This is a genomic window from Halococcus dombrowskii (assembly GCF_022870485.1).
Taxonomy (GTDB): domain Archaea; phylum Halobacteriota; class Halobacteria; order Halobacteriales; family Halococcaceae; genus Halococcus; species Halococcus morrhuae.
In genome coordinates, this window is record NZ_CP095005.1 from 1,726,256 (window position 1) to 1,781,339 (window position 55,084).

The window sequence follows — 55,084 nt, forward strand, 5'->3', positions numbered from 1 at the left end:
GGTCGCAGCCGGTCTGCGACCCGCTCGGTCATGTTGTAGATCGTTGCCGGTGAAACCGGATGGTCGAGCTGCCAGTCGAACAGTTCGGCCTGCTTCCGGTGCGGAAGCCGGCCGTGATAGCGGAGGAGAGCGGTTTGGGCCAGCAAGCGTGGCCCAAACCGCCCGGTCTCCGGGCAATCAGGATGTTCGGCGACAACTTCGTTGCCACAGGAGCACTCCTGCTTTCCGAGCTCGTATTTCGTGACTTCGGTCGGGATGGGAAGCGGAATATCGACGATGACGCGGGAGACGTACTCATCGGGATCGGTGAGAACGCAGTCGCAATCGGGACAGTACGCCTCCCCGACCCGGACGGTCCTGTCCGGTTCGGGTGGTGGCCGGGTCGTTCCGTCGTGACCGGAGTTGCGTCCGGGTCCGGACGAGGAGTCGCTGGCGGCGTCTGCGTCGCCGCCAGCTTCGTCGTTCTCGTCGTTTTGCTCGGAATCGTCGTCCTGTGGCTGTTGTCCAGCACCGCCCTGCTTGCTGGACGGTGTGTGGGCGTTTTCGTACTTCTTGAGGCGGTTTTCGAGCTCTTCGATTCGTTCGTTCTGCTCGGCGTTTTGCTGGCGAAGAAACGCGTTCTCAGCGAGAAGAGCGAGATCTCGTTGGGGAAGGATCATTCGACCCACAGAACGGATCGCCGGGGTCGAACGACCCGGCGATCCGTCAGGCCCGGAAAGCACGATTAGCGGCTGTTCGTCCTGCTCTTCCCTGAGAGCTACGGTTTCGACTCGACTGTTCCGCTAAACACCTACTGAGGATCAAGGAGGTTCTTCATGCTGATGTTTGGAGATGGAAAGTAGACTTTTCAAACAGGGCTATGGAGGGTTCTAATTTCTCAGGCGCCCATCTCTGGGGAGCAGACTTCTCAGAGTCGTTTTTGAGAGATGCTGATTTTTCAGACGCAACCCTCTGGCTATCGGATTTTTCGCACGTGAATCTACAAGATGCGGATTTCACAGGTTCTGATCTTCGCGAAACTGTCTTTACGGGCGCAGATCTCAGAGGGGCGGACTTTGGTGGGGCCGATATTAGGGGAGTCGATTTATCCGATGTGACAATAAATGGTGGGACAAACTTCTCAAAAGTAAAAAATCGGAAAAAAATCAACTCAACAGAATGGAGCTACTTTGCGCAATCTTATCACAATATAAAAACACTATACGCAGATCACGGGTTAGTTAAAAAAGCTCGGGAGCTTAAACTACTTGAGCGGCGTGCTCGCTTATTCGAAGCTAGAGAACGAGAAGGATGGACAAGTTCTAGCTACCTTGGTGCGAGAATATCAGGTATATTGACGGGATATGGTGTCCAAATCCGACATCTCTTGACGTGGATGGTGCTTTTATTTATATTTTCGACTATATGGTATATTGAGGCAGGAGTCAGAGAAACAGTTCTTCGTAACATATCATATAGTATAATCACATTTACTACAGCAATGCCCAAAATACCTTCTGGAGGCTTCACTCAAGTTGTAGCTATAGTAGAGACTTTTTTTGGTACTTTATCCACAATTCTCTTGGGCTACATACTTGGTAGTCGTGAGAATTTATAGCTCGCTAATCAGCGTGTCATCGAACTCTTCACATACCTCACCAGGTGGCCGAGAACCGGTATCTGAGAAGCAGCCAGTATCGTCGTAATTTAGAGCCAGCGGTAGCGGATCTCTTGACCGATACGCGAAAATCATGCCAACCGTTCTATGACACCCTGTCAGTTCGCGGTGCTCACGATCTTCACCACGTCACCTTCCGCCAACTCGTGGTCGTCACCGATCCGCCGGTCCGAGCGCGCATCGACGGCGTGGAGATAGCCGTCGCCAATGTCCGAGTGGACGGCGTAGGCGAGATCGAGCGGCGTCGACCCGCTCGGCAGCAAGACGGCGTCGGGCAGGACGTTGCCCTGGCCGTCGGTCCATTTCGTCTCGTTCTGGACGGGATACACAGTAATATTGTCGAGCAGGTCGTAGACGGCCGTATCGAGTGCTCGCTGAACGCCGGTGCCGCCGTGGGTCGCCATGAGATCGCGCAACTCGTCGAGCTGCGTGCGCTGGGCGTCCGTGAGGTCGCCAGCGACCGAGAAATCGGCGTCGCCGGGATCGTAGTCGATGGCCCCACCCTCGACGCCGCGGCGGAGCGCGAGTTCGCCCTCGGCGCTCGCCGGGATCGTCTCGGCGAGCTCTTGAAGCCGTTCGATATTGCCTGCGGGCGCGATGTCGGCCTTGTTCGCCACGACGACGAGCGGTTTCGTGCGCGCGCGGATGTCCCGGGCCAGTTCGCGCCGATGGTCGTCGGTCCACTCGCGCGGATCGGCGGGGTAGTCGAGTTCGCGCAGCGTCGCAGCGATCGCCGCCTCGCTCGCGCCGACGCCGGTGAGCATCTCCGCGAGCGATTCGTCGATATCGAACCCCGGCGAACGCGACTGGCGCTCGACGGATTCCCAGTTACGCGCGATGATGCCCGCGAGCCAGCGCTCGATCTCCTCGGTGACGAAGTCGACGTCCTCGGCGGGATCGTGGGCTCCGATCTCGACTGGTTCACCCTCGGCGTTCGTCCCGCCGGAGGCGTCGACGACGTTGAGGATGACGTCGGCGCTCGTGAGTTCGTCGAGGAACTGGTTGCCCAGTCCTCGCCCTTCGTGTGCGCCCGGCACCAGCCCGGCGACGTCGAGCAGTTCGATCGGGACGTAGCGGGTGCCGTCGTGGCAATGCTCGTCGCCACAGCGCTCGTCGCGTGCGAGACATGGACAGTCGGTACGGACGTGCGAGACCCCGTGATTCGGGTCGATCGTCGTGAACGGATAGCCCGCGACGTCGACGTCGGCCATCGTCGCCGCGGCGAAGAACGTCGACTTGCCGGCGTTCGGCTTGCCAGCAAGCGCGAGCGAGAGCATGGCTCGATTACTCGGCCGATGTGAAACTGCCTTTCGATTCGTCGAGTTCGGCCCGCTCGTCGGTCGATTCCGCCCGTTCGTCGACCGACTCGTCACTTTCGTCGCCGTCGGCCGGAGCGGGAGCAGCGAGGTCGTCGCGCCCCTGGACGATGGTCATCTCGCCGCGGGTGCGCATCGCCCCCTCGACGACCGCTCCCTCGTGGAGGCGCAGTTGTTCGCAGGCGATATCGCCGCGGACGTGGGCTCCCGCTGCGATCTCGACCGATCCGCCGCGAGTCGTCACGTCGCCGTGCACAGTGGTGCCCCGCTCGACGGAGATCGACTCGCGCGCCCGGAGGCTGCCGAACAGTTCGCTGCCCTCGCCGACGACGATCGATTCGGCACGGAGGTTGCCGTGGAGCCGGCAGTCGTCGCCGACACGGGCGGGCGTCGAGACGCGCCACGCGTCGTCGCCGACGGTGGCGTTTTTCGGAATTACGACCGGCTGTTCGTCGTGGCCCTCGAACACCTCGGAGAGCACGTCGTCGGCCATCTCCTCCTCGCCGAGCCTGAGGAGATGGGTGAGATAGGTGAAGAGGAAGACGAGCGTCGGCACCGGGTTGCGGATGACGATCCAGCCGTTGGCGTCGAACCCCTCCGCGATCTCGACGTCGTCGCCGATGTCGAGATCGCCGGCGACGACGAGCTGGCCGTCGATCTCGACGCGCTCGCCGATGTAGGCGTTCTCGCCGACGAGGACGTTGCCCGAGACCGTACTCCACATGTCGAGCCGGCAGTCCGAGCTGGCCTCGATATCGCCCTCGAAGGTGACCTGCTCGCCGGCGACGACGTTCCGGCCGCGCACGCCCAGGGAGATCGTGCTCTGGGTGCCGACGATCACGTCGACGTCGGTCACGATGGCGTGTTCTTCGACCGTCGTCCCGTCTGGCACGACGAGTTCGGAAAGCGGGTCCGAGCGAAACGACACACCGTCGATCCGGGGCCATCGCTAATAAATCCCGCCTCCCGTCACGAACGCGAGCGGCTTTTATCCGTGACGGGCCTAATCGCGGTATGACTGCGCTATCCTTCGACGAGCAGGGCGTCGATGTCGTCTACGAAGGCACGGAGTTCCGCCTCGAACGCGCCCTCGTCGAGGAGGCCACCGGCAAGACCTATCCCGACGTCACCGACCACGAAGTGCTCAAGATCGTCGCCCCGGACCCGAACCTCTCGGGCGAACCGAAACGCATCGGCGACATCACCGCCTGAGCAGGATTTAAGTTCCCGCCCGGACTGGCTCGACCATGAGCGCCCTCTCGAAATACGATCACCCGGCGTGGCTGACGATCGCGAGCACGGTCGTCGGCTACGGCGTGATCCTGATCGCGATGACCGTCGTCCTCTTTCTGGTTCCGTACCTGCTTTTCACGCTGCTGTAATCGTACTGTCGGACGGAACTGATCGGAGATTCACGAGGCGCAAACGTCGCCCGCTGTGGTGGAGTTCCACGATCCGTCCTTCACGTACTTCCGACCGACAGTATCACATCCCCATGTCGCTGGCCGACTCGGGCACCGGGAGATCGTGTGGCGACGTTCCCAACAACTCGGCGGCGTGGTCGAGCGCCATGTCGAAGCCGTAGTACCGTTCGAGTTCGTCGCCGTCGGCCGTCGGTCGTACCTTGAGCATCGCGTACCCCTCCTGATTCTGTGCGATGGCTGCCGATCGTCCATCCGATTCGAAGGCGAGCACGCGCTCGGAATCGGTCTCGGTGTAGCGGGCGGTGATGCCGTTCGCCGCGGCGGTCTCGTCGGTCATCGATCCGCATTGTGCGGGCCGCCGCAAAAGCGCGCCGGGTCGTGTGTCGTGCTTGCACCCCGAACGACTCGCTCGCCGCGCCGCCATCGTGCGGATCGACACGACCTCACCCGAAAGGCCTATAATTGACTGACCGTTCAGTTACAGTATGGGCAGTTCCGATTCCGGAGCGGCAATGGCCGACGGCAGCCCGCTGTCGGGCGGCGGCTCCGGGGAGGACAGAAACATGCGTCGCTACATGTGGGGCGGCATCATCGCCGCACTCATCTCGTGGCTGATCGTGCCGGTCGTCGGCCTCGTGGCCGTCTACTGTGGCTGGGTCGTCTACCAGCACAAGGATCGCCTTCAGGGCGGTCTGATCGCCGGCGTCGGCGGCGTCGGCGTCCTCACGTGGGTCGTCTACCTGCTGACGATGTAACGACGAGCGGCCAGTAGCACCGATCGAAAACCACCGACTTTCGAATCGCGCGTCACCCGCGGTTCATTCCGACGACAGAACCATTATGAACGTTAGTGCCGTCGGTGTCGATGATGTGCGCCAGACGGAGTGAGAGCAGTGGCTGAAGCGGAGTCGGCGACCGAGCGCTCGGTGGAGACGGATACCGAACCCGACGACGGAGGCATGACCTTCACGTTCGCGGGCGTCCGCGAGGGGTTCATCACCGGCTTTCCGGTCGCGGTCGGGGTCGCGGGCTACGGCGTCGTCTTCGGCGTCATCGCCGACCAGGCGGGGCTGAGCGTCGCCGAGGCGGCGCTGATGAGCGCGACCGTGCTCGCGGGGGCCGCACAGCTGATCGGGGTCGAGCTCTGGGCCGACTCGGTGCCGATGGCGACCGTTGTCGCCACCGTCGGCATCGTCAACCTCCGCTATCTCCTGATGGGCGCGGCGCTGCGTCCCTGGTTTCGCCAGCTCTCGCCGCGGGCGGCCTACGGCAGCGTCTTCTTCACCGCCGACGAGAACTGGGCACTCACGATCGGCAAGCTCCGCTCTGGCAGCAATCGGGGCGCGTTCCTGCTCGGTAGCGGTCTCGTGCTCTGGCTGCTGTGGATCGTTGCGACCGTCCTCGGCGTGACCGCCGGCGACTTCCTCGGCACGCCCGAACAGTACGGACTGGACTACGTTCTCACTGCTCTGTTCCTCACGCTCGCGGTCGGGCTCTGGCAGGGCCGCGAGTCGATCCGGCCGTGGCTCGCGGCCGCGGGCGTCGCACTCGTCGCGAACGCCGTCCTGCCCGGCGAGTGGTACGTCATCGTCGGCGCGCTCGCGGGCGCGGTCGTCAGAATGGTGAGCTATGAGTAACGCGCTCGCGCTCGATCCCACGGTCGTCGCCCTCATCGTCGGGATGGCGGCCGTCACCTACGCCACGAAGGCCGGCGGGCTCTGGCTGGTCGGTCGCATCGACCTCTCCGAGCGCGCCGAGGCCGGTCTCGACGTGCTGCCGGGCGCGGTCGTCGTCGCGTTCATCGCGCCCGCGCTCGCCGACGGTGGCGTTCCGGAGTGGGTCGCCGCCGGTGCGACCGTCGCCGTCGCCCATAAAACGGGCAGTCTACTGCTGTCGCTCGGTGTCGGTGTGGGCACCGTACTGGCCGTTAGAAGCGTCGTCTGACGTCGCGTGGCTCAGTCGAGCAGGTTGTCGGCGATCGTGTTGCGCAGGATCTCGCTCGTCCCCTCGTAGATCTCGTTGAGCTTCGCGTCCCGGTAGAACCGCTCGGCGGGGAAGTCCTTCGTGTAGCCGTAGCCGCCGTGGATCTGGATGCCCTCGTTGGCCACTTCTCGACTGATCTCGCTGGCGTACAGTTTCGCCTGTGCGGACTCCTTCCGAAACTCCTCGCCGCGGATCTTCAGATCCGCCGCGCGATGCATCAGCATGCGGGCAGCCTGGAGCTTGGTGTCCATGTCGGCGAGCTTGTGCTGGATCGTCTGGAACTCGCTGATCGGCTGGTCGAACTGCTCGCGGTCCTGGGCGTACGTCAGCGCCTCGTCGAGTGCGGCCTGTGCGATGCCGACACCGCGAGCGGCGATGGTAATGCGCCCGCCGTTGAGCGTCTTGAGCGCGTGGACGAATCCGCGCCCTTCCTCGCCGAGGCGTCGCTCTTCGGGGATGCGCATGTCCGAAAACCGCAGTTCGGCCGTCGGACAGCCCTTGTCGCCGAGTTTGTCCTCGGTGCCCTCGACGTGGAACCCGTCGTCCTCGTCGGGTCGGACGATGAACGAGGAGATCCCCTTGTTGCCGGCATCGGGATCGGTCTTCGCGAACAGGGTGATCGTGTCGGCGACGGATCCATTGGAGATCCAGAGCTTCCCGCCGTCGACGACGTACTCGTCGCCGTCCTTCTCGGCCGTGGTCTCCATCGCCGGTACGTCGCTGCCCGCACCCGCCTCCGAGAGCGCGAACGCGCCGATGTCGTCGCCCTCCGCAAGCGGCGTCAGATACTCCTCTTTCTGTGCTTCGGTCCCGAACTCGGCGAGCATGTTGCCCGCGAGACTGATGTGGGCGGCGACGACGGTGCCGAGCCCGCCCGATCCTCGTGAAATCTCCGACAGGCCGATGGCGTAGGAGTGGTAGTCGAGCCCTGCCCCGCCGTACTCCTCGGCGAAGGGCATGCCCATCAGCCCGAGCTCGCCCATCTCGCTCACGAGATCGTGGGGGAACTCGTCCGTCTCGTCGATCTCGGCGGCACGGGGTTGGATCTCCTCGTCGACGAACTCGGAGACCATCTCCTCGATCTGGCGCTGCTCGGCCGAGAGACTGAAGTCCATAATCGTTCATCCGGCCCGCGTTGCTTTACTGTTCCGCCCAACGATCACACCACCCGGTCGCGCCGCTTATGGATATCGGCCTCCGAGTGTGTACATCCATGCCATCGATCATCGAGCGGGTTCGAGAGGACATCGAGACGGCGCTGGCGAAGGATCCGGCGGCCAAGAGCGCGCTCGAAGTCGTGCTCGCCTATCCGGGCATGCACGCCCTCTGGACACACCGACTCACACACGCCTGCTGGAAGCGCGGGTTTGGGCTGTTCGCCAGAGTTCTCTCGCATATCACCCGACTGCTCACCGGCGTCGAGATCCATCCGGGAGCCGAGATCGGCCGGCGATGTTTCATCGATCACGGGGCGGGCGTCGTCGTCGGCGAGACGACAGACATCGGTGACGACGTGATGCTCTATCAGGGCGTGACGCTCGGTGGCGACACGCTCGACGACGAGAAGCGCCATCCGACACTGGACGACGGATCGACGATCGGGGCGAACGCCACCCTGCTCGGCCCGATCACCGTTGGCGAGGGCGCGAGCGTCGGTGCCGGCTCCGTCGTGCTCGAATCGGTGCCGCCCAACTGCACCGTCGTCGGCAACCCCGCGAAGCTCGTCGGGGACTGTCTCGACGACGAGGGCGTCGAACTCGGTGGCGAGTTCGCGGAGTAGCTGCTCGATCACCGAACGCGTTTCGATCCCGCTTCTCAACCACTCGTCGCACCACCGGCAACGTAGCCTTCGATGGCGAACAGGCAGGTGAACGCCGCGAGCAGCGGCCAGAACAGCGTGTTGCCGGTGTAAAGCCACGGCACGCGCTCGATGCCGATCGGATTGGCCGCGACGAGCGCGTTCAGCAGCCAGAACGGGCTGTACTCCGCCCGCGGAAGCACGTTGCTCATGCTCGCCCAGAGAACGATCGCCAGCATCGTGCCGCCGAGAAACCCCGCCAGCGCACCCGTGCGTGCTCGTGATCGCCACCGACCAGCCGATCGGCGGCCGGCGACGAAACCACAGCCGAGGCCGACGGCGAGAACGAGACCGATCGCGAGCGGCCACAAGAGTTCGGGAACGGGCACCGTGGCCCCCACGACAGCCGCCGCGATGGCGACCCCGCTCCCGGCGACGACGGCTCGCGGGTCGATCATCCGTCGGATCGGTTCATCCGTGGATAGTTCGTTCGCGTGTCACGAAAAGTGGTCGTCTCAGTCTTCGAGCGCGTCGGCGATGCGTTCGAGCGTTCGGCGGATGTCGTGGACCTCGTCGCGGAGCTGGCGGACCTCGCGGACCATCTCCTCGTTGCTACCCTCTTCGGCCGGGCCGCCGGGGCCTGCACCCGGACCGCCGCCCATGCCGCCCGGGCCGCCACCCATGCCGCCGCCGGGACCGCCGCCCATCATGCCGCCCATCATCTGTGCGAACGGGTTGCCGCCACCGCCACCCATGCCGCCGGGACCGCCACCGCCGCCCATCATCTCTTCCATGCGCTCCTCGCGGCTCATCTCGTCGCCCTCTCCTTCCTCGTCGCGCTGTTCGCGGATCTCTTCGACGCGCTCGCGGAAGGACTGTTCCTCGTCCTCGCCCGATTGCTCGGTCGCCTCGTCGTCGGTGTGTTCGGGTTCGTCGTCTGCCATGCGCCCCGGTTCGCCGGCCCGCCGGAAAAGCGTTCGGTACCGATATCAAGCGAACCCATCGAGACTGGCCTGGAGTTCCCGATCGGTCGCTCCTTCGTCAAGTTCGCAGCCAACGAGATCGCGCAGATCGACCGCGTAGGTCGTGCCCCGATGATCGAGCACCAGTACCCGTCCCTTGCTCCCGCGGACGACGCCGCTCAGCATCGTCTCGGCGAGCGGTCGCCCATCCAGATCGAGTCCATAGTCGAAGGCGAACGTCTCGCGAACGTCGAACTCTGTGAGTAGATCGTTCCAGGCGTTTTCGTCGACAGTCTCGCCGAGCCCCCTGATCTTCGTCGCCACGCGCACGCGCTCGGTGATGTCGTGTTCGACCCCGATCGCCGTCTCGCGCTCACGGGCGATCCGGCCGTCAGGAACGCTGAGGACGTGCGCGGCGCGGTCGGCACCCTGTTCGCGCAGGCGGGTTTCGAGTCGCTCCAATCTGGTGACGCCCACCTTGAAAACGGCTGGCGCAAAGGCGGCAAGGTAGATCGCGTGCTCGGCCTCGGAGTCGCGGTTGTTCGCCACTGACCATGGTGTGGTGTGGAGTTCGCAGTACGGCGCGCGCTCGCGCTCACAAGCAATGTGGCGCTCGCCATCGATCGTCCCGGCACAGTGGCGCTTGGCGAGAGTGTAGGCGAGTTCGGTTCCGGGGGCGAGCGACAGTCGGCGCACGGCTCCCGCCTCGGCGATCAGGAGGGCGGGCTCGTCGCTGCGATACCCCACGATCTGCACACCGATCGTCGGCGGGCATGGAACAAAACCCCACCGCCCTCGGCCCGCACGCTTTTTTCCGTCGCTGCTCGACACTCCGCATGGCACTCACCGGCAGTCTCGACGCAACCGTCGAGTCCGATCGCGTCTCGTTCACCTTCACCGTCGCGAACGACGGCGACGACCCCGTGACCCTCTCCTTTCGGGACTCGTGTAGCGCCGATTTCGCCGTTCTCGACAGCGACGAGGAGCGCTGGCGCTGGTCACACGGCCGGATGTTCACCCAGGCGCTTCAGTCCGAATCGATCGATCCCGGCGAGTCGGTGAGCTACGAGGGCGAGTGGCAGCAGCCGGAAACGGGTACGCACACCGCGGTGGCGACGCTCGAAGCCGACAACCAGGACTGTGAAGCGGAAACCGAGATCTCGGTGTAGCTCAGGTCAGTTCCGTGATGAGTTCGCGTGTCGCACGACGGACCGCGGCGTCGCTCGACAGTTCGGGCGACCAGCCGAGCGCCGAGAGTTTCTCGATCGAGAGGCGCATCCGTGGCACGTCGCCGGTCCAGCCACGGTCGCCACCCGTGTAGCTGTATTCCGGATCGAGTCCCATCTCGTCGGCGACGATGTCCGCGATGCGCGTGACGGAAGTCGTCGTCCGCGTCCCGAGATTGTAGGTGTTCATCGACTGGTCTCCGTGTTCGACCACGTGTGTGATCGCTTCGATGCAGTCGTCGACGTGGAGATAGGACTTCTCCTGACGGCCATCGCCGAGGATCTCCAGCTCGTGGGGATCGTCGGCGAGCTTCTCGATGAAGTCCGGGACGACGTTGCCGCGCTGGTGCGGGCCGACGATGTTCGCGAAGCGGAAGAGCCAGACGGTGAACTCGTGGGAGTGAGCGTACGTCGAGAGGATCCCCTCGTCGGCGAGCTTGCTCGCGCCGTAGATGGAGATGGGTTCGAGCGGCGCGTAGTCCTCGGGGGTCGGCATCGGGGCCTCGCCGTAGACGGTCGACGAGGAGGTGAAGGCGACGTTCGAGACGCCGACCTCGCGGGCGCGTTCGAGCACGTTGTAGGTCATCGCGCCGTTCTCCTCGAACAGTTTCCGGGGATCCGCGTAGTTGGTGTCGGTGTAGGCGGCAAAGTGGAACACGCAGTCGACGTCCGCGGTGAGGACCCCCGCCACGTCGTCGGGATCGGTCATATCGGCTTCGACGAACGTCGCGCCGTCGGGAACGCGCTCGCGTGAACCCTTCGAGAGGTCATCGGCGACCACGACGTCGTTGTCGGCACAGAGCCGCGCGGCGAGATGCGAGCCGACGAGTCCTGCCCCGCCGGTAACGAGCACGCGCTTGCCGGAGAGTTGCATGTCTCGGATGCCGAGGCTCGAACCATGTGTCTTCCGGTTGTTGCCGACTCCGCCGGCGCTGGCGATCATCGGTCGCGGGATTTATGCCCGCTCCGCAGTGAATACGGCCAATGAACGGAAACCGAGAGCCAGCGGAGTCGGCGGGTTCGCCACGCCTGAACCGCCGGCGGGCACTGCTCGGCATCGGCGGGCTGACCGCGAGCACGCTGGCCGGCTGTCTCGGCGGGGCGTCGAGCGGCTCCAACGGCTCCGGCGGTGGCGGCGACACGTTGCCGACGCCGGTGCAGGGTGACCCCGAGGCGAGCACGACCGTGACCGTCTTCGAGGACTTCGCCTGCCCACACTGTCAGACGTACGTCCTCGACGTGTTGCCGACGCTCGCCTCACAGTATATCGAGCCGGGCAAGATCCGGTACGAACACTACGACTTCCCGGTCGTCAACGATACCTCCTGGCGCGCGGCGAGCGCCGCCCGCGCAGTGCAGCAACGCACCGGCGCGAAGCAGTTCTTCAAATACGCGACGGCGCTCTACGAGAACCAGTCGTCGCTCGGATCGAAGACCTACGCCTCGCTGGCCAAGGAGATGGATCTCGATGGGAGCGCCGTCCGGAAGGCCGCCGAAAACCAGGCGCACGAATCGACCGTCTCGGCGAACAAGCAGACCGGGAAGGATCGTGGCGTGGAGGGGACGCCGACGGTGTTCGTCGGCGATAAAACCGTGGAGCCGACGGTCGAGGCGATCAGCTCGGCCATCGAGTCGGCCTGATGCGTGGCGATCCCGAACTCACCGTTCTCCGACTCGGTCATCGGCCCGGCCGCGACGAGCGCATGAGCACGCACGTCGGCCTGACCGCCCGTGCGCTCGGTGCCGACCGGGTGGTGTTCGCGGGGAAAGCCGAGGGACCGAAGGAGACCGTCACCGACATCACCGACCGCTTCGGCGGCCCGTTCGAGGTCGAGGTGAGCGAGTCGTACCGACCGCTCATGGAGGAGTTCGATGGGCGCGTCGTCCATCTCACGATGTACGGACTTCCAGTTCAGGAGGTCGAAGAGGAGATCCGCAGTGCGCATCGGAGCGGGCCGCTGTTGGTCGTCGTCGGTGCCGAGAAAGTTCCGTTCGACGTCTACGAGGCGGCCGATCACAACGTCGCCGTCACCAACCAGCCCCACTCCGAGGTTGCCTCGCTCGCGGTCTTTTTGGATCGGCTCCACGAGGGACGCGAACTCGATCGTGAGTGGGTCGATGCCGACCGGCACGTGGTTCCGAAAGAGCGCGGCAAGCGCGTCGAGGGGACCGACGAGCGGTGAACGATGGGTTTACGGCGCTGGCGCACCCCCGTACGGTAAATGGCGTTTGAGGAGCTTCTCGAAGACCCCGTCGTCCAAACCTATCTCCACGAGCTCGTCGGTCCGCGTGGGATGCCCGTCGCCGCAGCGCCGCCCGATGGCGAAGTGACGGACGAAGAGCTCGCCGAGGAGCTCGATCTCGAACTCAACGACGTCCGGCGAGCGCTGTTCATCCTCTACGAGAACGATCTGGCCGACTACCGACGGCTGCGCGACGAGGACTCGGGCTGGCTCACCTATCTCTGGACGCTCGAATACGGCTCGATCCCCGAGAACCTCCGTGACGAGATGCACCGACTGCTCGACGCGCTCGAAGAGCGCCGCGAGTACGAGCGCAACCACGAGTTCTTCCTCTGCGAAGTCGATTCCATCCGGTTCGAGTTCGAGGAGGCGATGGAGTTCGACTTCGAGTGCCCCCAGTGTGGCTCCGAGCTCGACGCGCTCGACAACGACCATCTCGTCACGGCGATGGACGACCGCATCGATGAACTCCGCGCCGAACTCAACGTGGCCTGATGGTCGTTCTCGCAACCAAATGCTACGTCGAGGGCGACGCCCGCGAGCGCGCGCTCGACGGGCTCCAATCGCTGGTCGACAACGCCATCGGCGAGCTCGGCGTCGAGTACGACGTCGGCGTCCGTCACGACGACTTCCCGAGCGTCACCGTCGAGGGCGAGGACGAGACCGTTGCCAGAAACGTCCTCGACGAGCGATGGGGGACGATCACGCCGGATTTCGAGAGCGGTGACACCTACACCGGAACGCTCGAATCGTGGGACGAGTCCGGGTTCGTCCTCGACGCCGGTGAGGATATCCGCGTTCCGAGCGCCGAACTCGGGCTCGGACCGGGCACGCCCGAACAGATCCGCACGCGATTCGGGCTCGTCCAGCACGTTCCCATGCAGTTCGTCTACGGCGAACCACACCGACTGGCCGACGCCGAGCGCGATCGGCTCTACGAGTGGTCGCGCGGTGCGGGGCGAGTGAACGCAAACAGCGCGACGCGCGGAGAGGTGCGGGCGACCGTCAACCGTGCGGGCCACGCGACCGACATCGTCACCGTCGAGCGACTCGGCCTGCTGGAACAGAGCATCATCTGCGGCGAGGGGACCGACCCGCCCGGCCTGCTGTCGAGCATCGGTGGCTACCTGCCGGCCGAGCTGCTCTGTGTCGTGCCATGAGCCGCAAGCGAGCGCTCGCCGGCGTCCTGCTGGTCGCCCTGCTCGTCCTTGCAGGCTGTTCGTCGGTGCTCGGTCCGGATTCCGTCGACGAGCAGGCGCTCGCGGAAAACGAAAGTTACGACTGGAGCAGCAATGCCAACGCCTCGATCAACGTCACCGGCGGCGAGTACGAGGCCGTCTACAAGGTCGACAACCGCACGCAGTTCCCCGTCCACAGTCGCGACGGGCTCGGCCGTGAGGGCCCGCTCGCGATCTCGGCGCTCAGATTCCAGTATCCGAACGGGACGGTCGTCGGTCCATCGTCGCCAGGGCTGAACGCGACCAATCAGGAGAAACGGACGATGATCTCGCTGCCCGCGCGCAACGGCAAGCTCGCCTTCAGCGCATCGGCACAGGGCAAGCGACTCTCGACGCAGACGTTCGTTTCGGGCACCTACGAGGTGACGATCCCCCAGGGGATGCGCGTCACCTACGAACCGCTCGCGCGCGTCTCGCCCGGTGATCATCGGACGACGCGCACCGACACCGGACGGGTGCAGATCAGTTGGCCGGACGTCCAGAGCAACGCAGTCATCGTCCGCTACTATCTCGCGCGCGACCTCTACATCTTCGCCGCGGGGGCGGCCGTGCTCGTCGTGGTCGCGCTCGCCGGCGCGCTCTACTATCTCCGCCAGATCCGCGAACTGGAGCGCCGGCGCGAGCAGGCCGGTCCGGACGTCGATACCGGCGAGAACGACGGTCCCGGTCTCTGAGAGCACTCCATTGCTCGATTTTCGACGATGACTGCGTCGCGAGCGAGTGCCAGAACGACTAATTGACGCCCGCGCGTAGCAACCCTATGAGCGACAACGCAGCCGCCGGGACCGTCGAGGCACAGGGGCCCGTCGAGATCGACGACGAACTCGCCCGCCATCTCGAAAACAAGCGCGAAGAGCTACTGGAGAAGTTCGGTGTCCACGACGAGTTCCCCGACGCAGTGCTCGACGAGGCCGCCGAGCGCACCGACGACATCGCTGGGGACATCGAGACCGAGCTCGACACACGCGAGGACCTCCGGGAGCTGACGACGTGGACGACCGATCCGATCGACGCGCGCGATTTCGACGACGCGCTGAGCATCGAGAAACGCGACGACGAGTACGTGCTCTGGGTGCACATCGCCGACGTCACTCATTACGTCGACCCCGACAGCGAGATGTGGGCCGAAGCCGTTAGGCGCGCGAACACGGTGTACCTACCCGATTACACCATCCACATGCTGCCCGCGGCGCTCGCCGAGACGGTCTGCTCGCTCGTCCCCGACGAGGACCGACTCGCCCACACCGTCGAGATGCATCTGGACCGCGAGACGCTCACGTACGAGGAGATCGACATCTACAAATCGGTGATCCGCAGCGACGAGCGCCTGACCTACACGCAGGCCGAAGAGCGTCTCGACGATCCCGACAGTGATCTCCACGAGGAGAGCAGTCTAGTCTTCGAACTCGCCGACCGCATGCACGAACAGCGCAAGGCCGACGGATCCTTGGTGCTGAACCCGCGCCGCGACCGCGCGCACACCATCATCGAGGAGTGCATGCTGAAGGCGAACAAAGCCGTGACGCACGAACTGATGTGGAATCGGGGTGTCGAGGCGATGTACCGCGTCCATCCTCAGCCCTCGCCCGAACAGTGGGACGAGGCGCTCCAGGAGATCCAGGAGCTCGACGGCGTCTCGATCCCCGGCGAGGCGTGGGGCGACGACCCCCGGATCGCGGTCAACGCCACGCTCGAAGAGGCTCCCGAGCGCCAGCTCGGCAAGATCCAGTTCGCCGTGATGAAGGTGATGCCGCGTGCGCGCTACATGAACGACCCGTTCGGGGGCCATCACGCGCTCAACTTCGACATCTACGGCCACTTCACGAGTCCGATTCGCCGGCTCTCCGATCTGGTGAACCACTGGATCGTCCACGAGAACGACGTGCCCGAAGACCTGCTGGGCCTGTGTGACCACGCCTCCGACCAGCAGCAGGCCGCCGAGAAATGCGAACGCGAGTACAAGCAGTTCCTGGAGGAGGTCGGACTGGATGCGGATGCGGTGAACAACCGAGGTATCGAAGTCGTTGAGGATGGAAATTAATTCAGTATAGATTATAGTCTAACGAGCGATTTACTGACGTTGATTCTTAGGCAGATTTTTCACTGCCCGAGAAGCCTACAGATCATGGCAACCACTACACCTCTACAAGCACAAATGCTGACTAGCATAGCCTCGATTGTTTTGTCTGCTGCGCTTGTTATTGTCACATATTTATATTATAAGGAGACGAGCTATCAAACCAAGCCAGTCCTGAAACCGACTGTAGACAAAGTGGATGGTATACTTACTCGATTTGCGATAGAAAACACCGGAAATGGTGCCGCACATGATGTTGTTGTTCAATTTGGATTCAGACATCTCGATTATCGGGTTGATTGGGAGATGCCCTTGATTGCTCCGGGAGACAGACATATATTCTACCTCCCATTCGATTCAGCCTCTCACTTAGTGTACAAAGAAGAAATCACGAATGAAATTGGGGATTCTAAAGGAATAATCGAGTTTGAGTCGAAGTATACCGATGCATTCGGCCGGCCAGAAACCAACGAGGAACAAGTTGAGGTTTTGAAAGTGCTGAACTTACAGGAACAAAGTTCAGAATTAGTCAACAAAGATGAAGTACGTGAAGTAAAGCGTGAATTGAAGAAGATAAGAAAAATCGCAGAGGATTTGTGATATAATAGTTTAATTGGTTTGTGATTTGCTGTTTAGCCACAGCTCAACCGCTAGTTCGTCAAGACCAGTAATTGCCTCCTTCCGATGTTCGCGCACGCGCTCGGCAATCTTTTTGCGTAGTTCACGCATCTCCTCGGGATGTTCGTGATAGTACGCGAGCGCGGTGTGGACCTCTCCGAGCGTGAGGTCGAACTGTGTGGTCACTTCCTCGGGCGTACGGCCGCTCTGGATTTGGTCTACGACGTGAAGCACGCTAATTCGTCGCCCTTCGATTCTGGGCTTTCCGCCCAGCACCTCCGGTGTCGAGACGATCTCGGCCATGTGGGCTCTATGCACGCCAGCGGATAAAACCTATCGCGGCAGCCATCGAACAGCGATGCCCGCCGTTAGAGATCGTACTGCTCTCTCACCAGTTCCCCGATGCCGCGCTCTTCGAGACGGTCCATCGGCGCGAGCATCGTGAGTTGCACGACGCCGGGCAGGCGACCGATCTCGACGCCACCGGTGAAGGTGCATCGGCCCCGGATTTCGCCCTCGGACATGTCGAGCAGGTCGCCCGCGCGGTCGAAGGCGTTCTCGGTCGCGGCGTTGATCGTCTCGCCGCTGCCGATGACCTGAATCGGTCCCATTGCTTCGGTCATCTCGACGCCGTGCTCGTCGGCGAGCGCGCGGCCAGTCTCGCGTTCCATCTCGGTGTAGGGCGTTGCGATGTGCGAGAGGTCCTCCTCGTTCGGGAGCAAGAGTGGACCGTCGATGTCGAGGCCCTTGATGACCTCGACGCCGAGTTCGGTGCGCCCGCTCACGTCGGTGGTGTGCAGCGACAGCTCGCCATCGCCCTGATTGGCGTGGAGGTCGCCGACGTAGACTCCGCCGCCGTCGACTTTCACCGGGCAGACGAGCACCGCGCCCTCGCGGACGGCGTTGACGTCCATGTGACCGTCCGTACGCTCCGCGAGCGCTTCATCGTCCGGAAGCCCCCAATCGTGCTCGGCCCCGAGGAGGAACTGGCCGAAGTCGCCGGCGTTGTGCGAGTCCGGCAGTTCGATCGGCGGTGTGGTGCCGATGTTGCCGATGAAGGGACGGAGATGACCGAGCGTGCCGGCCATTCCAGAGGGTTTGTAGAGGAGGATCGGATGCTGGCGGGAGTTCTCGGGGAGTGCCATCGCCTCGCGGGCGTTCTCGGCGAGCTCCTCGGCCGCCGCATCGTCCATCGTCAGTCCCACACTCCTATCCTCGTCGAAGGCTACGGTGTAGCCGAACTCGAAGCCGAACGAGGAGGCGTTCGCGCCGCACTCGGCGCACTTGATGGATTCTTCGCCTGTGCCCTCGACGATACTCTCGGGCCACTCGGTGCCGCATTCGGGACAGCGATGATCGACGAACGGATCGTCGCCGAAGGCCTCGTCGCGCTCTCGCATGCTGCCGGTGCTCGTCGCGACGCTCGTCACTTCGACTGACTCGATCGTGAGCACGATCGCGTCGCCCACCTCGGCGTTCTCGACGGCGATCGGCCGCGTCACCTCGTGGCCACCCCGGAAGTCGGGCGTGATCATCGGTCCCCAGCACGCCGGCGGTGTGTGAGTACGAACGGTGCCACCGTCGGCGACGGTACCGGCCCACTCCTGATCGGGGCCGACCAACCCGAGCGTGTACTGGTCGACAGTGAGTTCTTCTTGGATCTCGCGTTGTGCCATGACCAGAGTCACTATGACATACAGTGACATAAGCATCTCTGTCGGATCAATGCCAAGAACCCATACCGGTGGATCGCGCCGGACGAGCCCGACCGACTATTCGGCGATCGCCTGCGCGACGAGCGCGATGATGATGACCGGGATGCCGATGCCCGATGCGATGAGTACCACGAGGATCAGGATCTTGCCGACGGTGCTTGCCTCGCCCCAGATCGAACGCCGTGCGTCGTTGATGCTCTCCGCGAGGTCGGTGATTGCGCCCATACTCGTTCCATTGAGGTGACGCCCTCCTCACCGTTTGGCCGTCCTATGCAAGCGTCCATGATTCACTATCGGGTCAGTTCGACCACGAGCTTCGACGAACGCAGGAAGGCGGTTTCGCGAGCAAAGAGACGATCATCATCCACTCCGGAACGGTAGTGCGAGCCACCGTCACCGCGAGCGAACGCAGTGAGCGAGCGGGCGCGAGGACGACCGGAGGGAGTCCGACGCGCTTTTTGGTCCAGATTTTTGCCTGAGCGAAGCGCGCCGCTGGCGCGCGAGCGAAGTGCAAAAAGGTGGGATGGACTCGTCGGGATTTGAACCCGAGGCCTTCCCCGTGCCAGGGGGATGATCTACCACTGATCTACGAGCCCGCATCCCCTGCTATCGCCGTCTATCTCATAAACCCATCGTCATCGAGTCGAAACGGTTTACTTCGGTGCGGGAAGTGTTGAGAGTGGGAACAGCACGGCCGCAAATCCGACTCGTCCACGTGGACTCCGAGATTGCGGTAGTGTCCGTAGCGTTTCGTGCGACTCCTATCCTCAACAATGGCACGAATGCATACACGACGCCGCGGCTCGTCCGATTCGGACAAGCCCGTGGCGGACGATCCACCGGAGTGGAGCGACGTCGACGCCGACGCGGTCGAGAACCGCGTCGTCGAGCTGGCCGAACAGGGCCACAGCCCGAGCGAGATCGGTCTCAAGCTCCGCGACGAGGGCGTTCAGGGCACGCCGGTGCCGAACGTCCAGCTGGCGACCGACAAGAAGGTCACCGAGATCCTCGACGAGCACGACGCGGCGTCGGGGCTCCCCGAGGACTTCCGGAACCTGCTCGAACGGGCCGTCAGACTGCGCGAGCACATGACCGCGAACCCGAACGACGCCCAAAATAAGCGCGCGCTCCAGAACACGGAGGCGAAGGTCCGCCGGCTCGCCGACTACTACCGCGGCGACGAACTCGATGCGGACTTCGAGTACACCTACGAGCACGCAGAGGAACTCCTATAGATGGCGATCGCCGGTCGCCCCGAGAACTCGCCCGCGGCCGACAGCGTTGCCGACGCGCTTCGCGAGGCCGCGTTCGTCCGACTGCTCGCGAGCGACGACGCCGACTCGCTCGCGGCGGCCGGACTGCTCGGTCGTGCGCTTGCCGAACGGGACGTCCCGTTCCAGGCGCGCGTCACCGGGCGAGCCACGGCGGCGACCGACGATGCGATGACCGTCCACATCGGTGTCGAGGGTGGTGATCTCACCCTCTCCAGGGAACCGTCGGCCAGCGAGACAGCGATCGGGATCGCCCGCGATCTCGGTGGCGATCCCGACCCGATTCTCGCGCTCGCCGGTTCCTTTCCGACCGATTTCGAAGAGAGCACTGCCCTCGCGGACGCCCGCGAGCGTGATCTCGTCGAGCAGCGGCCCGGCGTCGCGATGCCGGTCGCCGACCATGCCGACGGGTTGGCGCACACGACGCTCGTCCACGCCCCCTTCTCGGGGGACGCGGAGGCGGCCGCGGCGGCGCTCGATGGACGGGACGATCCCCGGGAGATCGCCTCCCTGCTCGCGCTCTCGGTGGCGTCCGCGGACGACGCGACGCCGCGGGCCGCCGAGTCGGTGGCGCGTGCGCTCAGGCCCTACACCATCACCGGGAACGACGAGCACAGCGACGACGAGCAGCCGGCAACTGTCGGCGGCTACGCCGACGTGCTCCGTGCGTGTGCCCGCGAGCGACCCGGCGTCGGCCTCGCGCTGGCGCTCGGTCACGACGTGTGGGACGCCGCGCTCGCGGCCTGGCGCACACATGGAAACCGGGCGCACGCGGCGCTCGACGGGATGACGACCGAACGCCATCGGGGCCTGTTCGTCGCTCGCGTCGACGACGCACCGCTCGCAACGGTCGCCCGCCTTCTGCGTGATTTCCGCTCGCCGGAACCGGTCGCGCTCGCCGTCTCGGAGACGCGCGCCGCGGCCGCAGCGATCGACGATGTGAACATCGGCGAACGGATGGACGAGGCGGCAGCGGCCGCGGGCGGTGACGGCGACGGGAGCGCCCGGCGCGGTCGCGCGCGCTTCGAGGACGCCGACGCGTTCGTCACGGCGTTTCGGGAGGCGTCGGCGTGAAGCGCGCACGACTGCGGACGGATTCCGCAGCTGCGGGGATCGTCGCGGCGGCGCTCGAACCGGACAACACGGCGGAGATGGAGACCACGGTCGCGGGCGATACCATCGAGACGGCGCTCGAACGCGAGCGGGTCGGTGGGTTGCGCTCGACGGTCGACGACTACGTCGTCAATCTCACGGTGGCCGAACGAATCGTACGGATCGCGAACGAACACGACGAAGCGGACGACGACAGAACGGACAACGACATAGCATGAGCGAACGTTCAGTATCACGACAGCAGCAGACCAAGCGGTGGTACACCGTCTTCGCGCCCGAGTCCTTCGACCGGGCCGAACTCGGTGAGACCCCCGCCGACGAACCGAACGCGGTGCTCGATCGCACCATCGAAACGACCCTCGGTGAGCTGACCGACGACGCCGGTGCGAACAACGTCAAGCTCACCTTCCGCATCACCGACATCGGCAGCGACGCCGCCTACACCGAGTTCGAGAAACACGAACTCACGCGCGATTACCTCGGCAGCCTGGTGCGCCGCGGTGCCTCGAAGGTCGAGGCTTACCTCACCGTGCGCACGAGCGACGACTATCGCGTGCGCATCCAGCCGGTGGCCTTCACCACGAAAAAGGCCGACGACAGCCAGGAGAAGGCGATCCGCAAGGAGATGACCGAGCTCGTCGAGGAGGCCGCGAGCGAGCGCACCTTCGAGGAGCTCACCGACAGCGTCACGCAGGGGCGACTGTCGAGCGCCATCTACGGCGAGGCACGGACGATCTACCCGCTGCGACGCGTCGAGATCGGCAAGCTCGCGCTCGATGCCCACCCCGACGAGGTCGCCGAAGAGGAAGCGACCGCCGTCAACGTCGACGAGAGCGACGTCGAGGTCTGAGCTACTCGACGACAGTAAATTTTCCGACCATTCCCGTCGGCTCGTGTGGAATGCAGAAGTAGTTGTACGTCCCGGGTACCTCGAAGGTGTGTTTGTACGTTTCGCCGCTCGCGATACCGCCGCCACCGTTCGCGTTCCACGCCTCGCGGGCGGCTCCCTCGCCGTCGAACCCGCCGGAGGCGAAGAACGTCGCCGCGTCGGGGATGCGTGACTGGTAGGCAGTCACGGTGTGGGTTCGCGAGCCCGTGTTGTGCCAGATGACCGGCTCGCCGACGCGTGGCTCGAAGTCGTCCTCGGGGAGGAAGTCGCTCGAACTCATCCCGATGTCGTAGTCGGGTTGCTCGCGCGAGGAGCCGATACAGCCGGTGAGACCGACGGCAACGCCCACGGTCGCGGTGAGAAACGCGCGGCGGTTCATGGGTTTGGCTCCGAGCGCCGGGGGTATAGGCCCCGCGATACCGGCCCGTCCGACGGCGAGCAGAAACGCCTAAACCGCCCGTCGGCGATGGCGCTGACATGGCTACTCGGCCGCGGTTCGTCGCCGCCCTCAGCCTCGCCGACGGCGTCACGGCGACGAACGCCGCCCTCGGCTTTCTCGCGGCCGCGCTCGCGCCGTTCTCGCCCCCGTTGGCCGCCCGACTCGTCCTGCTGGCGGCGGTCGCGGACGGACTCGACGGCGTGCTCGCGACGCACGTCGGCAGCACGCCCGTCGGCGAGTTCCTGGACTCGCTGGCCGACGTGGCATCGTTCTGTGTCGCGCCCGCGCTGCTGGTCGTCTCGACGGTCCGCCTCGAACGGGGAATGACGCCGGAGGGAACGGGATGGCTGGCGCTCGCCGTCGCGGCGCTGTTCGTCGTCAGCGGTGTCGTCAGACTCGGGCTCTACACGGCCTACGATGTCGAGCGCGGGCAGACCGAGGGCGTCCAGACGACGCTCGCGGCGACGGTGTTGGCAGCGGGCTTGCTCGCCGGGATCGCGACGCCGGCGGTCCTCATCGGCGCGACCGCAGTCTTCGCCGGGCTGATGGTCGCGCCGATCGGCTATCCCGATCTCCGCGTGCGCGACGCGCTCGTCATGGGCGTCGTGCAGGCGGGGGCGATCGTTGCGCCGACCGTTCTCTTTCGGGTCTTTCCGCGCGCACTCCTCGTCTGCGCGCTCGCGTATCTCGTGCTCGGGCCGCGATTCTACCCGACGGGCGGCGAAGGGAAACGCACTTAGGCGATTCGGGCGAACGCCGCAGCATGAGCGACGGGGACGAGCCTGCGGACGACGGCGAGCAGCCGGCCGACGAGGACGGGGGCGAACTCGAGGCGCGGACGCCCGAGGCGCTCGACGAACGTCTCGACGAGATCGAAGCGGAACTCGACGAGGCCGAGACCGAAGCCGACCTCGATAGCGTCGAAAGCGATCTCGACGAGGTCGAAGCGGAACTCGACGAGGCCGAGACCGAAGCCGACCTCGATAGCGTCGAAAGCGATCTCGACGAGGTCGAAGCAGAGATCGAAGCGGCGGATCTCCCCGAACCCGACGAAGACGAGGAGGACGCCGACGACCCGCGCGAGGAGCTCGAATCGCGCGTGACGGAACTACGCGACGCGCTCGACGACCAGCGCGGCCCGTACGCCGAGGACGCGGTCGAGGAGATCGAGGGTGCGAAATCGACGCTCACCGAGACGCGCTGGACCGAGCAGGGCGAGGACGAGATCGCCGACACGGTGCACTCATTCCTGGATTCCGTCGGCGAGACGCTCGACGAGGAATTCACGGCCGCGAACGACGAATCCGAAGGGCTCGCGGCGGCGCTCGACGATGTGATCGCGGTGATCGAGGAGCGAGCACTCGATCCCGACGACGATGCCGAAACCGTCGCCGAACTGATCGAGGCCGCCGACGAGCTCACGACGGGGCTCGACGATGCCGAGGAGTGGGACGATCTCTCGGTGCGGGAGAAACTCACCGTTGAGGGGTTCTACGACGTGCTCACGCCCGAGACCCGGAAGGACTTCCCGCCGGAGTGGAACGCCATCAAGATCTACGAGGAGCAGGGCGATCCCGACCCCATCCTGCGCGGGCTCGACATGTTCGGGTCGGAGTTCATGGAGGAACACTGCATCGAGTCGCTGAAGCGCATGGGCGCGCCCGAGGCCTACGACGTGATGGAGGAGCGCGCTCAGAAGCGCAACAAACCGCCGATCGAGGTGCTTGGGAAGATCGGCGACGATCGCGCACTCGACACTCTCCACGAGTATATCGAAGGTGAGAGCGATCCGGCGCTCCAGAAAGTCACGATCAAGGCCATCGGCGAGATCGGCTCGACGGAGTCGACACAGGCGGTCGCCGACCGGCTCGTGGCCGACAACGAGACCGTCCGCTCGAACGCAGCGCGCGCGCTCGGCCTCATCGGCGACACGCGCGCGATCGCGCCACTCGCCGACGTGCTCTCCGACGACGACTCGAACGCCGTGCGCGCGAGCGCGGCATGGGCGCTCAACCAGATCGGCACCGAGAACGCGCTCGACGCCGCCCGCGAGCACGCCGACGACCGCTCGTTCCTCGTCCAGAGTGAGGCAGAGAAGGCCGACCACGCGCTGGCCGACGAGAACGGCGACGCCGCCGAAACGACCGCCTGAGACGCGTTCCATCGAGACGAACGTTTATATACTCGAACGCGACCATCGCGGCGTGTGTCCGTTCGTGCCGTCGTGCTCGCACTGGTTCTCGTCGTCGCCTCGTTGAGCGGATCGGTGCTGGCGGCCGACAACGAATCCGTCGCGGAACCCGACGGTCCACATATCGAGACGGTCTATCCGAACCCGCTCGCCGACGGCGATGCGGGCGAGTACGTCGTCGTCGACGTTCCCGACCGGACGAACCTCTCGGGCTTGTCGATCGGCGATAACGAGACGACGATCGCGCTACCCAACGAGACCGTCGGGGGACGAGTTGCGGTGACGAACGATCCGAACGCGACGAACCTCTCGGCGTCGACGGTGATATCAAACGATTCGCTGAGCCTCGCCAACGGTGGCGAGGAACTCGTCCTCGCCGACGGCGGGAGCGTCGTCGACGAAACGGCCTACGAGGACGCGCCCGACGCCGAGATCTGGAACCGAACCGCCGACGGTTGGACGTGGGAGCACCGCGGCGCGACGGACTTCGAGGCGGTGCAGTTCGACGCGACGACGGCACGGGCGTTCGTCCTGCCCGACGCGCCGGGCGTTCCGATCGACGTCCTGGATTCGGCGGACGAGCGCATCCTGCTCGCTGGCTACTCCTTTTCCTCCGAGCGCGCCGCGCGTGCGCTCGAACGGGCCGCAGAGCGCGGCGTCGAGGTGCGGATGGTGGTCGACGACGCACCGGTCGGTGGCATCAGCGAGCGACAGGCCGAACTGCTCGACGAACTCACGCGGGCGGGCATCCCGGTCGACGTCATCGGCGGTGACTGGGCACGATACGACTATCACCATCCCAAATACGCCGTCGTCGACGACCGTGCGCTCGTCATGACCGAAAATTGGAAGCCGTCGGGTATCGGCGGGAAGTCGAGCCGTGGCTGGGGCGCGGTCGTCGAGGGTGACGTCACCGACCGACTCGCCGCGGTGTTCCACGCGGACGCGGACTGGCGCGACACCGCCCCGTGGAGCACGTTTCGCGCGAACCGCACGTTCGAGGACGACGAGGTAGCCAACGAGAGCTACCCGACGACCTTCGAACCGACGAACGTGAGCATCGAGAGCGCCCAGCTGCTCGCCGCGCCCGACAACGCCGAAAACGCGCTCGTCGAGCGGCTCGACGACGCCGACGAGTCGATCGACGTCGTTCAGGCCTCCATCGGTAGCCGGCAACAGCCGTTCCTCCGGGCGGCGATCCGTGCGGCCGAACGCGGCGTCAGGGTGCGAATCCTGCTCGGCGGTGCGTGGTACTCCGAGGAGGACAACAGCGCCCTCGCCGAGTGGTTGAACGGGAGAGCCGCCGCCCGAAACCTCTCGCTCGAAGCGAAGGTCGCCGAATCGGGATCGCGCTTCGAGAAGATCCACGCCAAGGGCGTGATCATCGACGGTGAGGAGGTCGTGGTCGGCAGCATGAACTGGAACAACAACTCCGCCAGGGAAAATCGTGAGATCGCCCTCGTGCTCGACGGCGAGGCGGCCGGTGACTACTACGGAAAGGTGTTCGAGGCCGACTGGACCGGTGGCGAGCAGCGTAGCCTCGACACCGGGACCGAGACGCCGCTTCCCGTGGGTGTGATCGCGGCAGTGGTCGGCGTCGCGGTGCTCGCTGCCGTCGTCGCTCGCCGCATCGAGTTCGAGTAGACGAGTAATTCGTCAGGTCGGCCTGCCGTTCAGTCCAGCTCCGCTATCGCGTCGTCGATGTCGAACGCCTCGGTGTGTTCGGAGCCTTCCTCACCCCGATCGACCCCTTCCTGATCCTCGTCGATCTCGACTTCCGGGCCCTCCTCTTCGGTGAACTCGGTGTGAACGCCCCAGGGCATTAGGACCACCCGTTCCGAACACGTTCGATCACCCGATACCGATTCGTCTCGATGAAGAGCGGTGCGACACTCATGATGGAATGCAAAATAGGCGCTACACGTGCTTAGGTCCGTCGGCCGGTGGGTCTGTTCGGGTTTCGCCGGGTCTCTCAGTCCTCGAAGCCGGCGACGGATGCGCTGCCGAGCTCCTCGTCGATCTCCGCCGCACCCATCTTCGTTTCGAGTGCGTCGAGGACTTCCTCGCGCATCCCCTTGACGAACTTGATCGAGCCGACGACGAGGTGGCCGCCGCCGCTGACGCCGCCGTCGGTCTCGGCTTCGAGCTCTTCGACCATCTGCGGGATGTCGAGGCGCACGCCGTCCGAACGGAGCACGGCGAAGTCAGGGCCGTAACCGACCGTGACGACGGGCCCGTCGCTGTCGGCCACTTTGCGGTCGTGGATCGCGCCCGTGGTCTTGCCGGGGGCCGGATATGTGAATCGGTGAGCGTGACGCTCGACGTCGATCCGGTAGAGATCGGCACCGTTGTCGAGAGTCGCGCTCTCGACGTGTGGCATGGCAGCGTCGAGCTGTTCGTCGGTGTCGCGTGCGGCCCGTTCGGCGAAGAACTCGACGAGGGCGTCGTGTCGGGAGTCGTCGGCGGCATCGACGCCGAGCACGTCCGTGAGGAGTGATTCGCCAGCGCTGTAGCGCAGCCAGTGGGCCGCGTAGTCGAGCGCGTCGCCGATCGACTGGAGGTCGTCCTCGTCGTAGCCCGCCTCGCGTGCGAGGGCGAGGTAGTCGGCCATCGCGTCGGCCTCCGAGCGGTCGGTGAGACCGGCGACCGCCGGCACGTGTGTGAGTTCGTCGGTGATCTCGGGATGGATCATGCGCGCGAGCTCGACACAGAGCATCCCGGTCGTCACTCGGTAGTCCTCGCCGTGGAGGTAGGGGTTGACGTGTTCGGCGAGCAGCCCGTCGACCGCATCGGGATCGGGATGGTGGTGGTCGACGGCGACAATGGGGATGTCGTACTGGGCGAGCGCCTCGTAGGCCGGGACGTCCTCCTCGGTCGATCCGTTGTCGAGCATCACCAGAAGTGGAAGCTGCTGGCCGTGGCGGTCGCGGTCGCCGAGCGCGAAGTTCAGGTCGCGAGTGACGTCCTCCATCTCGTAGTAGGGGGCCTTGCTCGGCAGCCGCTTGAGCAGATGGCGCGCCGCCGAGGGATCGCCGTGGACCTCCTTGATGAACCGTTCGAGCGCGAGCGCAATGGGGATCGAGGCACACATCCCGTCGCCGTCGGCGTGATGGCGGATGCGGATCGGTCGGTTCTCCAGCACGGCACGACGTAGACGCGTCGCCACGGCTTCGAGATCGTCCTGCATCGTTTCGAGCGCCGGCCAGTCGACGAGCGGCTGCACGTCGTGGGGCGTCGCCTGTTCTTCGAGCGCGCTGTCGAGGCGCTCGCGGATTTCGTCGCTCTCGTCGACGGCGTCGAGCGATTCGACCTCCAGCTGGAGCGCGCCCTCGCGGCGCTCGACCCGGCCTGTGACTCTGACGATATCGCCGAGTTCAAACGACGGGTAGGCACGGACGCCGGCCGCCTCGAAGGCCGCACATGGAACGATCCCGACGCCGTCGCGCAGCGTGAACACGGTCGGCCCGCCGGTCTGTTTGATCTGGACGAGCTCGCCCTCGACGGTGATCGACTCACCGACTCGCTTGGCGAGGTCGTCGGTCGCCGTGATGTCGGGCTCGTGGTCGACCTGGACCGTCTCGCGGTCCGTGGCATCGATCGATTCGAACCCGAGATCGCCGTTCTCCCTGACGTCGACGAGGCGTACGGTGAGCTCGTCGCCGACGTCGTAGCTCCCGTCAAGGTTCGATTCGTGAACGAGACCGGAGACCGATGCAGAGAGATCGACGAAGACACCGTATTCGACGACACCGTTGACCGTCGCCCGGTAGCACGCACCCTCCTCGACGTCCTCGATCGTACAGTCGGGAGCGAGATCGTACACGGGGTCGTCCCCGGTCGCCTCAGAGCGCGATGGCGTAGACATTCTTGACAGTCGTTCGCCGCGACCGACTTTAACGCTTGGCAAACACGGTGGTCGGCGCTCCGGAACGCTTAGATGGACGCCGAGCGACGTGTGTCCATATGGGGCTGTTCCGGTCACGTGAGCTACTCGGCATCGCCGCCGACACCATGGAGTTCGCTCGCTCGGCGGCCGCCGAGACCCACCCGAACGAGTATATGGGTCTCCTGCGAAGCCAACCCGCCGACGAGCTCGATCTCGACGACGCCGGCAGCGTGATCACCGACGTGCTCGTCATCCCCGCGACGGAGTCGAACCCGGTCAGCGCCACGGTGAAAACGAGCCTCGTGCCAAACGACATGCGCGCCGCCGGATCGATCCACTCCCATCCCAACGGCGTGCTCCGACCGAGCGCCGAGGACCGTGCCACGTTCGGCAAGGGCGAGGCACACATCATTCTCGGCGCACCCTACGGACCCGACGACTGGCGCGCGTTCGATCGTGAGGGCGACGAACGCGATCTCCCCGTGCTCGACGTCTCGCTCCCCGATCCCGAGGAGTTCTTCGATTTCACACAGGCCGACATCGACGAGGAACTCCGATGAGCGACGACGCCACGACGGTCATCGCACAGGGGACCTTCGACGTTCTCCATCCGGGCCACCTCCACTATCTCCGCGAAGCGGCGGCGATGGGCGACGTCCTACATGTGATCATCGCCCGCCGTGAAAACGTCACCCACAAGCAACAGCCGGTGCTCGCCGACCGCCAGCGTCGGGACATGATCGCCGCACTCGATCCCGTCGACAGCGCACTGCTCGGCGACAGGGAGGACATCTTCGTCCCGATCGAACGCATCGATCCCGACGTCATCGTGCTCGGTCACGACCAGCACCACGACGAAGCGGGCATCGAACACGCGCTGACCGAACGCGGCATCGACTGTGCGGTCGCGCGCGCCTCCGGCCGCGAGCCCGAATTCGACGACGAGCTGCTCTCGACCGGGCGGATCATCGAGCGCATCTGCGAACAGCGCTGCTGACCGTCCGACGACCGTCTGACTGAGCCTTTTATTGTAGCGCGCACCCACTGAGAGTATGTCAACCATCCATGTGGCGAACACACGTGCGGTCGTCGAGTCGCTCTCCTATCGGAACGCTCCGATTGACCGGACCCCGGCGCGCGACGACGCCGTCCTCGCCGCCTACAAGTATCTCATCACCCACCGGTCGCTCTCGCGGTTCGCACTGGTGGGCAACGTCTATCCGATGCGTGATGCCGGACTCGGTGCGCGAGAATGGTACGACGCACTCATCGTCCCGCTGTTGGCCGATCTTCCCGGCGTCTCACCGCCCGGACCGGGAACGGCGCTCTGGCGTTACGAGCCGGCGTCGGCGGTCTGAGGGGAAATCCAACCGGCAGCTTTTCTCAGGAAACAAAATCAGTTCGTTGTCACGTTGATATAGATCGGGCGTTTCGATGAGCCCTCGGGGTGGAGATAGATGATGAGATCCGCGTTTTCGTACGACGTGGCCACGTCGACCGACGAGATATTGCTTGCTCCGATTTTGTCGAGAACGGCGTGCGAATCACGGATTGGCTGTGGACCGTCCTCGAACGTGTACGTTTGGCCGTCGAACTGGATCGGCTCGTCGGAGTCGTACTCCAGGTCCCCTGGATCGTCGATCTCGAACTCGTGCTCACCGCTGGTTTCGTTCGTTTCCGCGAGATCCTTTTTCGTCCGCACGGAGAACCCGTCGATGTCGTCCGGACCGTTCGGGATGTCGAACGACAGTCTTCCATCGTTGTGGAACGACAGTTTCTCGATCGTGAGCGGCTTTCTGTCCTTGTTTCCGGTAGATCCACCGGATTTGGGGTACGACAGTTCAAACGTCACGCTTTCACTCGTGTCTTTGAGGCTGATGTCGACACTCACCGTACTCCCGCTGTCCATCGTGTCCGGGTTGTAAACGAACGACGCCGTTCCGTTTCCGTTCGCCGTTTGCTGCGTCGAGATGAGTGTTCCCTTGCCAGTGGTAACGCTGGCGGTGATCGGTGTATCGGGCGAAACACGCTGTCCGAAGTGATCGCGCACGCTGACGTTGAGATGCTCGTCCTCGTCGAGCGACACGTCCGGTTGTAGCGGCGATTCGTTGACTAGATGCAATCCTCGATTGGAGCGGCCATCGCTCGCCTCCGGATCGCCCGCCGTTCCCTTGTAGACCTGCACGGTTGTTTCGGCGTCGATGCTGATGGTGGCCGTGTTGAACCCATCCGAATTGGTCGTGTAGCCTGTGAGCTGCGAATCCCTGTCGGCCAGCAGCTCGTTCCATTTCGTTTTCGAGAGGGACGTGGGGACGGCGAGAGTGCCGTTTTTGCCAGCACCGATGGATTCGACTGCCGTCTCGGTCGTGATCTGCGGTGTGATCGTGAGGCTTGCTGTGGGTGCGGATCGTTCGTAACTCCCGTTGAGAAGAACGAGATTGATCGTTTTCTCGCCGCTCGGGAACATCACGCCGCCCGCCGCGAGACCGGTGTTCTCCGAGGTGGAGTAGTCCTTGACCAACATGCCATTCTCGGACGTGAACCTCGTCTCCTCCTGCAACAGATTATAGCTCGGCTGGTAGGAGACGAACGCCGTCTCGAAGCTTCGGCCACCGCTATAGTAGCCGTCTCCATCTAGATCGATGGTGACACCCTGTTTGGGATCGACAACGCTGAGATCACCAACCGTGGCTCCCGGGTTGATCGCGAACGCTCGGCTCGGATACTGGACGCCGGTATCGAGCGTCACCGACCGTGCTCGACCGGACGTTACCGTATCCGTGATCTCGTCGTTCAGCACGCTCATCTGCCCCTCGATCGCTTGGGCGTGCTCGAACTCGACCTCCTCGTTCTGTGCCGGGACGACGCTCGACTGATAGAGCGTGAACACGATCATCACCAGCGCGAAGATCAATACGAACCCCACGACCGGTGAGACGCCGCGCTCGTCGTCCACGAACCGCTGCAGCCGTCGTTTGAGTGTCTCCTTCATGTTATATCACCGCGAAGATGGCGAGCGCGAACGTCGGCAACACGACGGCGAACTTCGCGCCCGTGAGCAGGTCGCCGCTGCGGATGTAGCCCGCGATGAACCCGGACATGATCCCCTGGATCGTCACCGCGTGGAAGAACAGCATCCCCATCAGCTCCACGTCGATATTGGCCCCGAGACCGGCCTGGCCGCCCGCACCGCTCGTGTCGAGCCCCGCCAGCGTGTCGAGGAAGTTCGTCTTCAAGATTGCCATCACCGCCAACAGCGTGAAAAACGTCATCACGATGATGACGATCTGCATCCGGGCCTGCGAGCGCTGTTCGCGCTCGATCTCGTCCTGGTTTTCGCTCGCTCGCGCCGCCGTCGAAAGCACCTCCGTTATCTGACTCGACGCCTCCTGGGCCTTGCTGACGACGTTTACCGTGCGTGAGAGCCGTGGAATGTGGTACTTGTTGTTGAACTCGACCAGCGCCGTCGTCAGGTTCGTCCCGTAGTTCACCTTCGCATACATCGTGTGAAACTCCTCGGCGAGCCGGCCGGAGGAGGTGTCGGCGACGAGGTTCAGTGACTCCAGCAGCGTGAGCCCCGTGCTGTTCGCGCTCGACAGTTTCCGAAGGTTCTCCGAGAGCTTGCCCGTGATATGTCGGCGGGTGCGGACGTTCCACTCGTAGAACACCGCCACCGGCAGACAGTTCACGTACAGCGGGACGTACACCCAGAGGAAGGTGCCGATGATGGAGTGCTCGATGAACCCGTCGACCGAGATCGGCGCACGCCCCGACACGACCGCGAAGGCGACCAGCACGATCGAGGCCGGTAGCGTGAGCGCGAGCACGGCCAGCGGGTGGTCGCGGAAGAAGTGGTGCGGGTTGGCGAGCAGCGCCGCCGTCCGATGGGTCCCCTCGCGACTCTCGATACGCTCGAAGACGCCGTACGAATCGGTGTAGCGTTCGACGAGCCCGAGATCGCTGATGCGCTCGATACCCGTCGTCGCCCCGTCCTCGTCGTCTCCCTCGGGATGGAGATAGCCGTCGCCCACCTCGTCCTGTTTGACCGTCGACACCATGACGGTGAAACCGATCCCGATGAGCGGGATCAGCCCGTAAACGGTCACGTAGAGGAGCAGCGTCTGCGAGCCACCGATCATGCTCATCACCACGAGAAAGTTATCTAGCCAGTCTAAACAGCGTATAGACGATTGACCCCAAGCACACTCCGAACCATGCTCTCGTTGGCAATCTAAGATGATACAGGCCTCACAGGGGGCCGTCTAAGCCTACTCAACCAATTGTAAGGTGTAGGCATCCTATTGACCAAAGAATCGTCTCACGCCTCTCTGAGAGTCTTTGAGGAAGAAGGTGGGGAGAAACATGGGCTGAAAACTCCCTCACCTCCTATTAGTCCCATATCACCCCACCGTAATAAGTCTTGTCAATACAATTTCACTTCTTTAGCGAAAAGTCCGAAACTCTAATTCATTTCTCTGTGTCCGACTCGTGCATCAGGCTCTCTTTGGTCATCTTGAAGGTGGCTCTCAATCGCTACGCCGAGAATTATACCCATGAGAAGGACAGGAATCTGTTTTATCATTCGTAAAGCTGAAATCAAATTATGATTTTGAAGTTCTTTTGTGAGAAAACGGCAATAAAAAGCGGATAGAACAGGTGCGGAATGGGTTCCCGTCTGAAGATGTAAGGAGAACGAGCAAAACCCGCGCGGTCCGTGTCATTGCGGTACTCGGTATTTTTCTGTGAGCAATTTCTGACACCAGAATTTGCCTCAAACTCGGTTTTGGGCAATCCGTTCTAATTCTCGTTTCGTCTCTTTAGGGTGGAAATCGTCAAACGTGTATCTCACCCAATCGTAAGCGGCCCAAAACCCATACTCCTCTAAGAGCATCGAACACACTTCTACTGTTTCGTCATGAGTGGGTTCGGATTCTTGTTCGTCAATCTTCGATTTTAGTTCATCGAGACCCATGAGAAAAGCGGAAACTGCTACAAGTCTCGCAGGTCGGTATCCGATTCCGACTTTTCGGGAGTAACGCGATCTTCAAATTCGTCCGGGGTTAGAACATCAATATCGGAGTAATCCATTAGTTGTCCCCCAGCCGAAGAGAATGAGCAACGTGCAAGCGCTGTTGGCATTCACTCATATCCTCAAACCCATCACTATCAGCATCAATCTTAGACATCCTGTTACCGCCGACATAGATAACATGGACAGACTCACCCTCCGATGAGAGACCCCGGAGGACACCCGAGACAATATCCGCCATTTTATCAAACTTATTTGCCGAAGAATGAACTTCAGCCATTAGGCTATCATCGCTCTCGGCGACGAAAATATCACTGACACACCTTTTGTCCGGGCCAGTTACCCCATCATATGCCGCCGTTCGGAGTTCGGCCTCTCGACTGGTGAGATTCATCGTGCCAATTCCTCAATCTCCGAATTGAGACTACGGCGCTCCTGCTTCAATTCCGTTTTTTCATCATCCGAAGAGTAAGACCGGAGATCGTCAATCTCATCATCTACGTCGGCCTTTTCCTCCTTGAGAGCGGCCATGAGTTCGCCGCGAGCCTTGTCAGCAGCTTTTTCCCACGCACTTCCAGCGGACTCGTAGTTTTCGTAAACCTTTCGGAGTTCTTCAATTTCCGTATCTTCCGTGTCCTCCGAAAGTTCTTCTTCCTTGTCCGCAGCAACTTCTTTGAGCTTCATTTCGCCTGCTTCTTCGTCAAAAACGATAGTAGATTCAGTCATAGTTTTGGATAGTTCTTCAGTTTCGGTGTTGTCTTTGATACTATTCGTCAATTCTTCGCTCTCCATGCCCTCCTCAAACTCATCCATGTCTTGGTCGGTAAACATTTGCTTGAGGATTGCACCCGCTTGGTCGGCATTCATGGGCTTCGCTCGGCCTCTTCCATCAATCGCCGGAGGAGTTTATCATAGCTTTCTTTAGACGATGCTTTTCGTTCAAAAAGAGCCTCCCGAGTGTCCTCAGAGACTCCAATGGTGGTTTCAACAGTCATTTTCTTGTAGTAAATCCCCAATTGCAAACGCGACTACAGACGTGGGGGAATGCCCAGATAAATAGCCAAACAGACAGTCGATCATAGACTCGTTCTTACCCCACCTAGGGACTACAAACACTTAAGTTTAATTAAATTATAATGATAGGTATTATAGTGGAACAAAGATTAGATTATCCCTCTGTCACAACAAACAGAGAGCGTCGTGAGAGCGATTCAATGCCGATGGGACCCATACCCCTCGTTGGATGAGCAACGGCCTTCAGAGGCCATCTTATCGGCGTGAGACAACACAGACGGGGAAGGATGGGGCAAACTTTAACATCCATCCTTCACAGAATTACCATGTGACAGAATATCAGATAACATTCGATCTCGAATACATGGATAAACAAGAGGATGAAAGAACAGCAGAAACCACCGTGATTCAGGAAGCAGAAAATGCGAAAGAGGCTGTTTCAGAACTCCTTCAAATCTATTCTTCAAAGATGAAAGACATACATGAGATCAAATCGTTGGAAGCCGAAAGCGAAGAAAATTAACACAATCATCCACCCCCATTTCTGCTCAACCGCCAATACCCACTTAAACCACTCTGGAGATTAAAGCAAATATATTACTGAATTTTGGAATCCAAAGATTTGGAAGGAAAATATCCGGTGACTTTCGCTATGCTAAGTCATGGGCCTAATTAGCATTCATTTTGTTTGATATATTTTGCAATTCCAGCAATTGCATCTCTCGCAGTATCAATACGTTTTGACAGAGTATCCAAATCCTGTATTCGATAACGTTCTGGGGGATCATGGACTACCCAGTTTCGATAGTCAATTGTATCTTTAACATCATCTGCAACATTATTCCCATCATCGACAAGATTGTAATGTCTTAGTAATTCGTCTTTCTGCTTTTGACTCAAATTTCTAATCAGTATTCGTTCATCCTTATCCTCATCTTCTATGATATGGTCTGAAATTAGCCCCTGTATAAGCAATTGATCTCTTCGTTCATTGAGTAGTTCGTTGGCTATAGCAAACAAAATCACAACTGTATCTTGGTTTTCTCTGAGGAAATCCCGGTGATCGTCACACTCTTGTATAGAATCTTGAATCTCATTAGCACGGCGTATGAAATCATCTTTCAGTGTAGGATATTCCCATACTTCTGCTGAAATTGGTTCCCCATCATCCATAGTTATTGATAATTCAATTCCTGAATTTGGTGTATCTTGTGATTCATTGCCGTCATTTGGCATGTGACATCTTACTATGTGAGACTGTATAAGCTTAATTTTCTGGATATCTAACACATTCAACCCCCATTTGGGCAGGGACTTTCTCTTTTTCGCGAGACCATCGCGCGTCATATCTGCTCATACTATTTTGGGACTCAAACGGTGGGGATACCGGCCCGCGCGTTAAGCGAGCGACCCATCAGAGCGAGCGCCATGCGTTGCAGTGCTGAAAGGCTGCATCCATTACTGTCATTAACGGTTGCCTTAGTTAAGAGAATTGATATAAGACCTTAGGTCGCAATGTCCATTGGCTTGACTAAGGCAACATAGTTGTATGTTGTATTAGTCCTTTAACGGTTGCCTTAGTTAAAATACCTAACTGGTTACTCTGTCGTGGAATTGTTGTATGATGTCTTCACGGTCAACATCATTCTCTTCTAATTTCTCCTTACTGATTCTACCGGGAGTGGTGTAGTAGTAGGTATGCCTTCCACTCCGATACCAGAAAATCAGTCCTTCATCTTCGAGCCAGCTGAGGGCATTTCTAACGGCGCGCTCCTTTCTGTCTACCTCATCCCAATCGGAGTTCTCATCAGCATCATAGTCCATTATCTCTTGTCGGGTAGCAAGTCCAAGGGCTTTCGTGACGTTACGGACACTTCTACGGAGGACAGAGGAGGAATCAGGCCTTTCCTCATTATTGAGTCGAAGGGGACCCCTCATGTTCTTGGTTGGCCCTTGAGTGGCGTATGGCTTCAGTGATGCTCGGTATCCGTCTTCCCGATTAGCCCATTTCCGGGGATCGCCGTTATCGGTAGTGGGGTGTTGGCTACATGAGACATCCATGAGGGTCGAGACAGTCCCCCAGTCACCTTCAAACCAGAATCCAAGGTAGGAAGCGAGCGCACACTCGGCCTTAGAACGGTCGTTAGGGTGGCCAGCATCGCCGTAGTGGCCTGTCCATAGTGCCTGAATACGATTACCCTTCTTGGATCGGAGAGCGCGCTTGAGACGGATTCCGGGGTTTTTGACGGGGGTATCTATCCCAAGACTGTTGATCGTCTCTCCTAGTCGTTCTATGTCGAGTTCGTATTCTTCAGCAACCTCAATCTCTGTCTCTATGGGTGGGGTATCCGGGTTGCTGGCAACAACCGGACGATGTTTGTCGTCTAACTGGGTATCCGATAGTGTCTCGATGGGATAGTCATTCCCAATCTGATAGACGATACCGCTCGGGTGGATTGAGCCGGGGACAAGCACATACTGGTTGTGCGCTCGTATCTCGCCTTCCCCATCCCCAACTTTCGCGTTACTTACGGGATCATTGGGGTCATTCAGGTAGTGTTCGTGAGTCCCCTGTCGGGTGGCTACTGTTAGGGTTGGTTCTCCTGTCGGACAGGGGTATCTCTCGGGGTCGTCATGGTCCGCAAAGACGATACCTTCCGTACCCCATTCGGGCCTCCCAGCGTAGCACACAAAGCCATTCTCGCCGTTCTGAATACGTCTGACGGCTTCATCCCCACTAACTACGGCCTTGTTCGCTTGTTCGGTGGGATCATCGTCATTATCAAAAACTCGGAATCGGTCTTTGGCTATCGGCGCTTTCCCATCATCGCCGAGTGGCATGAGCTTCGGTCGGATACCAGCTTGTTCGTAGGATGATAGCCACTCCTTGAGGTATTCGGCGCGCTCTCTGTCGGAAATATCGGCTTCAGTCGGATTACTATTCTCGGAATACGTTTGTGTTTGGTTTCTCATAAGTTACAGACATATTATGGTGTGGATATGAGAAACCAAGCGAAAGGTTAAAGTCGGAGTAGCCCTTCTATTTAAATGGTTTCTCATATCCTCTGTTTCGGGTTGTGGTATGAACACAACCGGTCTATACTCCTCTTCTTTCCGTAAAGTTGTGTTAGCTAGTCGTATGTATTGAGAACAACGAGGATTGGGCGGACTGGTGAGTAACGGAGGGGCTGCGTACTAAAGAGAACCTGACCATACCCCCACGCTACTCACGCACAGACAAAGTTTGGGACGATTCCCTTACATCCTTTAAGAGAGGGGGGATAAAAAGGCTGTCGCAGGCCGTTTATGTTTGAAAGTATCTATTACAGACTATATATCTCCAATATCCGTTTTTGAAGAGAATTTTTCTTCAATAGTGGATTTTGAAGACTCGCTACCGAAACCTTTATCCGTGAGTGTCCCCTTTATTTACATACAGGCCACCTCGTGCCTGTTTGACTAATCTCAGTACCTCACAAAGCGGGTTAGGTGAACGGGCTGCTTGGTGGATTGATGGAGGCCAACCAAGCAGCCAGTGAACTCACAGAGGACCAGGTGCTTAACTTTCTCGTCAACACGCTCAACGAGGAGATCGATATCGGACTCGGCGAGAACGCCGATATCGACTCCAAGGACATCTGGGACGTCCTCGTCGGCGCAACAGCCGACGAGGACTCGGTCAGTCACCTCTGTGAGATTTCAGAGGACTCACCCCACGGCAATACGATTCTCCATCACCTCCGGACGAAGTTCGAGCTCGCAGAGCTCGAACGAGTCGGCAAGACGCTCATCCAACAGGATACCCTCGAACTCCTTCCGGATCGGCCGGTGGAGGTCGTCGCCGACCTCCACCTCCGTCCGTACTACGGCGAGGAGTACGACTCCAAGGAAGAACTCTACGAGTCACTCGCCAAAGCTGGAACGACCACGTTCCACGGCTATGCCACACTCTACGCCCGCGTACGCAACAAACGCTACACGCTGGCGGTGCGCCGTCTCACCGACGGCGACACCGCCAGCTCGATCCTCGCGGAACTGCTCGGCGTGCTCAACGGCCTTAACCTTGAAGTCAAGGCCGTCTACCTCGATCGGGAATTCTACGATACGTACTGTCTGACGCTGCTCGCTGCCCACAACTACGCTTTCGTCATGCCGATCGTGAAGTGGGGCGAGAAGATTCAGACCGAACTGAGTGAAGGCTGGAGCCGCGTGATCGACCACGACCTCCGAGGGGAAATCGACGGTCACACGTGGACCGTCGATTTCCCGGTCTACATCGACTGTACGTACCAACAAGGAAAGTACGACGAGGAAGGTGTGGCGCGTCACGGCTACGCCGTTGACGCGCCGTTCATCGACACACCGCGTCAGGCTCGGAAGTACTACAGCCGACGCTTCGGGATCGAATCGACCTACCGGTTGTCCGAACGAAGTATTGCGATGACGACGACACAGAATCCGGCGGTGAGGTTTCTGTACGTGCTGATCAGCTACCTCCTCCAGAATGCGTGGCGGTATCTCCACTGGGAGTACGTGGCGTCGCCGCGCCGAGGCGCGCGACGCCTCTGGCCGTGGCGATTCGATGAATTCCTCGGAATGGTGCGGAGAGCAGCGGAGACGGCGCTCGCGGTGCGTCGCGCCGTCCCCGCAAACAAGCCACCGGACGACCGCTTCGAGCGGTAATCCACCGACCGGGAACGCCTACTCAGCGAGTGGCAACACCGTTGCGTCGGCGGCGTTCCGCCGCCGACTGCGACAGGTTTGATGCTCTCGGTGTCGAACAACCCTCCTCAGCAGTTACTCGGCACCGATTTCTCCACCGAATTCACACTCAGAAGCAGTCAACCGACGAGCTTTGTGAGGTACTGAATCTGGTCTTGGCCGGTCAGGTTTGTCGTTCATCGGCAGGCGGCTAATCACCGTTCCATGGTCGGGTTGATAACCCGGTTCTGCCATTTGGTAGTCAGATTACGACCTTCCGGGGATCACTCCCCGGTTCCATAGTTTACTCCCAGTTGCCAAACGACCCGTAAGCATCGCGTACATCTTCCTCGACAAATTGTAGGTATCGTTTGGTCATATCGAGGCTTGAATGGCCCATATGCCGGCGAACTCGCTCTATGTCTATCCCTGATTTGATCGATGCAATTGCATGGGAATGGCGGAGAGTGTGACTGGTGATTTTCCATCGCTTGACCCCGGCTCTATCCTCGTACATCACTTCATTCAGTCCTGCATCCTTGGCCGTGTTACGGACTATCCTGTTGATGTCATTCGAGTGGGCAAACTGTTCGGATTGACCGGATACGAACACATAGGGGGACTCATTCGCTTTGAAGAAGCCCATACGATTCCCTCCGTGTAGCCACTCATCCAGTAGTGGATCTAAACTCGGCTGATAGTAGACGGTTCTATAATCATCCGTCTTTTCGGCATAGACGCGAATTGACCGCTCTCCTTCATCGATATTGTCCACTCTCATGTTTCGGATTTCTCCTTGACGGCAACCCGTCTGAAACATCATCCGAATCATCAATTCGTTTCGGAGTTTGGGGTTTGGGACATGTTCGCAAAGGGTATCCACTTCTTCAGGCGCGAGATAGCTAATCTCATCCCGAGTTTTCTGTTGCTTTCTGGTCCCGCTCAGAACAGATTTGAAGTCAGTCCGATTTACCCTCTCGCACGGTGATTCGTCTATATCGGGTTCAGGATTCTCATAGGATAGGTCGAGCAGAAACTCATAGAAGTTAGTGACCGTGGAATAGATACTGTTTGCCGTCTCGGGGGCATAATCCTCCTCCCCGAGATAGATGATAAAGTCCTCAATCCCGAATTTGCCGATGGAGAGTAGATCATATTCCTGTCCGGCCAGCCACTTCTTGTATTTGCCCAAACCATACTTCCGGTTGTGATGGGTGGATTCCGATTTCTGTTGCTTAATCCGCCGAAGGTATCGGTCCTTGTATCGGTCTAATTCAGGTGTGTCGCTCATGATTAGACCCTCCGATAGTAATGCCGAGTCCCATCTTCCTCTACGCTATATTCGACCAGATTAGTCTGTTCAGCGGTATGGTCAAGACATTGGGTGACTTTCAACAGCGAGAGTCCGGTCTTTTCACCGATTTCTTCGGTGGTTAAGCCCACTATATCGGATGTTGTCCTTCCTTTGTCAACCGGAAGAGCGCCTACTACATCGGGAATTTTGCCTTTGGTATCGTCGGGGATGGAGATTTCCTTTCGGATAGTTCCAATGGTATCATCCATACCATCTACTGTCCCCATGAGAGCGCGGATCATCGTCTGTATCTCCGATAGCTCCTCAGTATGATCCACTCCCCCACCTGTCTGTCCCGAGTCACCTGCTATCAGTTTCTCGCCCGCGTGTCGGATGAATCCCGACAGACTCCTTCCTCTGTCCTCTGCTTCTTCTTCCCATACCCCTTTGCGCTCTTCATCGAGTTTGAAGGTGACAAGTTTTGTTTCGCCCATTTTGCTTTCCTCTGTTTGGTCATTCACCCCCCGATCGTATATAGTTTGTCTATACGATCATGATGTCTTCACGAGAATGATGATGAGGAGGAGCGGAAACACCGAGAGGGTGATATACATCTCGCCGAACAGTTCGAGCGTTTCGAGGACGAGCGACTGCTCCTGTTTGGTGGTGCGGAGATGTTTGTCCTTCTTGTCGTTCAGGAAGTCGGTCATGTCGCCACCGGAGTCGATGATCGAGAGCATGTCGGTCAGAAACTGACTCAACTCCTCGCTCGGCGTCCGAAGCGCCTGCTTTCTGATGGCGGTTCGGTAGTCGGTGTCGAAATACTCCGTCTCCAGATGGATGCTCTCGAACTCCGCGGCGACCGCACCGTAGGTGTCGTCGGCGTCGGCCATCGCCTCGAAGATCTCGAGCTGGTTCAGCCCGCCGATCGACAGCGCGTACATGAACGAGACCGAATCGGCGAGCAGCATGTTGATCTCGCGCTTTCGCGAATTCGCCCGGACGTAGGGCACGGCGACGAGCGTACCGAACCCGGCGACGAACCCGACCAGCCCACAGACCAGCCCCGAGAGCAGTACGAGCAGCGGGAGCTTCACCGCCTCGAAGACCGCGAGCGCCGGCCCGTGAAGCACCCGGAGATCGGTGAGTTTCGGCACCTCCGTCACGAACAGCTCGACGACCGCGTAGCCCGAGAGCGAGGCGAGCAGCCACAGCAGCCCACCGGCGATGACGCCGATCGCGAGCGCCCGCGAGAGATACATCTCGACCGTGTCGGCCATGCGCGCCGCGGCCAGCTTCCGCTGCACGTCATCGACGAAATCGCCGTCCTCGTCGAACAGATACCGATACAGCGGGTAGAAGCGATCGCCGAGCGTCCGCGTGTGCCCGCCGTAGCCGTCGGTGCCGTAGCTCATTTCGCGTCCTCGTTACCGGTCGCCGCCGATTCGCCGGCCCGTCCGCCGTCGGCGATGGCGGAGGCGAGATCCGGCGTCTCGTGGCCGGCGTACTCGTCGAACAGACGCTCGTCGGCCTCGTCGAGGATCGCCGCGGTGTGCTCGCGCAGCTCCTCGCTCGGGTCCGGCCGCGGCACCATCGCCTCCATCGCCGGGTCGGTGTCGATGTGGACGCTCTCCATCCCCCGGAGATCGTCGAGACTTTCCTCCAGACGGTCGTTGGCGATGAGCGTCAGGATCGCCTCCGGATCGTTGATGAACGCCTGCAGGGTGGCCGCAGCCTGCGTGTACGTGTTGAGGCCGCGATCGACGAGATAGGCGAGCACCACCTTCCGCTGGAACAGCTCCTCGGAGAGGCGCTCCTGGCTCCAGCCGCGGTCGAACTTGATCGATTCGAGCGTGTTCGACGTGCCGAGTTTCAGGTAGTCGTCGGTCTCGGCCTGCCACTGATAGACGTCCTGGACGTTGATCTCGTCGTTCTCGGCGTCGTAGTAGTTGATCTCGGTGAGCGCCTTGTTCCGACGGACTTTCTGCCCCTGTACGCGCGTTGCGGTCTGGATGCTCACGAGGTCGAGCGCCGTGAACATCGTCTTCGAGACGTTGATGGGGTCGGTCGTGAACCGTTTGATCACCTCGCCGACGTTGTCGGCGTGGAAGGTCGTGAGCGACGTGTGGCCCGTGCTCATGACCTGGAACAGCGTCCGCCCCTCCTCGCCACGGATCTCGCCCATCACGATGTATTCGGGCCGCTGGCGCAGCGCCGCCTCCAGGAGTTTGAACTCGTCGATATCGCCGGCCTCGTCGCCAGTGAACGAGGGGCGCGTCACCGAGGCAACCCAGTTGCGCTGGGGGATTTCGAGCTCTCTGGTGTCCTCAATCGAGACGATCTTCGCCTTGCTCGGGATGAACAGCGAGACGGCGTTCAAACTCGTCGTCTTGCCCGACGCCGTGCCGCCGGCGAAGAGCATCGACTTGTTGTTCTCGATGCAGAGCCAGATATACGCCATCTCTTCGAGCGAGAACGTATGCCAGTTGATAAGATCGACAGGAGTGAAGGGGACGTCCTTGAACTGGCGAATGGTGTAGTTCGTGCCGTGATCCGAGACCTCGTAGCCGAGCGTGAGCTGGGCGCGCGAACCGTCCGGCAGCGTGGCGTCGACCTGTGGCTGGCGTTTGGAGATCCCCTTGCCCGAGCGCTGGGCGAGCTTCACGACGAAATCGTCGAGATCCTGTTCGCCGTGGTGGACGTTGGTGATGAGCTGCTCGCGATCGGCGTGATAGACGAAGACGGGTGAGTCGTAGCCATCACACGAGATGTCCTCGACGTTGACGTCGTGTTTGATGCCGTCGATGCGCTCGTAGCCGATGAAATCGCGCTTGAGATAGTAGAGCAGCTTCTCGACCTGATACTCGGTGAGCGATTTCGCGTCCTCGTCGACCACCGCCGGCTCCGGCCGGGCGGCGATCCCCGACACCCCTCGTTCCGTCGGCGAGTCGTCCGGGTCGTCGCCGAACAGTCCCTTCAGTTTCGACATCAATCCTGAACGCCCCGCGCCGGCAATTGAGCCGTCGTAGAGGTCGTATCTGTCGAGCAAGCGCCCGGTCACGGCTTCGATGACGTCCGCGCGTTCGGCGTCGTCGTCCTGGATGGCGCTGTCCTCGCCCGAATACGTGATCGCGGTCTTCAGCTTCCCGGTGAGGAACTCCTTGAGCTCCGCCTCGATGGGGGTGAGATGTGGTTCGACGAGATAGTATTTCCCCTCGTTTTCGCGCGTCGAGTGGAAGATGACGACGAACGCGTAGGGTTCGTTGACCCAGTAGCGCGTCACCTCGCGGAAGTGACGTTTGCGCCCGGTCGACACGGTCTTTTCGAGATCGTAGCGGTTCGCGATCGTCGTCCGTCCGTCGGCCCCGGTGAAGAACGCGTCCTCGTCGTCGGGGCCCGTCGCGACGGTTCGGTCATCGACGACGCCCGCGAGGGCGGTCGCGGTGTCGATCGCGTCCGCGAGACGGCCGCGCACGTCGTCGCCAGCGTCGCCCGTGCCGTCGTCGTCCGTACTACCATCTGCACCACTATCCGACATTGGGAGTCGATGGCCGCGGTATCGCACAAAAACCCTCGGCCTGGCGAGAACGATACCGTTTACCCGACGCCAGAGCTAGTATCGGATATGAGTACGGTCCTTCTTCTCGTCGGTCTCGCGGTTGCAGTCTTCGTCGGCTTCAATATCGGCGGTTCCTCGACGGGCGTGGCGTTCGGGCCGGCGGTCGGCAGCCGTCTCGTCTCGAAGACGGGTGCAGCCGGGCTGTTCACGCTGTTCGCGCTCATCGGCGGCTGGACGGTCGGGCGCAACGTCGTGGCGACGTTGGGCGGCGATATCGTCCCGTCGAGCCAGTTCACGCTCGCCGCGAGCGTCGGCGTGCTCTTTTTCGTCGGACTCGCGCTGCTCATCTCCAACCTCTTCGGCGTCCCTGCCTCGACCTCGATGACCGCCGTCGGCGCGATCGCGGGGCTGGGGCTCGCGAGCGGCACGCTCGACTGGGAGGTGATGGGTCGGATCGTCTCGTGGTGGCTGGTCGCCCCCGTGCTCGCGTTCTGGGTCTGTGCGGTCATCGGCCGGTATCTCTACCCCTATCTCGACGCGTGGTTCGCCCTCGACAGGTCCGACGACGCCCTGTTCGAGATCGATCGATCGGGGGTCGTTCCGCTCCCGCGCCTCGCCGAGACGACCCGACCGAAGGAGGTGTTCTGGAGCGCCATCGTCCTCGCCATCAGCTGTTACATGGCCTTCTCCGCGGGCGCGTCGAACGTCGCCAACGCGGTCGCACCGCTGGTCGGTAACGGTTCGATCACGATCGACCAGGGCGTTTTGCTCGCCGTCGGTGCCATCGGCGTCGGCGCGTTCACGATCGCCCGGCGCACGCTCGACACGATCGGCAACGATCTCACCGACCTGCCGCTCCTGGCGTCGCTCATCGTCGCCAGCGTGAGCGCCTCGATCATCTCGGTGCTCTCACAGCTCGGCATCCCGGCGAGCCTCGCGGTCAGCGCGACGATGTGTATCGTCGGGCTCGGCTGGGGGCGCGCGACGCGGACGACGACGATCGCCGACGCCGCGTCGGCGGCCATCCAGGGAGAGGAGAGCGCGACGCTCTCGACGGGTGCGCTCGCCGCCGAGACACCCGGGAGGACGAGCAACGCCGGCACCGCCGACGGCCCAGGAGCGGGCGAGCGCGTCCGCCCGATCGGCGACGAGGAACCGACCGAGCTCACCTCGGAGGAACTGTTCGATCCCTCGGCCACGGGGCGAGTCGTCATGCTCTGGATCCTCACGCCATCGCTGTCGGCGATCGCCTCCTTCCTGCTCTTCGAGTTCCTCCCCGTCTACGGCGGGGCGTAGCCGACGCGGACACACGACTCGCGTTCCAGGCTGTCGACGATCCGTCGTGGGTGATGCCATCGTTCACGAGGGTCCGCCATCGCCCTCGATTATCATATTTCCGACATTTGACAGTCCGAGACCGGACGATTATATGCCGGTCACGTGTTGATGAGGCATGAAACGGTCAGTTGGTACTGTCCTCCTCGTGATGTTGGTGGTATCAGCCGGGTGTTCGAGTCTCGCCAGAAACGACGACGAATCGACCGCGACACCGACGGTCATCCGGGAATCGGAGACCCCGACGGAAACGATGGCGAACGCGACGACCGTCGGTTCGAGTGAAACGTCGACCACAGCGACGACAGCGACCGAAACGTCCGATACCACGACCGCACCGACGTCCTCAGCGACGGCAACACGAACTGCGACACCGACCGCGACGGCGGATGGACGATCGGACGTGCATACGATGAAAATCGAGGCCGTGGGCAACGGGACGTCGAGCTATACGATCTTCGGCGTGGGGGACGGTGCGACGACCGCAGCGGGTACCGAGAAAACGGACTCGGTCGTTGCGAACGACACGGCGACCTACGCCACGGGCATCACCGGGGAGCGGGCCGCAGACACCTATGATATCCGAACTGAAAGCGTCGGGCGGGTCGTGAACAACGGGACGGCAACGCTCAAGCTGTACATCGACGGAGAGTTGCAGGGAACGTACGAGCCGAACGGGAACGCGAGCCCATCGACCACTATGGCGGACGACGATGGCCCGACTCACAATCTCACGATACGAGCCATCGATGATGGGACGTCACAGTACGTCGCGAACGGTGTCGGCGAAAGTGCGTATCCCGCCCAGGACACCGAGCAGACGGATGCGATAGTGAACACGGAAAACGACGGGATTTTCCCGACGGCAAAGGGTATCACCGGCGATCACGCCAAGGACACGTACAGCGTCGAATGGCCGTATCTCGAAGGGTTCTCCAACGACGGCAACGCCACGCTACAGGTGTATATCGACGGAGAACTGAAAACGACGGTCGGACCGGGCGGGGTCGATTCGATGAACGGTCCGTAGAATCGAGAACGACAGACGGCCATTGGGGAGGGGGAGGGGAAGACAGCTGGATAATTCTCTCAGATGATATGTTCGAAGTTGACTGTTGCCGTAACGTACGGGGTCTGTGAACCGCGCTCAGTCGAGAAACCGCTCGATCCGGTCCATCGCCTCGCGTAACTCGTTCATCCCCGTGGCGTACGAGACGCGGAGATGACCCTCGCCGCCGGCACCGAACACGTCGCCGGGAACGACCGCCACGCCCTCGGCGTCGAGCAGCGCCTCGGCGAACGCCTCGGCGTCCTCCCAGGGGCTCTCGGGGAAGACGTAGAACGCGCCCTTGGCCGTGAAGCAGTCGATGCCCATCTCGTCGAACCGCGAGAGCACGAACCGACGGCGGCGGTCGTACTGGCTGCGCATCTCTCTCACCTGTGCCTCGCAGTTGTCGAGGGCGTCGATGGCAGCGTGCTGTGCCGTCGTTGGAGCCGACAGCATCGAATACTGGTGGACGCGGTTCATCGCCGTGATCGCCTCGGGCGGGGCGAGCGCGTAGCCGAGCCGGAGGCCGGTCATCGCGTAGGCCTTCGAGAAACCGTTGAAGACGACCGTGCGCTCGCGCATGCCCGGGAGGGTCGCGATCGAGGCGTGGTCGCCCTCGTACGTGAGATCGGCGTAGATCTCGTCGGCGAGCACAGTCAGATCGTGTTCGCGGGCGAAGGCGGCGATCGGTTCGAGATCGCGCTCGCTCATCGTCGCGCCCGTCGGGTTGTTCGGATAGCAGAAGACGAGCGCCTCGGCGTCCGCAGCTCCGTGTTCGCGGAGCGCATCCACCGTGAGTTCGAAATCGTCCGCCTCTCTGGTGGGGACCGGTACGGGCTCGCCGCCGGCGAAGGTCACGCCCGGCACGTACGAGACGTACGATGGTTGGGCGACCGCCACCCGATCGCCGGGATCGACGAACGCGCGGAAGGCGACGTCGATGGCCTCGCTCGCGCCGGCGGTCACGAGCACCTCCCCGTCGGGATCGTAGTCGAGATCGTAGCGCTCGCGCGAGCGCTCGGCGATGGCCTCCCTGAGTTCCATCATCCCACGGTTGGCGGTGTAGGAGGTCCGCCCCTGTTCGAGCGAGTCGATGGCCGCCTCGCGTGCGCTCCACGGCGCGGTGAAATCCGGCTCGCCGACGCCGAGCGAGATCACGTCGTCCATCTCCTCGGTGAGTTCGAAAAATCGCCGGATTCCGGAGGGTGGGACGCGCTCGACGCGCTCGGAGATCTTCATGGCGAGACCGAGAGCCGGTCGTCGTCCCCGTCACTACTGAACTCGATGCCGCGCTCCTTGTACGACTCCATCAGGTAGTGCGTCACCGTCTGGGTGATCTCGGGCACGGGTGCGACCTTCTCGGAGACGAACCGGGAGACCTCGCCCATCGAATCCGCTTCCACGGTCAGGGAGAAGTCGTATTCGCCGCTCACGAGCCTGAGTGATTGGATTTCGGGAAAGCCGACGAGTCGTGCGGCGATGTCGTCGTAGCCCGTCTCGCGATCGAGCGTGACGTTACACTCGACCAGCGCGCGCACCGGCTCCTCGTCCGTTCGTCGCCAGTCGACGACCGCCTGATAGCCCTTGAGGACGCCCTCGTCTTCGAGGTTCTCGATGCGCTCGGCGACCTCGCTCTCGTCGACCCCGAGCATGCGCGCGAGATCGGCGGTCGTATAGCGCGCGTTCTCACGGAGCAAGGAGAGCAGTTCCGCGCGGATGTCCATACAGCGACGCCAGCGCCATGGGACAAAAGCGTTCCGTCGCTACTCCTCGCCGAGGAAGGCGACGAGCAGCTGCTGTTGGGCCTTCCGGAGGTGGTTGTGCAGCGTCGGCGAGGAGACGCCCATCGAGTCGGCGATCTCCTCGGCGGTCGATCGGCGCGGCCACTCGTAGTAGCCCGCGAAATACGCCGCCCGCAGCGCCGCCCGCTGTTTGTCGGTGAGGCGCTCGTCGACCGCCTGCCGGGCGGTCGAATCGTCCGACCGATCGACGGTGTGTTTCGAGAGCAGCTCCGACCCCGGATGGGCGTGCTCGAACGCGGTGATCATCGTCCGCACGTCGGTTTCGGGAGCGACCGCGACGACCATCGTTCCGTCGCCGTCCTCGACGAGCCACTCGTCGATCGTGCCGCCGGCATCGACGATGCTGTTGACCGGCGACTCCCGCGTCGCGATCTCGAAGACGCCGCCCTCGTCATGGCTGCTGACGAGTCGGCAGTCCTCGACGACCGGCGACTCCCGGGCGAGCTCGCGCACGCGATCGGGATCGGCACCCTCGACGGTGACGTACTGGAGGACGACCCCGTCGGCGGCCGGCACCACCCCGTCGACGAGATACCGACAGTCGAGACGGCGCGTCAGCGTCGTCGGAAATGCCGCCTCGTCGACGACCCGGAGTTCGAGCACGAGCGCCGTGTCCGACAGCAGCAGCTTCGTGTTCTGCGCGGCGTCGATGGCGAAGCCGGCCACCTCGCCGAGCACGGCGAAGCCGGCGCGCTCGCGCTCCGAGAAGGCGTCGGGCCGCGTCGCCGCGACCACGAGCACACCGTAGACCACCTCGTTGTACGAGAGCGGGACGGCCGCCACCGGTCCCGTCGTCTCGCCGTCCGTCTGCCACGGGCCCCCACCGTTCTCGAAGACTTCCACGACGTCCGTCTCGGGCAGTTCAGTGGGCAGTCGCGCCGTACCGCCGTCCGTAGCCGCGATCTCGACGGCATCAGTGTCGACGCCGGCACCGCTCCGGACGGTGAACTCGCCGCCGGCGTCGCGCTCTGCGATCCACGCGAACTCGTACAGCTCGGCGGCCGCGATGCGCTCACAGACCGTGGCCGCGATCTCCTCGCGCGTCGCCGCTGCCACCAGCCCACGGACGATGTCCTGGATGACGGCGTTGATGCGATCGAGCGTCGCCAGTTCGTCGCGCTGGCTTTCGAGGCGGCGCTCGGCACGGCGCTGGGCGACCGCGTTCTCGATCCGGTTGGCGAGCACCGTGTACTGATCGAGCCCGCCACCCTTCTGGAGGTAGTCGGTGACACCGGCCGAGATGGCTTCGCTCGCCACGTCCTCGCTGCCCTCGCCAGTCGAGAGAACGAAGGGGAGGTTCGGATACTCCTCGCGCACCCGTTCGAGCAGCACAAGCCCATCCATCCCCGGCATGCGGTAGTCGCTGACGACGCAGTCGACGCGTGCCTCGTCGAGATGTGACAGCGCCGCCGCGCCGCTCGTCTCGGTGTGGACGACGAACCCCTCACCCGCGCGTTCGAGCGCCGTCGCTGCCAGCTCGACGACCTGGCGCTCGTCGTCGACGAAGAGCACGCGAATCTCGTCCTCACCATCCATCCGTCCGGTCACGGTCTGCGATACAACAGTAGGGCCACAAACAAAAAAAACAGTATGCCGACAAACCGATAGTTTCATCGCCATCGCTGCGCCGTCAGTAGCCGTCACCCGTCGTCCACGGTACGGACATCGAAACGAGCACCGTCGGCCGCATCGGTGGCCGAGACCGTCCAGCCGTGTGCGTCGGCGATTCTCCGGACGATCATCAGTCCCAGTCCGGTGCCTGACTCGCTGGTCGAGTAGCCGTGCTCGAAGATCCGCTCACCCTCGCCATCGGGAATGCCGGGGCCGTCGTCGGCGACGAAGAAGCCCGTCTCGGTCGTGCCGGCGGTGACGTGGACATCGTTGCCGGCGTGATCGATCGCGTTGCGAAAGAGGTTCCCGAACAGCCGCGTCAGCCTGTCGGGATCGCCCGCGACCGTCCCCGAGAGCTCGACGTCGATCGTCGCGTCCGCGCCGTCGACCGTCCGCCACGCCCGCTCGGCCGTGCTCGCGAGTTCGACGGGTTCGGGATCGTCGATGACCCGTCCCTGACGGGCCAGTGTGAGCACGTCCTCGATGAGCGTGTCCATCCGGTCGAGAGCCCACAGCGCCGCGTCGTGATGCTCCGAGTGGTGATCGGCCTCGGCGAGTTCGAGTCGGCCGCGTGCGACGCCCATCGGGTTGCGGAGGTCGTGCGAGATGACGCTCGCGAACCCGTCCAACAGCTCGTTCTGGCGTTCGAGATCGCGCTCGCGGCGTTTCTGATCGGTGATGTCGGTGTAGATGGCGTAGCCGCCGTTGCGCCCGCCGGGTTCGAGCGGAGCGATATGCACCAGGAAATCGCGCACGCCGTCGGCCGTCAGCCGGCGGACGGTCGTCTGGCGGCTCTCGCCGTCGGCGAGCGCCGCGTCGATCGGCTCGATCGCTGGCTCGCGATCCGACGGAACGATGTAGTCGCCGGCGTTCTCGTCCTTGATCTCCGCCGCGCTGTAGCCGAACACCGTCTCGAAGCGCTCGTTCACCCGTCTGGTGATCGGTTCGCCGTCGACCAGTTCGTAGCGCAGCGCCGCGTCGGGCACGTTCTCGAACAGCGCCGTGAGGCGATCGCGCTCGACGACGAGTTCGCGCTCGCGTTCGGCGCGTTCGAGCGCCGCCTCGGTGTTCGCCGCGAGCAGTTTCGCCAGCGAGACGTCGCGATCGTCGAACACGCCCGATTCGGTCGCACCGACGGTCAACACCCCGTGGTCGGCGAGCGGCAACAGCAGCTCGCTTCTGATCGGAGTGTTCGGGTTGTGAGCGCCTGAGGCGCGGTCGACGCGGTCGTACTGCTGCATTGCGCCGGACTCGAAGACCGACCACGCGAGGCTCTCGTCGCCGGCGAAGGTCGGTAGCGCGTCGAACAGCTCCGTACCGGCCTCGGAGATCGCTACCGGCCGAAGTTCGCCCGCCTCGTGGAGCCAGATACCGTTCAACTCCATGTCGAGCACGTCGGCAGCGGTTTCGACGGCGACGTCGGCGACCTCGTGCCGCGTCGTGGCCGTCATCATCTCACGGCTGGCGTCGTGGAGCGCTTCGAGCAGTCGCTCGTGGCGCTTGTGTGCCGTGATGTCGCGGACGACGCCGACGGTGCCCGCAAAGCCGGCGTCGCTCTCCAACACCGTGAGCTGAATCTCACACGGGATGAAGTCGCCGTCGGCGGTGCGGACGGTCGCATCGTAGGAATCGCTGACGGCGTTGGCACCGTCGGCGAGCAGCCGCTGGATCACCGACCGGCCGAGTGCAATGTCGTCCTCATCGAGCAGCATCGAGACGGGTTCGCCGAGGAGTTCTTCGCGAGCGTAGCCCGTCTCCGTGACGAGGGTGTCGTTGACTGTCCTAAATCGCCCGTCGGCGTCGAGCGTGTAGATCATGTCGCCGGCAGCGTCGAGCATCCGGCCGTACCGGCGCAGTCGCTCCTCGCGTTCGAGGCGGTCGAGCGCCGCCGTCGCGTTCGCCGCGAGCACGCGCGCGAGTCTGACGGTGCTGTCGTCGAACGACTCGTCGGGCGAGGCGACGGTGATCGTGCCGTGGTCGCCGAGCGGGAGGTAGAGCCGATGACGTAGCGGAATACCGTCGTCGGGTGCGTTCGCCTCGCCGACGACGATGGCCTCGCCGGCACGGAACGCTCGCCACGGGAACCCCTCGCCGCGCGCGTAGCGCGGCCGCTCGCCGAGACGCTCACGCGTTGCATCGGTCACGGAAACAGGATCGAGGCTGTCACGCTCGTCGTCGTGCAGGCGCACCACGGCGATCGGAAAGCCGAGGATCTCCTCGATCGTCGTCGTGACGGCGTCGGCGATCCCGTCGTCGTCCCTGGCGGCCACGAACTGCCGTGTCGCCTCGTGAAGCGCCCCGATTGCCCGCTCGCGGCGGCGCTGCTCGACGACGTTGCGCCCGACGCCGACGATGCCGTAGCCGTCGCCCAGGGGAACGCGCGCACCGCTGAACTGGTGGGGGATCGTCTCGCCGGCGTTCGTCACGAGCGCCGATTCGACGACGGCGCTCTCGCCCGTTCGCAGGATTTCCTGCATGCGCTCGCCGATGCGGTCGTGGTCCGCATCGGGGACGAATTCGGGATAGTCCGTTTCGGCGATCGTCGCGTCGTCGTAGCCGACGACGGACGCGAACTCCTCGTTCCAGCGAACCATCGTGCCGTCGGGATCGAGAACATAGGCTGGGTCCGGTAGCGCCTCGAAGAAACCGTCGGTGATGGCGCGTTCCCGGTCGCGGTCGCGTTCGGTCCGCGTCGAGCGCTCCCTGAACACGCCATGGAGGAGCGTACGATCGTCCATCTCGACGGTGCGTGCTCTGAGATCAACAGGTATCGTCTCGCCGGCGGCGGTCTCGATCAGCACCGCCGAGCCGTCGCCGAACCGGGCAGCGTCGATGCTCGACGACGCGGCATGCTGTTCGAACAGGTCGCGATAGCGCTCCCGCTGGCCGGTGGGGTGGAGCACCGTCTGATCCATGCCGACGAGCTCCTCGCGCGGGCGGTCGAACAGCGTCGCAGCGACGTCGTTCGTCTCGACGATCCGCCCCGTCTCGGCGTCGGCGATCACCACCGCGTCCGGCGTGGCGTCGATGAGCGAGCGGTAGAGCCGTTCGGATTCGGCGAGCGCGCGCTCGGCACGGTAGCTCTCGACGGCATTGGTGATGCTGTTGGCGAGCAGTTCGTACCGTTCGCTGCCCGTCCCCTTCCGGAGGTAGTCGGTGACGCCGGCAGAGATGGCCTCGCTCGCGACCCCCTCGCCGCCCTCGCCGGTGAAGAGGATGAATGGGAGGTTCGGATGGCGCTCGCGTATTCGATCGAGCAGCGCGAGCCCGTCCAGCCCCGGCATGCGGTAGTCGCTGACGATACAATCGATCTCCGCCCCTTCGATGCGGTCGAGCGCCGCTTCGGCATCCGTCTCAGTCGCGACTGTCAGCCTGTCGTCGATCCGTTCGAGAGAGGTGCTGGCGAGGTCGGCGACCGCCGGTTCGTCGTCGACCATCAGCACCGACATCGCCTCTGACATCCTCGTTGTGCTCGAATGCCGCCGGAGCGAGAAAAACCTGTCTCGGATCACGCTCCAATGGTGGCGTCGTGTGGTTCGTCGAACCTTTAGCCCTCGCGGTCGTGCGGCCCGCATGGTTCTCGAAGAGTCCACGCGCGAACTCGAACGCGGCGACACGGCCCCCGATTTCGAACTGCCCGGTGCGGACGGCGAAACGCACACGCTCGACGACTTCGACGAATATCGGGCACTGCTCGTCGTCTTCACCTGTAACCACTGTCCCTACGCACAGGCGAAGATGGAGACGCTCAACGAACTCACCGCCCTCTACGACGACGTCGCCGTCGTCGGCATCAATCCGAACGACGCCGAGGAGTATCCCGACGACTCCTTCGAGCGAATGCAGGAGCTCGTCGCCGACGGCACCGTCGACTACGACGCGTACCTGCGCGACGAATCCCAGGACGTGGCACGGGCCTACGGCGCGGTCTGCACACCCGATCCGTTCCTCTTTCGCAACGGCGATGCGGGCTTCGAACTCGCCTACCACGGTCGTTTCGACGACGCTCACGGCCCCGACCAGCGGCCGTCGGGCGAGGCAGGCTTCGAGATGGCCGGAGCGATCGAATCGGTGCTCGGCGGCGTCCCCGTCGACCAGCAGTTCCGCCCCTCGCGCGGCTGTTCGATAAAGTGGCGCTGAACTCTCTGGCTCGCTTCAATTTCCTTCATTTTGGAAACACGTGACGTGCTACCGTGGGGAAGAATCATTACCGAGCGGTCGTACTGTGAACGTATGCCAGGAGGCACCGACCAGACCCTGCGACCGTTCCTGTGGCGCGCCGAGCGCATGTACCCCGACGTCGAGATCGTCTCGCGCACCCATGACGGCATCGAACGCTACGACTATGCCGAATTCGGCGGGCGCGTCGCCCGATTGGCGAACGCCCTCGACGAGGCCGGAATCAGTGATGACGCACGCGTGGGGACCTTTTGTTGGAACCATCACCGCCACTTCGAGACGTACTTCGGCGTGCCGGATTCCGGCCGGCAGCTCCACACGATCAACCCGCTGCTGCCGGACGAACACATCCAGTTCATCGTCGAGAACGCGAGCGACGAGCTCCTGTTCGTCGATCCGTCTCTCCTGGAGAAACTCGCCGGCGCGGCTGATCCCGATGCGTTCGACTCGGTGCGGCAATTCGTCGTGATGGGCGAGACGGTACCGGAAACGGACCTCGACGCGACCGATTACGAGTCGTTCATCGCGGGGCGGAGCGACGAGTACGATTGGCCGACGCTCTCCGAGGATCGGCCGGCCGGGATGTGTTACACCTCGGGCACCACCGGCAAGCCGAAGGGCGTCGAGTATACTCAGCAGATGCTCTGGTCGCACACGATGGCGACCATCACGCCCCAAGGGTTGGGCCTCGACGACACCGACGTGGTGATGCCGGTCGTCCCGATGTTCCACGTCAACGCCTGGGGGATGCCCTTCACGGCGACCGCGGCGGGCGCGAAACACGTCTATCCCGGCCCATCGCCCGATCCCGCCGATCTCGCTCACCTCATCGAGGAGGAAGGCGTCACGATCACGGCGGGCGTCCCCACGGTATGGCTGGGACTGCTCGAATACATGACCGACAACGAGGTCGATCTCTCCTCGCTCGAACAGGTCATCATCGGCGGGAGCGCCGCACCAGAATCCGTAGTCCGACGGTTCGACGAACTGGGCGTGGACGTGCTTCACGCATGGGGGATGACCGAGATGAGCCCCATCGGTTCGGTCGCACGGCTCAAGGACGGGATGGACGAGTGGGACGACACCGATCGCTACGCCAAGCGCGCCAAACAGGGACTGATGGTGCCCGGACTGGAGTTCAAAGTCATCGACGAGGGTGGCGATGAGGTCGACTGGGACGGCGAGGAGTTCGGCGAGCTCTGGGTCCGCGGGCCGTGGGTCACGACCGAATACTTCGAGCGACCCGAGGCGAACGCCGAGGACTTCGAGGACGGCTGGCTCAAGACCGGCGACGTGGTGAGCGTCGATCCCGACGGCTACATCGAGATCGTCGATCGCGCGAAGGACGTCATCAAGTCCGGCGGCGAGTGGATCTCCAGCGTCGAACTCGAAAACGCGCTGATGGCCCACGACGACGTGAATGAGGCGACAGTGGTGGGGGTGCCCCACGAGAAGTGGCAGGAGCG

General features: G+C 62.5%; 58 protein-coding genes, 1 tRNA gene and 2 pseudogenes (2 of these 61 cut by a window edge). 31 read left to right on the forward strand and 30 right to left on the reverse strand.

The window, feature by feature from the left end:
* A protein-coding gene (tnpC, locus tag MUK72_RS08975) for an IS66 family transposase (RefSeq protein ID WP_244699194.1) crosses the window boundary here: on the reverse strand, positions 1–659 show its 5' end (the start). The gene continues 760 nt to the left of window position 1, outside the view; only the first 659 of its 1,419 coding nucleotides appear in the window; it begins with the start codon at positions 657–659; the stop codon falls past the left edge of the window.
* 200 nt (positions 660–859) lie between these two features.
* Between tnpC and MUK72_RS08980 the strand changes: the two genes are divergently transcribed.
* Complete coding sequence (locus tag MUK72_RS08980; protein ID WP_244699197.1) at positions 860–1,597, forward strand: pentapeptide repeat-containing protein; 738 nt, start codon at positions 860–862, stop codon at positions 1,595–1,597.
* Between the two features lie 158 nt (positions 1,598–1,755).
* Here the strand turns inward: MUK72_RS08980 and MUK72_RS08985 are convergent, their stop codons facing one another.
* A complete protein-coding gene (locus tag MUK72_RS08985) occupies positions 1,756–2,934 on the reverse strand; it encodes a redox-regulated ATPase YchF (protein ID WP_244699200.1) in 1,179 nt (392 codons plus the stop codon).
* A 7-nt stretch (positions 2,935–2,941) separates the two neighbouring features.
* Positions 2,942–3,901: a polymer-forming cytoskeletal protein gene (locus MUK72_RS08990; protein ID WP_244699203.1), complete on the reverse strand. Its 960-nt coding sequence runs from the start codon at positions 3,899–3,901 to the stop codon at positions 2,942–2,944.
* A gap of 86 nt (positions 3,902–3,987) precedes the next feature.
* On the opposite strand from MUK72_RS08990, the gene MUK72_RS08995 reads away from it, so the two are divergent.
* Positions 3,988–4,185, forward strand: coding sequence for a DUF5800 family protein (locus MUK72_RS08995; protein ID WP_004052126.1), 198 nt, complete (start codon positions 3,988–3,990; stop codon positions 4,183–4,185).
* Between the two features lie 35 nt (positions 4,186–4,220).
* Positions 4,221–4,355 (forward strand): hypothetical protein, encoded by a 135-nt coding sequence (locus tag MUK72_RS20210; RefSeq protein WP_004052127.1) that lies wholly within the window; start codon positions 4,221–4,223, stop codon positions 4,353–4,355.
* A 103-nt stretch (positions 4,356–4,458) separates the two neighbouring features.
* Here the strand turns inward: MUK72_RS20210 and MUK72_RS09000 are convergent, their stop codons facing one another.
* A complete protein-coding gene (locus MUK72_RS09000) occupies positions 4,459–4,734 on the reverse strand; it encodes a DUF7111 family protein (RefSeq protein WP_244699207.1) in 276 nt (91 codons plus the stop codon).
* A gap of 148 nt (positions 4,735–4,882) precedes the next feature.
* Here MUK72_RS09000 and MUK72_RS09005 point away from each other — a divergent pair, with 148 nt between their 5' ends.
* The 3 genes from MUK72_RS09005 to MUK72_RS09015 all read left to right on the forward strand — a co-directional run bounded on the left by MUK72_RS09005 (position 4,883) and on the right by MUK72_RS09015 (position 6,341).
* Positions 4,883–5,152, forward strand: coding sequence for a hypothetical protein (locus MUK72_RS09005; RefSeq protein WP_244699210.1), 270 nt, complete (start codon positions 4,883–4,885; stop codon positions 5,150–5,152).
* A gap of 138 nt (positions 5,153–5,290) precedes the next feature.
* The gene (locus MUK72_RS09010; RefSeq protein ID WP_244699213.1) at positions 5,291–6,034 is read left to right on the forward strand and encodes an AzlC family ABC transporter permease; all 744 of its coding nucleotides are present in this window, start codon (positions 5,291–5,293) and stop codon (positions 6,032–6,034) included.
* Positions 6,027–6,341: an AzlD family protein gene (locus tag MUK72_RS09015; protein ID WP_004052131.1), complete on the forward strand. Its 315-nt coding sequence runs from the start codon at positions 6,027–6,029 to the stop codon at positions 6,339–6,341. Before MUK72_RS09010 ends, MUK72_RS09015 begins: the two co-directional genes overlap by 8 nt.
* An 11-nt stretch (positions 6,342–6,352) precedes the next feature.
* Here MUK72_RS09015 and MUK72_RS09020 read toward each other — a convergent pair whose 3' ends face one another.
* Entirely contained in the window at positions 6,353–7,495 is a 1,143-nt protein-coding gene (locus MUK72_RS09020) for an acyl-CoA dehydrogenase (RefSeq protein ID WP_244699216.1), read from the reverse strand.
* A gap of 98 nt (positions 7,496–7,593) precedes the next feature.
* Between MUK72_RS09020 and cysE the strand changes: the two genes are divergently transcribed.
* Positions 7,594–8,160 carry a serine O-acetyltransferase gene (gene cysE / locus MUK72_RS09025; protein WP_004052133.1) on the forward strand — a complete coding sequence of 189 codons (567 nt, stop codon included), beginning with the start codon at positions 7,594–7,596 and terminating at the stop codon, positions 8,158–8,160.
* 35 nt (positions 8,161–8,195) lie between these two features.
* Here the strand turns inward: cysE and MUK72_RS09030 are convergent, their stop codons facing one another.
* Genes MUK72_RS09030 through MUK72_RS09040 form a run of 3 tightly spaced genes read right to left on the reverse strand, consistent with a single transcriptional unit; the run spans position 8,196 to position 9,896 of the window.
* A complete protein-coding gene (locus tag MUK72_RS09030) occupies positions 8,196–8,636 on the reverse strand; it encodes a hypothetical protein (protein WP_004052134.1) in 441 nt (146 codons plus the stop codon).
* A 57-nt stretch (positions 8,637–8,693) separates the two neighbouring features.
* The gene (locus MUK72_RS09035) at positions 8,694–9,122 is read right to left on the reverse strand and encodes a hypothetical protein (RefSeq protein ID WP_004052135.1); all 429 of its coding nucleotides are present in this window, start codon (positions 9,120–9,122) and stop codon (positions 8,694–8,696) included.
* A gap of 45 nt (positions 9,123–9,167) precedes the next feature.
* A complete protein-coding gene (locus MUK72_RS09040; protein ID WP_244699219.1) occupies positions 9,168–9,896 on the reverse strand; it encodes a DUF2797 domain-containing protein in 729 nt (242 codons plus the stop codon).
* 80 nt (positions 9,897–9,976) lie between these two features.
* Here MUK72_RS09040 and MUK72_RS09045 point away from each other — a divergent pair, with 80 nt between their 5' ends.
* The gene (locus MUK72_RS09045; RefSeq protein ID WP_244699222.1) at positions 9,977–10,309 is read left to right on the forward strand and encodes a BsuPI-related putative proteinase inhibitor; all 333 of its coding nucleotides are present in this window, start codon (positions 9,977–9,979) and stop codon (positions 10,307–10,309) included.
* Position 10,310: 1 nt separating this feature from the next.
* Here MUK72_RS09045 and MUK72_RS09050 read toward each other — a convergent pair whose 3' ends face one another.
* A complete protein-coding gene (locus tag MUK72_RS09050) occupies positions 10,311–11,240 on the reverse strand; it encodes an NAD-dependent epimerase/dehydratase family protein (protein WP_244699237.1) in 930 nt (309 codons plus the stop codon).
* Positions 11,241–11,350: 110 nt separating this feature from the next.
* Here MUK72_RS09050 and MUK72_RS09055 point away from each other — a divergent pair, with 110 nt between their 5' ends.
* The 7 genes from MUK72_RS09055 (at position 11,351) to MUK72_RS09085 (ending at position 16,524) form a co-directional block, all read left to right on the forward strand.
* Positions 11,351–12,007, forward strand: a complete 657-nt coding sequence (locus tag MUK72_RS09055) for a DsbA family protein (RefSeq protein WP_244699252.1) — start codon at positions 11,351–11,353, stop codon at positions 12,005–12,007.
* Positions 12,007–12,549 (forward strand): tRNA (cytidine(56)-2'-O)-methyltransferase, encoded by a 543-nt coding sequence (locus tag MUK72_RS09060; protein WP_244699255.1) that lies wholly within the window; start codon positions 12,007–12,009, stop codon positions 12,547–12,549. Before MUK72_RS09055 ends, MUK72_RS09060 begins: the two co-directional genes overlap by 1 nt.
* Before the next feature lie 39 nt (positions 12,550–12,588).
* Positions 12,589–13,104 carry a transcription factor TFIIE subunit alpha gene (locus MUK72_RS09065; protein WP_004052141.1) on the forward strand — a complete coding sequence of 172 codons (516 nt, stop codon included), beginning with the start codon at positions 12,589–12,591 and terminating at the stop codon, positions 13,102–13,104.
* Positions 13,104–13,769, forward strand: coding sequence for a DUF2110 family protein (locus tag MUK72_RS09070; RefSeq protein ID WP_244699260.1), 666 nt, complete (start codon positions 13,104–13,106; stop codon positions 13,767–13,769). The genes MUK72_RS09065 and MUK72_RS09070 overlap by 1 nt, the downstream gene beginning before the upstream one ends.
* A complete protein-coding gene (locus MUK72_RS09075) occupies positions 13,766–14,521 on the forward strand; it encodes a DUF5803 family protein (protein WP_244699263.1) in 756 nt (251 codons plus the stop codon). Before MUK72_RS09070 ends, MUK72_RS09075 begins: the two co-directional genes overlap by 4 nt.
* Before the next feature lie 86 nt (positions 14,522–14,607).
* Positions 14,608–15,888, forward strand: a complete 1,281-nt coding sequence (locus tag MUK72_RS09080) for an RNB domain-containing ribonuclease (RefSeq protein WP_244699266.1) — start codon at positions 14,608–14,610, stop codon at positions 15,886–15,888.
* A gap of 84 nt (positions 15,889–15,972) precedes the next feature.
* On the forward strand, positions 15,973–16,524 hold the full coding sequence (locus MUK72_RS09085; RefSeq protein WP_244699269.1) for a hypothetical protein: 552 nt from the start codon (positions 15,973–15,975) through the stop codon (positions 16,522–16,524).
* A gap of 9 nt (positions 16,525–16,533) precedes the next feature.
* On the opposite strand, the gene MUK72_RS09090 is transcribed toward MUK72_RS09085, so the two are convergent.
* From MUK72_RS09090 to MUK72_RS09105, 4 genes are all read right to left on the reverse strand, one after another.
* The gene (locus MUK72_RS09090; RefSeq protein ID WP_244699271.1) at positions 16,534–16,845 is read right to left on the reverse strand and encodes a DUF433 domain-containing protein; all 312 of its coding nucleotides are present in this window, start codon (positions 16,843–16,845) and stop codon (positions 16,534–16,536) included.
* A 65-nt stretch (positions 16,846–16,910) separates the two neighbouring features.
* Positions 16,911–18,218, reverse strand: a complete 1,308-nt coding sequence (locus MUK72_RS09095) for an acetamidase/formamidase family protein (protein ID WP_244699273.1) — start codon at positions 18,216–18,218, stop codon at positions 16,911–16,913.
* Positions 18,219–18,314: 96 nt separating this feature from the next.
* Positions 18,315–18,482 carry a hypothetical protein gene (locus tag MUK72_RS09100; RefSeq protein WP_169316344.1) on the reverse strand — a complete coding sequence of 56 codons (168 nt, stop codon included), beginning with the start codon at positions 18,480–18,482 and terminating at the stop codon, positions 18,315–18,317.
* Between the two features lie 299 nt (positions 18,483–18,781).
* Positions 18,782–18,853: transfer RNA gene (locus MUK72_RS09105), tRNA-Ala, on the reverse strand.
* Positions 18,854–19,030: 177 nt separating this feature from the next.
* Here MUK72_RS09105 and MUK72_RS09110 point away from each other — a divergent pair.
* Genes MUK72_RS09110 through MUK72_RS09125 form a run of 4 tightly spaced genes read left to right on the forward strand, consistent with a single transcriptional unit; the run spans position 19,031 to position 21,491 of the window.
* A complete protein-coding gene (locus tag MUK72_RS09110; protein WP_244699274.1) occupies positions 19,031–19,492 on the forward strand; it encodes a 30S ribosomal protein S15 in 462 nt (153 codons plus the stop codon).
* Positions 19,493–20,602, forward strand: coding sequence for an exonuclease RecJ (locus MUK72_RS09115; protein ID WP_244699276.1), 1,110 nt, complete (start codon positions 19,493–19,495; stop codon positions 20,600–20,602).
* Positions 20,599–20,859 carry a KEOPS complex subunit Pcc1 gene (locus MUK72_RS09120; RefSeq protein ID WP_244699278.1) on the forward strand — a complete coding sequence of 87 codons (261 nt, stop codon included), beginning with the start codon at positions 20,599–20,601 and terminating at the stop codon, positions 20,857–20,859. The genes MUK72_RS09115 and MUK72_RS09120 overlap by 4 nt, the downstream gene beginning before the upstream one ends.
* Positions 20,856–21,491 carry a 30S ribosomal protein S3ae gene (locus tag MUK72_RS09125; RefSeq protein ID WP_244699280.1) on the forward strand — a complete coding sequence of 212 codons (636 nt, stop codon included), beginning with the start codon at positions 20,856–20,858 and terminating at the stop codon, positions 21,489–21,491. Before MUK72_RS09120 ends, MUK72_RS09125 begins: the two co-directional genes overlap by 4 nt.
* A gap of 1 nt (position 21,492) precedes the next feature.
* Here MUK72_RS09125 and MUK72_RS09130 read toward each other — a convergent pair whose 3' ends face one another.
* Positions 21,493–21,909 (reverse strand): cupredoxin domain-containing protein, encoded by a 417-nt coding sequence (locus MUK72_RS09130; RefSeq protein ID WP_244699282.1) that lies wholly within the window; start codon positions 21,907–21,909, stop codon positions 21,493–21,495.
* A gap of 98 nt (positions 21,910–22,007) precedes the next feature.
* Between MUK72_RS09130 and MUK72_RS09135 the strand changes: the two genes are divergently transcribed.
* The 3 genes from MUK72_RS09135 to MUK72_RS09145 are packed head-to-tail and all read left to right on the forward strand — an operon-like array spanning position 22,008 to position 25,804.
* On the forward strand, positions 22,008–22,709 hold the full coding sequence (locus MUK72_RS09135) for a protein sorting system archaetidylserine synthase (protein ID WP_244699284.1): 702 nt from the start codon (positions 22,008–22,010) through the stop codon (positions 22,707–22,709).
* A gap of 23 nt (positions 22,710–22,732) precedes the next feature.
* Positions 22,733–24,121, forward strand: coding sequence for a HEAT repeat domain-containing protein (locus MUK72_RS09140; protein ID WP_244699286.1), 1,389 nt, complete (start codon positions 22,733–22,735; stop codon positions 24,119–24,121).
* A gap of 54 nt (positions 24,122–24,175) precedes the next feature.
* On the forward strand, positions 24,176–25,804 hold the full coding sequence (locus MUK72_RS09145) for a phospholipase D-like domain-containing protein (RefSeq protein ID WP_244699288.1): 1,629 nt from the start codon (positions 24,176–24,178) through the stop codon (positions 25,802–25,804).
* A gap of 29 nt (positions 25,805–25,833) precedes the next feature.
* Here MUK72_RS09145 and MUK72_RS09150 read toward each other — a convergent pair whose 3' ends face one another.
* Positions 25,834–25,983, reverse strand: a complete 150-nt coding sequence (locus MUK72_RS09150) for a hypothetical protein (protein ID WP_161605862.1) — start codon at positions 25,981–25,983, stop codon at positions 25,834–25,836.
* A 149-nt stretch (positions 25,984–26,132) separates the two neighbouring features.
* Positions 26,133–28,025 carry a Hef-associated nuclease gene (gene han / locus MUK72_RS09155; RefSeq protein ID WP_244699290.1) on the reverse strand — a complete coding sequence of 631 codons (1,893 nt, stop codon included), beginning with the start codon at positions 28,023–28,025 and terminating at the stop codon, positions 26,133–26,135.
* A 98-nt stretch (positions 28,026–28,123) separates the two neighbouring features.
* Between han and MUK72_RS09160 the strand changes: the two genes are divergently transcribed.
* The 3 genes from MUK72_RS09160 to MUK72_RS09170 are packed head-to-tail and all read left to right on the forward strand — an operon-like array spanning position 28,124 to position 29,404.
* On the forward strand, positions 28,124–28,606 hold the full coding sequence (locus MUK72_RS09160; RefSeq protein WP_244699293.1) for a JAB/MPN domain protein-containing protein: 483 nt from the start codon (positions 28,124–28,126) through the stop codon (positions 28,604–28,606).
* On the forward strand, positions 28,603–29,043 hold the full coding sequence (locus tag MUK72_RS09165) for an FAD synthase family protein (RefSeq protein ID WP_004052158.1): 441 nt from the start codon (positions 28,603–28,605) through the stop codon (positions 29,041–29,043). Before MUK72_RS09160 ends, MUK72_RS09165 begins: the two co-directional genes overlap by 4 nt.
* Before the next feature lie 55 nt (positions 29,044–29,098).
* Complete coding sequence (locus MUK72_RS09170; RefSeq protein ID WP_244699295.1) at positions 29,099–29,404, forward strand: hypothetical protein; 306 nt, start codon at positions 29,099–29,101, stop codon at positions 29,402–29,404.
* A gap of 38 nt (positions 29,405–29,442) precedes the next feature.
* Here MUK72_RS09170 and MUK72_RS09175 read toward each other — a convergent pair whose 3' ends face one another.
* From MUK72_RS09175 to MUK72_RS09190, 4 genes and pseudogenes are all read right to left on the reverse strand, one after another.
* On the reverse strand, positions 29,443–31,038 hold the full coding sequence (locus MUK72_RS09175; RefSeq protein ID WP_244699297.1) for a DUF7289 family protein: 1,596 nt from the start codon (positions 31,036–31,038) through the stop codon (positions 29,443–29,445).
* 1 nt (position 31,039) lies between these two features.
* Positions 31,040–32,200, reverse strand: a pseudogene (locus tag MUK72_RS09180) (type II secretion system F family protein); the annotation flags it as partial.
* 933 nt (positions 32,201–33,133) lie between these two features.
* Positions 33,134–33,469 (reverse strand): hypothetical protein, encoded by a 336-nt coding sequence (locus MUK72_RS09185; RefSeq protein WP_244699299.1) that lies wholly within the window; start codon positions 33,467–33,469, stop codon positions 33,134–33,136.
* The gene (locus MUK72_RS09190) at positions 33,466–33,942 is read right to left on the reverse strand and encodes a hypothetical protein (RefSeq protein WP_244699301.1); all 477 of its coding nucleotides are present in this window, start codon (positions 33,940–33,942) and stop codon (positions 33,466–33,468) included. Before MUK72_RS09190 ends, MUK72_RS09185 begins: the two co-directional genes overlap by 4 nt.
* Positions 33,943–34,318: 376 nt before the next feature.
* Between MUK72_RS09190 and MUK72_RS09195 the strand changes: the two genes are divergently transcribed.
* Positions 34,319–34,612, forward strand: coding sequence for a hypothetical protein (locus MUK72_RS09195; RefSeq protein WP_244699303.1), 294 nt, complete (start codon positions 34,319–34,321; stop codon positions 34,610–34,612).
* A 149-nt stretch (positions 34,613–34,761) separates the two neighbouring features.
* Here the strand turns inward: MUK72_RS09195 and MUK72_RS09200 are convergent, their stop codons facing one another.
* Positions 34,762–35,325, reverse strand: a complete 564-nt coding sequence (locus MUK72_RS09200) for a hypothetical protein (RefSeq protein WP_244699305.1) — start codon at positions 35,323–35,325, stop codon at positions 34,762–34,764.
* 354 nt (positions 35,326–35,679) lie between these two features.
* Entirely contained in the window at positions 35,680–37,062 is a 1,383-nt protein-coding gene (locus MUK72_RS09205; RefSeq protein ID WP_244699307.1) for a bifunctional DNA primase/polymerase, read from the reverse strand.
* Positions 37,063–37,602: 540 nt separating this feature from the next.
* On the opposite strand from MUK72_RS09205, the gene MUK72_RS09210 reads away from it, so the two are divergent.
* Complete coding sequence (locus MUK72_RS09210; protein WP_244698896.1) at positions 37,603–38,772, forward strand: ISH3 family transposase; 1,170 nt, start codon at positions 37,603–37,605, stop codon at positions 38,770–38,772.
* Between the two features lie 322 nt (positions 38,773–39,094).
* Here MUK72_RS09210 and MUK72_RS09215 read toward each other — a convergent pair whose 3' ends face one another.
* The 4 genes and pseudogenes from MUK72_RS09215 to MUK72_RS09230 form a co-directional block, all read right to left on the reverse strand.
* Positions 39,095–40,081 carry a tyrosine-type recombinase/integrase gene (locus MUK72_RS09215; protein ID WP_244699316.1) on the reverse strand — a complete coding sequence of 329 codons (987 nt, stop codon included), beginning with the start codon at positions 40,079–40,081 and terminating at the stop codon, positions 39,095–39,097.
* Positions 40,082–40,083: 2 nt separating this feature from the next.
* Positions 40,084–40,578 carry a hypothetical protein gene (locus tag MUK72_RS09220; protein WP_244699318.1) on the reverse strand — a complete coding sequence of 165 codons (495 nt, stop codon included), beginning with the start codon at positions 40,576–40,578 and terminating at the stop codon, positions 40,084–40,086.
* Positions 40,579–40,638: 60 nt separating this feature from the next.
* A pseudogene (locus MUK72_RS09225) lies at positions 40,639–41,499 on the reverse strand (type II secretion system F family protein); the annotation flags it as partial.
* Positions 41,496–43,622, reverse strand: a complete 2,127-nt coding sequence (locus tag MUK72_RS09230) for a type II/IV secretion system ATPase subunit (protein WP_244699320.1) — start codon at positions 43,620–43,622, stop codon at positions 41,496–41,498. The pseudogene MUK72_RS09225 and the gene MUK72_RS09230, both read right to left, overlap by 4 nt.
* 87 nt (positions 43,623–43,709) lie before the next feature.
* Between MUK72_RS09230 and MUK72_RS09235 the strand changes: the two genes are divergently transcribed.
* The gene (locus MUK72_RS09235; RefSeq protein WP_244699323.1) at positions 43,710–44,939 is read left to right on the forward strand and encodes an inorganic phosphate transporter; all 1,230 of its coding nucleotides are present in this window, start codon (positions 43,710–43,712) and stop codon (positions 44,937–44,939) included.
* 157 nt (positions 44,940–45,096) lie between these two features.
* The gene (locus MUK72_RS09240) at positions 45,097–46,008 is read left to right on the forward strand and encodes a hypothetical protein (protein WP_244699334.1); all 912 of its coding nucleotides are present in this window, start codon (positions 45,097–45,099) and stop codon (positions 46,006–46,008) included.
* Between the two features lie 117 nt (positions 46,009–46,125).
* Here MUK72_RS09240 and MUK72_RS09245 read toward each other — a convergent pair whose 3' ends face one another.
* From MUK72_RS09245 to MUK72_RS09260, 4 genes are all read right to left on the reverse strand, one after another.
* On the reverse strand, positions 46,126–47,265 hold the full coding sequence (locus MUK72_RS09245) for a pyridoxal phosphate-dependent aminotransferase (RefSeq protein ID WP_244699344.1): 1,140 nt from the start codon (positions 47,263–47,265) through the stop codon (positions 46,126–46,128).
* Positions 47,262–47,750 (reverse strand): Lrp/AsnC family transcriptional regulator, encoded by a 489-nt coding sequence (locus MUK72_RS09250; protein WP_244699346.1) that lies wholly within the window; start codon positions 47,748–47,750, stop codon positions 47,262–47,264. Before MUK72_RS09250 ends, MUK72_RS09245 begins: the two co-directional genes overlap by 4 nt.
* Before the next feature lie 39 nt (positions 47,751–47,789).
* Positions 47,790–49,376, reverse strand: coding sequence for a bacterio-opsin activator domain-containing protein (locus tag MUK72_RS09255; protein WP_244699348.1), 1,587 nt, complete (start codon positions 49,374–49,376; stop codon positions 47,790–47,792).
* Positions 49,377–49,468: 92 nt separating this feature from the next.
* Positions 49,469–52,900, reverse strand: a complete 3,432-nt coding sequence (locus tag MUK72_RS09260) for a PAS domain S-box protein (RefSeq protein ID WP_244699350.1) — start codon at positions 52,898–52,900, stop codon at positions 49,469–49,471.
* A 112-nt stretch (positions 52,901–53,012) separates the two neighbouring features.
* Between MUK72_RS09260 and MUK72_RS09265 the strand changes: the two genes are divergently transcribed.
* Complete coding sequence (locus tag MUK72_RS09265; RefSeq protein WP_244699352.1) at positions 53,013–53,579, forward strand: thioredoxin family protein; 567 nt, start codon at positions 53,013–53,015, stop codon at positions 53,577–53,579.
* 93 nt (positions 53,580–53,672) lie between these two features.
* Positions 53,673–55,084 carry the 5' portion of a long-chain fatty acid--CoA ligase gene (locus MUK72_RS09270; RefSeq protein WP_244699354.1) on the forward strand. It continues 235 nt past the right edge of the window, so only the first 1,412 of its 1,647 coding nucleotides appear in the window; it begins with the start codon at positions 53,673–53,675; its stop codon lies beyond the right edge, outside the window.

Bases quoted from the DNA above. Each gene is read 5' to 3' on its own strand.
- MUK72_RS09140 (WP_244699286.1), top strand. From the start codon at position 22,733: ATGAGCGACGGGGACGAGCCTGCGGACGACGGCGAGCAGCCGGCCGAC.
- MUK72_RS09115 (WP_244699276.1), top strand. From the start codon at position 19,493: ATGGCGATCGCCGGTCGCCCCGAGAACTCGCCCGCGGCCGACAGCGTT.
- MUK72_RS09150 (WP_161605862.1), bottom strand. From the start codon at position 25,983: ATGCCCTGGGGCGTTCACACCGAGTTCACCGAAGAGGAGGGCCCGGAA.
- MUK72_RS09125 (WP_244699280.1), top strand. From the start codon at position 20,856: ATGAGCGAACGTTCAGTATCACGACAGCAGCAGACCAAGCGGTGGTAC.
- MUK72_RS09000 (WP_244699207.1), bottom strand. From the start codon at position 4,734: ATGACCGACGAGACCGCCGCGGCGAACGGCATCACCGCCCGCTACACC.
- MUK72_RS09100 (WP_169316344.1), bottom strand. From the start codon at position 18,482: ATGGGCGCAATCACCGACCTCGCGGAGAGCATCAACGACGCACGGCGT.
- MUK72_RS20210 (WP_004052127.1), top strand. From the start codon at position 4,221: ATGAGCGCCCTCTCGAAATACGATCACCCGGCGTGGCTGACGATCGCG.
- MUK72_RS09015 (WP_004052131.1), top strand. From the start codon at position 6,027: ATGAGTAACGCGCTCGCGCTCGATCCCACGGTCGTCGCCCTCATCGTC.
- MUK72_RS09090 (WP_244699271.1), bottom strand. From the start codon at position 16,845: ATGGCCGAGATCGTCTCGACACCGGAGGTGCTGGGCGGAAAGCCCAGA.
- MUK72_RS09080 (WP_244699266.1), top strand. From the start codon at position 14,608: ATGAGCGACAACGCAGCCGCCGGGACCGTCGAGGCACAGGGGCCCGTC.
- MUK72_RS09055 (WP_244699252.1), top strand. From the start codon at position 11,351: ATGAACGGAAACCGAGAGCCAGCGGAGTCGGCGGGTTCGCCACGCCTG.
- MUK72_RS09075 (WP_244699263.1), top strand. From the start codon at position 13,766: ATGAGCCGCAAGCGAGCGCTCGCCGGCGTCCTGCTGGTCGCCCTGCTC.
- MUK72_RS08985 (WP_244699200.1), bottom strand. From the start codon at position 2,934: ATGCTCTCGCTCGCGCTTGCTGGCAAGCCGAACGCCGGCAAGTCGACG.
- MUK72_RS09240 (WP_244699334.1), top strand. From the start codon at position 45,097: ATGAAACGGTCAGTTGGTACTGTCCTCCTCGTGATGTTGGTGGTATCA.
- cysE (WP_004052133.1), top strand. From the start codon at position 7,594: ATGCCATCGATCATCGAGCGGGTTCGAGAGGACATCGAGACGGCGCTG.
- MUK72_RS09175 (WP_244699297.1), bottom strand. From the start codon at position 31,038: ATGAAGGAGACACTCAAACGACGGCTGCAGCGGTTCGTGGACGACGAG.
- MUK72_RS09195 (WP_244699303.1), top strand. From the start codon at position 34,319: ATGAGCAACGGCCTTCAGAGGCCATCTTATCGGCGTGAGACAACACAG.
- MUK72_RS09250 (WP_244699346.1), bottom strand. From the start codon at position 47,750: ATGGACATCCGCGCGGAACTGCTCTCCTTGCTCCGTGAGAACGCGCGC.
- MUK72_RS09190 (WP_244699301.1), bottom strand. From the start codon at position 33,942: ATGAATGCCGACCAAGCGGGTGCAATCCTCAAGCAAATGTTTACCGAC.
- MUK72_RS08980 (WP_244699197.1), top strand. From the start codon at position 860: ATGGAGGGTTCTAATTTCTCAGGCGCCCATCTCTGGGGAGCAGACTTC.
- MUK72_RS09095 (WP_244699273.1), bottom strand. From the start codon at position 18,218: ATGGCACAACGCGAGATCCAAGAAGAACTCACTGTCGACCAGTACACG.
- MUK72_RS08995 (WP_004052126.1), top strand. From the start codon at position 3,988: ATGACTGCGCTATCCTTCGACGAGCAGGGCGTCGATGTCGTCTACGAA.
- MUK72_RS09065 (WP_004052141.1), top strand. From the start codon at position 12,589: ATGGCGTTTGAGGAGCTTCTCGAAGACCCCGTCGTCCAAACCTATCTC.
- MUK72_RS09220 (WP_244699318.1), bottom strand. From the start codon at position 40,578: ATGGGCGAAACAAAACTTGTCACCTTCAAACTCGATGAAGAGCGCAAA.
- MUK72_RS09230 (WP_244699320.1), bottom strand. From the start codon at position 43,622: ATGTCGGATAGTGGTGCAGATGGTAGTACGGACGACGACGGCACGGGC.
- MUK72_RS09185 (WP_244699299.1), bottom strand. From the start codon at position 33,469: ATGAATCTCACCAGTCGAGAGGCCGAACTCCGAACGGCGGCATATGAT.
- MUK72_RS09210 (WP_244698896.1), top strand. From the start codon at position 37,603: ATGGAGGCCAACCAAGCAGCCAGTGAACTCACAGAGGACCAGGTGCTT.
- MUK72_RS09005 (WP_244699210.1), top strand. From the start codon at position 4,883: ATGGGCAGTTCCGATTCCGGAGCGGCAATGGCCGACGGCAGCCCGCTG.
- MUK72_RS09135 (WP_244699284.1), top strand. From the start codon at position 22,008: ATGGCTACTCGGCCGCGGTTCGTCGCCGCCCTCAGCCTCGCCGACGGC.
- MUK72_RS09170 (WP_244699295.1), top strand. From the start codon at position 29,099: ATGTCAACCATCCATGTGGCGAACACACGTGCGGTCGTCGAGTCGCTC.
- MUK72_RS09200 (WP_244699305.1), bottom strand. From the start codon at position 35,325: ATGCCAAATGACGGCAATGAATCACAAGATACACCAAATTCAGGAATT.
- MUK72_RS09215 (WP_244699316.1), bottom strand. From the start codon at position 40,081: ATGAGCGACACACCTGAATTAGACCGATACAAGGACCGATACCTTCGG.
- MUK72_RS09070 (WP_244699260.1), top strand. From the start codon at position 13,104: ATGGTCGTTCTCGCAACCAAATGCTACGTCGAGGGCGACGCCCGCGAG.
- MUK72_RS09165 (WP_004052158.1), top strand. From the start codon at position 28,603: ATGAGCGACGACGCCACGACGGTCATCGCACAGGGGACCTTCGACGTT.
- MUK72_RS09110 (WP_244699274.1), top strand. From the start codon at position 19,031: ATGGCACGAATGCATACACGACGCCGCGGCTCGTCCGATTCGGACAAG.
- MUK72_RS09030 (WP_004052134.1), bottom strand. From the start codon at position 8,636: ATGATCGACCCGCGAGCCGTCGTCGCCGGGAGCGGGGTCGCCATCGCG.
- MUK72_RS09020 (WP_244699216.1), bottom strand. From the start codon at position 7,495: ATGGACTTCAGTCTCTCGGCCGAGCAGCGCCAGATCGAGGAGATGGTC.
- MUK72_RS09260 (WP_244699350.1), bottom strand. From the start codon at position 52,900: ATGTCAGAGGCGATGTCGGTGCTGATGGTCGACGACGAACCGGCGGTC.
- MUK72_RS09265 (WP_244699352.1), top strand. From the start codon at position 53,013: ATGGTTCTCGAAGAGTCCACGCGCGAACTCGAACGCGGCGACACGGCC.
- MUK72_RS09035 (WP_004052135.1), bottom strand. From the start codon at position 9,122: ATGGCAGACGACGAACCCGAACACACCGACGACGAGGCGACCGAGCAA.
- MUK72_RS09045 (WP_244699222.1), top strand. From the start codon at position 9,977: ATGGCACTCACCGGCAGTCTCGACGCAACCGTCGAGTCCGATCGCGTC.
- MUK72_RS09130 (WP_244699282.1), bottom strand. From the start codon at position 21,909: ATGAACCGCCGCGCGTTTCTCACCGCGACCGTGGGCGTTGCCGTCGGT.
- MUK72_RS09160 (WP_244699293.1), top strand. From the start codon at position 28,124: ATGGGGCTGTTCCGGTCACGTGAGCTACTCGGCATCGCCGCCGACACC.
- MUK72_RS09245 (WP_244699344.1), bottom strand. From the start codon at position 47,265: ATGAAGATCTCCGAGCGCGTCGAGCGCGTCCCACCCTCCGGAATCCGG.
- han (WP_244699290.1), bottom strand. From the start codon at position 28,025: ATGTCTACGCCATCGCGCTCTGAGGCGACCGGGGACGACCCCGTGTAC.
- MUK72_RS09205 (WP_244699307.1), bottom strand. From the start codon at position 37,062: ATGAGAAACCAAACACAAACGTATTCCGAGAATAGTAATCCGACTGAA.
- MUK72_RS09235 (WP_244699323.1), top strand. From the start codon at position 43,710: ATGAGTACGGTCCTTCTTCTCGTCGGTCTCGCGGTTGCAGTCTTCGTC.
- MUK72_RS09085 (WP_244699269.1), top strand. From the start codon at position 15,973: ATGGCAACCACTACACCTCTACAAGCACAAATGCTGACTAGCATAGCC.
- MUK72_RS09060 (WP_244699255.1), top strand. From the start codon at position 12,007: ATGCGTGGCGATCCCGAACTCACCGTTCTCCGACTCGGTCATCGGCCC.
- MUK72_RS09050 (WP_244699237.1), bottom strand. From the start codon at position 11,240: ATGCAACTCTCCGGCAAGCGCGTGCTCGTTACCGGCGGGGCAGGACTC.